General features: G+C 60.1%; 39 protein-coding genes and 1 rRNA gene (1 of these 40 running past the window's edge). 18 read left to right on the plus strand and 22 right to left on the minus strand.

What is annotated here, in order from left to right; translation table 11 throughout:
* The first annotated feature begins 201 nt into the window (after positions 1-201).
* Together rrf and rlmM are read left to right on the plus strand one after the other, a co-directional pair.
* Positions 202-317: ribosomal RNA gene (gene rrf / locus BM194_RS11895) — 5S ribosomal RNA — on the plus strand.
* Between the two features lie 57 nt (positions 318-374).
* Positions 375-1,451 carry a 23S rRNA (cytidine(2498)-2'-O)-methyltransferase RlmM gene (rlmM, locus tag BM194_RS11900; protein WP_092847034.1) on the plus strand — a complete coding sequence of 359 codons (1,077 nt, stop codon included), beginning with the start codon at positions 375-377 and terminating at the stop codon, positions 1,449-1,451.
* Between the two features lie 11 nt (positions 1,452-1,462).
* Here rlmM and BM194_RS11905 read toward each other — a convergent pair whose 3' ends face one another.
* A complete protein-coding gene (locus BM194_RS11905; protein WP_092847036.1) occupies positions 1,463-1,747 on the minus strand; it encodes an antibiotic biosynthesis monooxygenase family protein in 285 nt (94 codons plus the stop codon).
* A 29-nt stretch (positions 1,748-1,776) separates the two neighbouring features.
* Between BM194_RS11905 and tusA the strand changes: the two genes are divergently transcribed.
* Positions 1,777-2,016: a sulfurtransferase TusA gene (gene tusA, locus BM194_RS11910; RefSeq protein WP_092847038.1), complete on the plus strand. Its 240-nt coding sequence runs from the start codon at positions 1,777-1,779 to the stop codon at positions 2,014-2,016.
* 69 nt (positions 2,017-2,085) lie between these two features.
* On the opposite strand, the gene BM194_RS11915 is transcribed toward tusA, so the two are convergent.
* From BM194_RS11915 to BM194_RS11925, 3 genes are all read right to left on the minus strand, one after another.
* Positions 2,086-2,784 carry a hypothetical protein gene (locus BM194_RS11915; protein ID WP_092847040.1) on the minus strand — a complete coding sequence of 233 codons (699 nt, stop codon included), beginning with the start codon at positions 2,782-2,784 and terminating at the stop codon, positions 2,086-2,088.
* A gap of 71 nt (positions 2,785-2,855) precedes the next feature.
* The gene (locus BM194_RS11920; protein ID WP_177223400.1) at positions 2,856-3,905 is read right to left on the minus strand and encodes a DUF3080 family protein; all 1,050 of its coding nucleotides are present in this window, start codon (positions 3,903-3,905) and stop codon (positions 2,856-2,858) included.
* Between the two features lie 32 nt (positions 3,906-3,937).
* A complete protein-coding gene (locus BM194_RS11925; protein ID WP_092847297.1) occupies positions 3,938-5,359 on the minus strand; it encodes an MATE family efflux transporter in 1,422 nt (473 codons plus the stop codon).
* A 121-nt stretch (positions 5,360-5,480) separates the two neighbouring features.
* Here BM194_RS11925 and BM194_RS11930 point away from each other — a divergent pair, with 121 nt between their 5' ends.
* The 4 genes from BM194_RS11930 (at position 5,481) to BM194_RS11945 (ending at position 9,456) form a co-directional block, all read left to right on the plus strand.
* A complete protein-coding gene (locus tag BM194_RS11930; RefSeq protein WP_092847044.1) occupies positions 5,481-6,053 on the plus strand; it encodes an elongation factor P hydroxylase in 573 nt (190 codons plus the stop codon).
* An 87-nt stretch (positions 6,054-6,140) separates the two neighbouring features.
* Positions 6,141-7,163, plus strand: a complete 1,023-nt coding sequence (locus BM194_RS11935) for a Fe(3+) ABC transporter substrate-binding protein (protein WP_092847046.1) — start codon at positions 6,141-6,143, stop codon at positions 7,161-7,163.
* Positions 7,164-7,245: 82 nt separating this feature from the next.
* Complete coding sequence (locus tag BM194_RS11940; RefSeq protein ID WP_092847048.1) at positions 7,246-8,955, plus strand: ABC transporter permease; 1,710 nt, start codon at positions 7,246-7,248, stop codon at positions 8,953-8,955.
* Positions 8,956-9,054: 99 nt separating this feature from the next.
* Entirely contained in the window at positions 9,055-9,456 is a 402-nt protein-coding gene (locus BM194_RS11945; protein WP_092847050.1) for a hypothetical protein, read from the plus strand.
* 12 nt (positions 9,457-9,468) lie between these two features.
* Here BM194_RS11945 and BM194_RS11950 read toward each other — a convergent pair whose 3' ends face one another.
* Entirely contained in the window at positions 9,469-9,951 is a 483-nt protein-coding gene (locus tag BM194_RS11950; RefSeq protein ID WP_092847052.1) for a hypothetical protein, read from the minus strand.
* A complete protein-coding gene (locus BM194_RS11955; RefSeq protein WP_092847054.1) occupies positions 9,951-10,832 on the minus strand; it encodes a TatD family hydrolase in 882 nt (293 codons plus the stop codon). The genes BM194_RS11950 and BM194_RS11955 overlap by 1 nt, the downstream gene beginning before the upstream one ends.
* Positions 10,833-10,916: 84 nt before the next feature.
* On the opposite strand from BM194_RS11955, the gene BM194_RS11960 reads away from it, so the two are divergent.
* Complete coding sequence (locus BM194_RS11960; RefSeq protein ID WP_092847056.1) at positions 10,917-12,869, plus strand: ATP-binding cassette domain-containing protein; 1,953 nt, start codon at positions 10,917-10,919, stop codon at positions 12,867-12,869.
* Positions 12,870-12,912: 43 nt separating this feature from the next.
* On the opposite strand, the gene BM194_RS11965 is transcribed toward BM194_RS11960, so the two are convergent.
* Entirely contained in the window at positions 12,913-13,368 is a 456-nt protein-coding gene (locus BM194_RS11965) for a universal stress protein (protein WP_092847058.1), read from the minus strand.
* Positions 13,369-13,466: 98 nt separating this feature from the next.
* Between BM194_RS11965 and BM194_RS11970 the strand changes: the two genes are divergently transcribed.
* Positions 13,467-13,988 carry a preprotein translocase subunit YajC gene (locus tag BM194_RS11970; protein ID WP_092847060.1) on the plus strand — a complete coding sequence of 174 codons (522 nt, stop codon included), beginning with the start codon at positions 13,467-13,469 and terminating at the stop codon, positions 13,986-13,988.
* A gap of 9 nt (positions 13,989-13,997) precedes the next feature.
* Here the strand turns inward: BM194_RS11970 and slyA are convergent, their stop codons facing one another.
* On the minus strand, positions 13,998-14,456 hold the full coding sequence (gene slyA, locus BM194_RS11975; RefSeq protein WP_092847062.1) for a transcriptional regulator SlyA: 459 nt from the start codon (positions 14,454-14,456) through the stop codon (positions 13,998-14,000).
* A 270-nt stretch (positions 14,457-14,726) separates the two neighbouring features.
* On the opposite strand from slyA, the gene fadB reads away from it, so the two are divergent.
* Together fadB and fadA are read left to right on the plus strand one after the other, a co-directional pair.
* Positions 14,727-16,907, plus strand: coding sequence for a fatty acid oxidation complex subunit alpha FadB (fadB, locus tag BM194_RS11980; RefSeq protein WP_092847064.1), 2,181 nt, complete (start codon positions 14,727-14,729; stop codon positions 16,905-16,907).
* A 27-nt stretch (positions 16,908-16,934) separates the two neighbouring features.
* Positions 16,935-18,113, plus strand: coding sequence for an acetyl-CoA C-acyltransferase FadA (fadA, locus tag BM194_RS11985; RefSeq protein ID WP_092847066.1), 1,179 nt, complete (start codon positions 16,935-16,937; stop codon positions 18,111-18,113).
* Between the two features lie 89 nt (positions 18,114-18,202).
* Here fadA and BM194_RS11990 read toward each other — a convergent pair whose 3' ends face one another.
* The 8 genes from BM194_RS11990 to BM194_RS12025 form a co-directional block, all read right to left on the minus strand.
* On the minus strand, positions 18,203-18,637 hold the full coding sequence (locus BM194_RS11990) for a DUF488 domain-containing protein (protein ID WP_092847068.1): 435 nt from the start codon (positions 18,635-18,637) through the stop codon (positions 18,203-18,205).
* A 225-nt stretch (positions 18,638-18,862) separates the two neighbouring features.
* A complete protein-coding gene (locus BM194_RS11995) occupies positions 18,863-19,744 on the minus strand; it encodes a S66 peptidase family protein (protein ID WP_092847299.1) in 882 nt (293 codons plus the stop codon).
* A gap of 89 nt (positions 19,745-19,833) precedes the next feature.
* Positions 19,834-21,561: an NADPH-dependent assimilatory sulfite reductase hemoprotein subunit gene (locus BM194_RS12000; RefSeq protein WP_092847070.1), complete on the minus strand. Its 1,728-nt coding sequence runs from the start codon at positions 21,559-21,561 to the stop codon at positions 19,834-19,836.
* 32 nt (positions 21,562-21,593) lie between these two features.
* Positions 21,594-23,405 carry an assimilatory sulfite reductase (NADPH) flavoprotein subunit gene (locus tag BM194_RS12005; protein WP_092847072.1) on the minus strand — a complete coding sequence of 604 codons (1,812 nt, stop codon included), beginning with the start codon at positions 23,403-23,405 and terminating at the stop codon, positions 21,594-21,596.
* A gap of 111 nt (positions 23,406-23,516) precedes the next feature.
* Positions 23,517-24,134 (minus strand): DsbA family oxidoreductase, encoded by a 618-nt coding sequence (locus BM194_RS12010; protein WP_177223401.1) that lies wholly within the window; start codon positions 24,132-24,134, stop codon positions 23,517-23,519.
* 81 nt (positions 24,135-24,215) lie between these two features.
* A complete protein-coding gene (locus BM194_RS12015) occupies positions 24,216-25,679 on the minus strand; it encodes a TolC family protein (protein ID WP_092847076.1) in 1,464 nt (487 codons plus the stop codon).
* On the minus strand, positions 25,679-27,034 hold the full coding sequence (locus tag BM194_RS12020; protein ID WP_092847078.1) for an HlyD family type I secretion periplasmic adaptor subunit: 1,356 nt from the start codon (positions 27,032-27,034) through the stop codon (positions 25,679-25,681). The genes BM194_RS12015 and BM194_RS12020 overlap by 1 nt, the downstream gene beginning before the upstream one ends.
* On the minus strand, positions 27,031-28,821 hold the full coding sequence (locus BM194_RS12025) for a type I secretion system permease/ATPase (RefSeq protein WP_092847080.1): 1,791 nt from the start codon (positions 28,819-28,821) through the stop codon (positions 27,031-27,033). Before BM194_RS12025 ends, BM194_RS12020 begins: the two co-directional genes overlap by 4 nt.
* Before the next feature lie 640 nt (positions 28,822-29,461).
* On the opposite strand from BM194_RS12025, the gene BM194_RS12030 reads away from it, so the two are divergent.
* The 4 genes from BM194_RS12030 to BM194_RS12045 all read left to right on the plus strand — a co-directional run bounded on the left by BM194_RS12030 (position 29,462) and on the right by BM194_RS12045 (position 45,968).
* Entirely contained in the window at positions 29,462-42,583 is a 13,122-nt protein-coding gene (locus BM194_RS12030; protein WP_092847082.1) for a carbohydrate-binding protein, read from the plus strand.
* A gap of 100 nt (positions 42,584-42,683) precedes the next feature.
* The gene (locus tag BM194_RS12035; protein WP_092847084.1) at positions 42,684-43,961 is read left to right on the plus strand and encodes a 3-dehydroquinate synthase; all 1,278 of its coding nucleotides are present in this window, start codon (positions 42,684-42,686) and stop codon (positions 43,959-43,961) included.
* Entirely contained in the window at positions 43,945-45,129 is a 1,185-nt protein-coding gene (gene eboE, locus BM194_RS12040) for a metabolite traffic protein EboE (RefSeq protein ID WP_092847086.1), read from the plus strand. The genes BM194_RS12035 and eboE overlap by 17 nt, the downstream gene beginning before the upstream one ends.
* Positions 45,093-45,968: a UbiA family prenyltransferase gene (locus BM194_RS12045; RefSeq protein ID WP_218155394.1), complete on the plus strand. Its 876-nt coding sequence runs from the start codon at positions 45,093-45,095 to the stop codon at positions 45,966-45,968. The genes eboE and BM194_RS12045 overlap by 37 nt, the downstream gene beginning before the upstream one ends.
* A 53-nt stretch (positions 45,969-46,021) precedes the next feature.
* Here the strand turns inward: BM194_RS12045 and BM194_RS12050 are convergent, their stop codons facing one another.
* Positions 46,022-47,476, minus strand: coding sequence for an alkaline phosphatase family protein (locus tag BM194_RS12050; protein WP_092847088.1), 1,455 nt, complete (start codon positions 47,474-47,476; stop codon positions 46,022-46,024).
* A 277-nt stretch (positions 47,477-47,753) separates the two neighbouring features.
* Between BM194_RS12050 and BM194_RS12055 the strand changes: the two genes are divergently transcribed.
* Entirely contained in the window at positions 47,754-48,623 is an 870-nt protein-coding gene (locus BM194_RS12055) for an EboA domain-containing protein (protein WP_092847090.1), read from the plus strand.
* Position 48,624: 1 nt separating this feature from the next.
* Positions 48,625-49,545 carry a TatD family hydrolase gene (locus BM194_RS12060; protein ID WP_092847092.1) on the plus strand — a complete coding sequence of 307 codons (921 nt, stop codon included), beginning with the start codon at positions 48,625-48,627 and terminating at the stop codon, positions 49,543-49,545.
* A 53-nt stretch (positions 49,546-49,598) separates the two neighbouring features.
* On the opposite strand, the gene BM194_RS12065 is transcribed toward BM194_RS12060, so the two are convergent.
* The 4 genes from BM194_RS12065 to leuS all read right to left on the minus strand — a co-directional run bounded on the left by BM194_RS12065 (position 49,599) and on the right by leuS (position 56,804).
* Positions 49,599-52,385, minus strand: coding sequence for a cation-translocating P-type ATPase (locus BM194_RS12065; protein ID WP_092847094.1), 2,787 nt, complete (start codon positions 52,383-52,385; stop codon positions 49,599-49,601).
* 106 nt (positions 52,386-52,491) lie between these two features.
* Positions 52,492-53,550 carry a DNA polymerase III subunit delta gene (gene holA / locus BM194_RS12070; protein WP_092847096.1) on the minus strand — a complete coding sequence of 353 codons (1,059 nt, stop codon included), beginning with the start codon at positions 53,548-53,550 and terminating at the stop codon, positions 52,492-52,494.
* Positions 53,547-54,047: an LPS-assembly lipoprotein LptE gene (locus BM194_RS12075; RefSeq protein WP_177223402.1), complete on the minus strand. Its 501-nt coding sequence runs from the start codon at positions 54,045-54,047 to the stop codon at positions 53,547-53,549. Before BM194_RS12075 ends, holA begins: the two co-directional genes overlap by 4 nt.
* Before the next feature lie 171 nt (positions 54,048-54,218).
* Positions 54,219-56,804 (minus strand): leucine--tRNA ligase, encoded by a 2,586-nt coding sequence (gene leuS, locus BM194_RS12080; protein ID WP_092847100.1) that lies wholly within the window; start codon positions 56,802-56,804, stop codon positions 54,219-54,221.
* A 304-nt stretch (positions 56,805-57,108) separates the two neighbouring features.
* Between leuS and BM194_RS12085 the strand changes: the two genes are divergently transcribed.
* Positions 57,109-57,618 (plus strand): zinc ribbon-containing protein, encoded by a 510-nt coding sequence (locus BM194_RS12085; RefSeq protein WP_092847102.1) that lies wholly within the window; start codon positions 57,109-57,111, stop codon positions 57,616-57,618.
* A 40-nt stretch (positions 57,619-57,658) separates the two neighbouring features.
* Here BM194_RS12085 and lnt read toward each other — a convergent pair whose 3' ends face one another.
* Positions 57,659-57,671 carry the end of an apolipoprotein N-acyltransferase gene (lnt, locus tag BM194_RS12090; protein WP_092847104.1) on the minus strand. Its footprint extends 1,460 nt past the window's final position, so only the last 13 of its 1,473 coding nucleotides appear in the window; its start codon lies beyond the right edge, outside the window; its stop codon occupies positions 57,659-57,661.

Raw genomic sequence — 57,671 nt, forward strand, 5'->3', positions numbered from 1 at the left:
GGATGTGGAAGCGCAGCAATGCGTTGAGCTAACCCGTACTAATGGTCCGTGAGGCTTGACCATATAACACCCAAGGGGCCTGACGGCCCGGGTGGCGGTCGCCACGACACACGGATACGCGAGTCGTATCGCAGTCAGCTTGATCACGTTGTTAGAGCACCAGGTATTTGGGTGCTGCCCCGGCAGCACGCCACAGTTACGCCTGACGACCATAGCGAGCGGGTCCCACCTGACCCCATGCCGAACTCAGCAGTGAAACCGCTCAGCGCCGATGGTAGTGTGGGGCCTCCCCATGCGAGAGTAGGTCATCGTCAGGCATCTCTTCGAAGACCCCAGCCAACCGGCTGGGGTTTTTTCGTTTGGATGCGACAGTTATGACCCGATCCGTAGCAAACGAGATACTCTTTTATTGCAGGCCCGGTTTCGAGGCCGATCTAAGCGCCGAAGTGGCGGAGAAGGCCGCAGCGGTAAGCGAAGCCGGCTATCCGGTTACCCATCTGGACAGTGGCTTTGTGCGCTTTGTGCGGGCAGAGCCGGGGCCGGCAAATGATCTTCACCGACAGTTACCGTTGCCTTCCTTGGTATTTGCCCGACAGTCCCTGTTGGCTTTTGCCCCCCTTGAAGCCTTACCTCGCGACGATCGCTTGACACCGATTCTCGAACAGATCATTGATAGCGGTTGGAGTTTCGAGGCTCTCTGGCAGGAAATGCCGGATACCAATGAGGGCAAGGCCTTGGCGGGGCTGGCCAAGGCACTGCAGAAGCCGTTGGAATCGCTGTTGCGAAAGCGGGGAGCACTGCGCCGCAAGGCAGGCGGGCGGCGTCTTCATCTGTTCTGGAGTGCTGGAGACAAGGTCCAGGTGGCGATGAGCTTTCCCGGCAATCGCAGCGAGTCGCTTGGCGGTATCCATCGCTTGCGTTTTCCGCGTGAGGCGCCGAGCCGTTCGACACTCAAGCTGGAAGAAGCCTGGCATGCCTTCGTGCCTCGCGAGGAATGGTCCGAAAGGCTGCATGAAGGGATGCAGGCGGTAGATCTTGGCGCTGCCCCTGGAGGCTGGACCTACCAACTGGTCAGACAGGGCATGTTCGTGTACGCCATCGATAATGGCTCCATGGACAAGGTGCTAATGGCCTCCGGGCAAGTAGAGCATCTGCATGAAGACGGTTTTGTCTGGGAGCCGCCTTATCGGCTTGATTGGCTGGTGTGTGATATCGTCGACAAACCTATGCGCGTCATCGATATGATAGAGCGTTGGCTGGTACGTCGCTGGTGTCACGAAGCAGTATTCAACCTGAAATTGCCTATGAAGCAGCGCTGGCATGAAGTCGAACGATGCCTGAGCAGGCTCGAGCAGGCGCTTGCAGAGGCTGGGGTACGCTCACAATTGCAGTGCAAGCAGCTCTATCATGACCGTGAAGAAGTGACGGTTCATATCAGACTGCTCAAGTAGGCTCTGTTATATCAGGGGTGCTCGTAGGCGGTGATGCGTTCATCCTCGGCCAGCAAGGGAAGCAAGGCCTGCATGACGATCTCGCGTTCGGAGCTACGCTCCCATTCCTTCCAGGAGGCGAGATCGCGCCATAGGGTGATCAACATTCGATGCTCGGTATTGCCGTGCTCATGCAGGCTTTCGCCTGAAATGAACCCAGGCGCCGACATTGCATAGCGCATGGCTTCGCGTGCCGCTTGTTCATATTCCTGCTCGAGACCGGGCATGATGCGCCTTTCGATAATTATTTTTATCATGGCGAGAACTCCATCTGACGAGATAAGCAATGGCAAACACTCAAGAATTCGATGCTGAGTTGGATACCTCCGGCTTGTACTGTCCCGAGCCAATCATGCTTATGCATAACAAAGTGAAGGATATGCATTCGGGCCATGTGCTGAAGGTGATCGCCACTGATCCGGCAACGACGCGCGACATTCCCAAGTTCTGTAATTTCCTTGGGCATGAATTGCTTGTTCAGAAGGAAAGTGGCGATACCTATCTTTATTTTATCCGTTTGGGTTGATGCTGCCTCCCAAGAGGCCTTCTACTGACTGTGCAAGACTCGAAATAGCTTTCTGGCTGAGCCATGCGCTCAGCCGTTATCGCTAGTGACCATGCAGGCCAAGGCTTCCAGGGTGACAGGGTCTTCCTGCTTGATGCGGTTGGCGATGGCACGCTGAAAGAAATATACCACCTGGTGTCGGCTATGGCCGGGGTAGAGACAGTCATCCCCGGCTAGTATCGGTGTGGTTTCCACGAGCGTCTCGTCGACGAGAAGTGCCTCTACATCGCCATTGCTGTACAGTCGCCAGCCGAACACCAGCTTGAGCTGCCACGGAGAGCCATCGTTATCCATGCACAGGGCGTGCGTACCCAGTGTTTCTGGGAGTTGCTGCAGCAGTGTTGGCTCGCTGGTTTCCTCGTAGTCGAAATAGGCAGCCGCATGCTCGAGCTCGAACACCTTGTGCTCGGGGGCGCTATAGAAAATATCATCGGTCTCGGGATCGCGGTAGCCGACGAAGTGGCCATGCTCCGGATCGTCAAGGTCATGGCAGGCAGTCAGCGCTTCCATCCAGGGTACTAGGCCAACGACTTCCCCGTCTTCGCGCAATCCCCAGGCTAGCAGGGGCATGCCGTAAAGCGTATCGGGATCGGAAGCCAAGTGATAAAGCATCTCGAGGCCATCCAGTTCAGGGGCCAGCCTGACGAGACGGCGCTTGGCCCTCAGCCGGTGGCGCATGGTGTCCAGGTCAATGACCTGGGCAGGGCGGGGGGACATTGGGATTCCCATGGTTACCCTCCTCATCGGCAATAGTTCGGCTTGGGCCTCGCCTCACTATTAGCACAGCTCGGCGCGAAAAGTTAAGCCCCGGGCGGATCTTTCTCGCCGGGCATCATGCCGCAACTGCGCCAGATCTGTTGCCACAACGTTACATGCCGTTGAGTCGACGCATGAAATTGCTGCCATGGGGAGGCAGGCGACTCTAGGGAAAGCCAGGCATCGCGATAGGCATTTACGCTTGGCTGTGAGACGTTGTAAGCGCTTAGCAGCGAGTCGATCGCTTCAAGCCAAGCACGAGACTGCCGGTCCAACTCGGCAAGGTAGGCCTGAACGTCACCGATGAAGTAAGTGAGGAAGACGTTATACAGATTTTCGGCGCGTGGGTTGGGGTGTCCTTTGTAGCAGACAGGCCGGTCGGCAAGGCGGGCTTCCAGCGTCTGGCTCAGCTCGTCGAGGCGCTGCGTTGCCAATAGCAAGCTACGCAAAAGCCGGGCGGTCAATGGTTGCTGTTGAAGGGTCTGGAGGTGGGCTTCCAAGTCGCTGGAGGTAGGTTGCCAGGCTGGGTTGTACTGGTTGAGTACCATATGGCGCAGGTAGGAAAGCGCCGCCAGGTCATCCCCAAGCGAGGCTTTTTCGCTTGGAGACAAAGGCCTGCTGGCCCGGGAAAAGCTACCTACCCACTCACTGGAGCCAAACAAGGCGTTCCAGCTTACCCTTGGCAACTGTTCGGTCTTGCCCTGTAGAAGCCGCTGCAGCCTGTCACGATCCTCGCTATCCAGACTCTCCGCGGCAGGGCCGTTCCAGCATCGCTGTAAGCGGCGCCATAGTTCCAGTTCATAAAGCCAATGTTGGCTGGCGGCAGCGACCTTGCCGAGTTGACTGTTACGCTCGGCTACTAGTGAAATGATCCGGCATTCGCGCAATGCATAGACATCGAGCATCCCCAGGCGCGTCTCGGCAATGGCGAATATTCTCTCTTCACGTTCAGGGAACGGGGGAATGTTCGGTGGGGGCTGAGGTGTCGGTGCATCGATATCCAGTACATTGCTGACACGTTGCTGGTAATCGATGAACATGGCGTCGGCGCCTTCGTGGCTATCACAAGCCGACAGAAGCAAAGGCAGACTCATTGCAATCAGCCACCGCCAGAGAGCACACCGAATCAGCTTGATGGTATTCGCCTTACCCCCCGAGCGAATGTCTTGCTGATATGCCATAAACGCCATCCTAGCAGAAGAGCCGCGACGGTTAGTCCGGCAATCAGGCCTATCCAGTACCCATGCACACCGAGAGGCGCCAAGAGCCCGGGGACACCTTCGTGACCCAGCAAATGGCCGCCTCCTAGGCCAACGAGCCAGTAGGAGATCAGCGTAATCGCCATGATGATGCGAGTATCCTTGTAACCGCGCAATGCGCCGGCCATGTTGACCTGCAAGGCATCCGAGACTTGATACAACATCGCCAGGTAGATCAGTGACATGGCCATTGCCTGGACTTCCGGGTTATGCGTGTAGAGAGAAACAATCGGGCCCGCGGCAAGCCACAGGAAGAGGTCATTGAGAAGAGCGATCAGCAGACATACGACAAGGCCATTCCATGCAACGAAGCCGGCGCGCATGGATTGGCCGCCTCCCAATGTGTTACTGACACGCACGGTAAGGGCCATGGCGAGAGATAGAGGCAGCATGAACAGGATCGAGGTGATATTCAAGGCGACTTGATGCGCGGCTACGGTAATCTCGCCGAGACTGGCAATGAAAAGGGCAATCAACGTAAAGAGAGTCACCTCGACGAAGATGGCCACACCAATTGGTAGCCCGACATGCAGCAACTCAGTGAGCATGTCGCGCCGAGGCCAGCTGATGGCATGCCATAGTGCCACGGGTGCGTAAGCGCGGCTGACGCGAGAGTAAAATACCATGCTTATGCACATTGCCCACATCGACAAGGCCGTGGCAATACCGCAGCCCACGGCGCCCATGGCAGGAATTGACTGCAAGAAATCAGGTACGCCAGGCCCCAGCAAATCGACGAGACCCGGGCCTCCATAGATGAGCAGGTAGTTACTTGGGATGTTGATGCCAAGACCGACCAGGCTGATCCAGAGCGAGGGGCGTGTGTGGTTCATGCCATCGGAAAAGGCGCGTAGGGCCTGATAAAAGGCAACGCCGGGCATGCCAAACGCAACAGCGGCCAGGTAGCCTGTGGCCAGTTCGGCCACGGATGGTGGTACGTCCATCAGCTCGAAAATCGGCATGACGGCAAACCACAACAGGCTGGCCGTCATCATGCCGAGGGCCAGGCCTAGCCAGAGCGCCTGGTGCAGGTAGGGACGAATATCTTGGGTACGTTTGGCACCCAGCAACTGGCCAACGATGGGTGTCAGCCCCATCAAGGTGCCGGTCATGAATAACATTAGCGGCATCCACAGGCTCGAGCCGACCGACACAGCAGCAAGGTCGGTCGCACTGGCTCGTCCTGCCATGATCACGTCCGTGGCCCCCATGCCGGATTGGGCAAGTTGTGCACCGCAAATGGGTAGCGTGAGTGCCATGAGCGAAGCCGTTTCATCGCGGCTTCGCATGACCAGCGAACGGACAGAGGCAACCACGTCAATTCTCCTTGTGTGGTCGAGCGAGCAGAAGCGCAATTCTATCAGTTGGATACCGTTCCCGCTGGCCAGGCTGCCCCGTATAATTCAGTGCATGACGACTTATCTTGTTGATGATGTCATCGCTCTGTTCGATGGCCTGTTTGCCGACCGCTTCAATACCCGACTTGTGCTGGGGGGAGACGAGCCCCTCTATCTACCGGCGAGTGAGGCATGTCCCTTTCACCGAATCATCTTCGCGCGCGGCTATTTTGCCAGCGCACTGCATGAGGTCAGCCACTGGTGTATTGCCGGGGCTCGCCGTCGAGGTCTCGAGGATTACGGCTACTGGTACCTGCCTGATGGGCGCAATGCCGAGCAGCAAGTGGCCTTTGAGGCGGCAGAAATTGCGCCACAGGCGCTGGAAATGCTGTTTTCTCAGGCCTGTGGCCGGGTCTTTCATGTCAGTGTGGACAATCTGGGCGATGTCGAGATCGATAGAATGGCCTTCCAACATCGAGTCGAAGCACAGGCGCAATGCTATGAAAGCGAGGGCTTGCCTCGGCGTGCCGCTGCGTTTCGTGCCGCGCTGGCTGCCTATTATCGCAAGGGGGGCGGCTTGTCCGAGGCCATCGATATTGGGAGGGCAGCATTGATCGAGCGCAAGACATGTCGACTTTGTGATTAGTCATTTGCTCAGATGGTTGTCGTGGAGTGATGGTAAGAAATAGAATGATTCTCAAAATTGGCCTCCACACAACGATCAGGATTTGCTATGCCGCTTTTCAAGAAGGTTCTGGTAACAGCAGTCGCAGCCTCTGCTGGATTGGGCTCGTCGCTTTCCCTTGCCCAGGAAGAAGTCAATATCTACTCCTACCGTCAGCCTTTCCTGATTGAGCCTTTCTTGAAAGAGTTCACGGAGGAAACCGGTATCGAGACCAATATCATCTTTGGTGACCAGGGCCTGACCGAGCGTCTCAAGCGGGAAGGGCGCAACTCGCCGGCGGACGTCATCCTGACCGTCGACATAGGCAGGCTGCAGGAACTAGTCGATGCGGGAGTGACCCAGCCGATCGAGGACGAGACGATCTCGGCTAATATTCCTGAGCAATACTTCGGCGAAAATAACCAGTGGGTAGGGCTGACCAGCCGTGCCCGTGTCTTTTTCACCAGTGTCGAGCGCATGGAGCCGGGCGAGATCAAGACCTATGAGGATCTTGCCGACCCGCGTTTCGAAGGCCGTATCTGCACGCGTCCCGGCGATGATGCCTACAACGTCGCAATGATCGCCTCAATGATCGCCGAGCATGGTGAAGAGTACACCAAAGAATGGCTCGAAGGCTTCAAGAGCAATCTTGCGCGCAAGCCACAGGGCAACGACAGAGCCCAGGTCAAGGCGATTCGTGACGGCGTCTGCGATGTCGCTATCGGCAACACTTATTATTACGGCAAGATGATGGAAGATGAGGAGCAGCGGTCCTGGGCAGAGTCGGCGCGTATCGAATTCCCCAACCAGGAAGATCGTGGCACTCACGTCAACATCTCCGGCATGGCGCTGGCCAAGCACGCGCCGAACGAGGATAACGCCTACAAGCTGATGCGCTTCCTCACGGAAGAAACGGCGCAGTCCATGTATGCCAACGTCAATTACGAATATCCGCTGAATCCCGAAGTGGCGCCATCAGACGCAGTCGCTGCCTGGGGAGAGTTCAAGGCTGATGACGTACCGCTGTCCGAGGTTGCCGAGTTGCGCCGCCGGGCCACGGAACTGGTCAATGAAGTCGGTTTCAACAACTGATTTCCCGGCCAGTATCGGTCAGGGTCAGGCTGCCGTCGTTAGACGGCAGCCTGCTTTCGTTCTTGCCTCGGGATAAGCGGATATGAAGGGTACGGTCGCGGCGACGGGAGAGTTGAGTGACGTACAGCGCAAGCGATCGGTAAAACGGGCCGGTACGCATTGGGGCTGGCTGCTTTCGGCCTGGGCAGTGGCTCTGCTGGTTCTGTTACCAGTCCTGGCAGTGGTCTACCTGGCGCTCACCGGTCGGGACGGTGGCGGCAGTATCTGGGTGCACCTGGCATCTACGGTATTGCCAGGTTACGTATGGACCAGTGTGCTACTGATGCTCGGGGTCGCCTTGCTGGCCGGAAGCATAGGGGTGACCTGTGCGTGGTTGACCAGCATGTACCAGTTTCCGTTGCGCCGCTTCTACGAATGGGGGCTGCTGCTGCCGTTTGCTGTCCCCGCCAATGTCATCGCCTATGTTTATACCGATATCCTGGAATATGCCGGTCCTGTACAGAATTGGTTGAGAGAGGTGTTCGGATGGACGACGCCTCGCGATTACTGGTTTCCGGAAATCCGTAGCCTGGGCGGGGCTACTGTCATGATATCGCTGGTACTTTATCCCTACGTGTTCATGTTGGCTCGGGCAGCGTTTCTGGAGCAGTCGGCTTCCCTGCGCGATGCCAGCCGGACCCTGGGGTGCAATGGGTGGCAGAGCTTCTGGCGCGTATCCCTTCCCAGTGCCAGGCCAGCGATTGCCGTCGGTCTGGCACTCACGCTCATGGAAGCGCTCAATGATTTCGGTACGGTCGACTACTTTGCCGTGCGAACGCTGACTGCTGGCATCTTCAATGTCTGGTTGAACATGGGCAGCGTACGGGGGGCCGCGCAGATTGCCTTGTGCCTGATGATCTTCATTGTCGGCTTGATCTGGATCGAGCGGCATGCCCGGCGCCGACAGCGCCAGTTCGGCAAGGGCGAGCAATTTCGCCATTATCGTCGACCGCGTCTCATCGGCGTCCGGGGCGGGTTGGCATCCCTGGCCTGTTTCCTGCCGTTGGGGATGGGCTTCTTTTTTCCGGTGGGCGTGCTGGCCCGTCATGCCGTGGTGTATTTCGAGCAGTCATGGACCGATCGTTTTCTCGAATACGCCTACAACAGTCTGGTGCTTGCATCGAGCGCTGCCTTGTTGACCTTGCTGATCGGGGTGCTGCTGGCCTATGCCAAACGCCTGGACCGCACACGCTCGGTGCAGCATGCCGTCAAGCTATCCAGCCTGGGGTATGCCATGCCCGGCGCGGTCATTGGTCTTGGCGTACTCGTGCCGCTTGCCGGTTTCGACAATGCCTTGGATGCCTTCATGCGCGACACGTTCGGCATCAGTACCGGGTTGCTGCTTACCGGCTCGATGTCCGCCATCGTGATTGGTTATGTGGTGCGTTTTCTGGCCGTATCGGCTGGAGCGATCGAGGCGAGTCTCGACAAGGTGACGCCCTCCATGGACATGGCTTCTCGCTCGTTGGGTGAAAATACCCTCCGTACCCTGTGGCGCGTTCATCTGCCGCTGATTCGACCGGGGCTACTGACAGCGGCACTGGTCGTCTTTGTCGATGCCATGAAAGAACTTCCCGCGACACTGCTTTTGCGGCCGTTCAACTTCGATACCCTGGCGACCAATGTCTATCAGTTCGCTTCCGATGAACTGCTGGAAAGGGCAGCGTTGCCAGCGTTGGTCATCGTCGCGGCAGGCGTGCTGCCTGTCGTCTTCATTTCCCGGGCCATCGTGGCAAGCCGGCGCGAGGCCTAGCCACGCTCCGGTATCGATCTGCAGGTGCCAATGCCGAAGTCCGCCGGGTTATAGGCTAAAGTGAGGGGCAGATACACGGGCAAAGACAAGGAGGTCGATATGCTGCATCGCATTGGTGCCATACTTGCCATTCTGGCGGCGCTGTGGGCGTTGATCGCGTCAGGTATTGCGTTATATCTGGGAACAGATGTCGGGGCTGTAGAGAACCCCACCGAGCAGACCGTGGTTGGCCTGGGCTGGTGGGAGTTCGGGATTGCCTTGGTCGCCGCAGCAATTGGTGTATTCACGTTCTTTTCCAAGAGTCGCTATGCCGGGCTGGTGCTGGCTATCGTCGGGGTGATCGGCATCTTCATTTCCAGCAGTGCCAACATGGCTTTCATGGCGACCGTGGCTGTTGGCGGCTTCATGGCGTTCATGGGACGTCGCCATGCACAGCGGCATGGCTCCGAATTGCCTCGGGATCCCTCCAATCCTCGCGGAAAGAGTCGCTTCACGAAATGAGCGTGGCTTGGCTCAACAAGAGGGATCGCATAGCCGCTGATGGAGGTAAAGCATGACCTGGACTTCATGTTCGGGTCGCAGCGGTTCAAGTCCCAGTTCGCCGAACAGGTCATTACGCGCCCGCGACCAAACGCCCGGAGCCATGTCCGGATAAAGAGTTTCGGCGGGGGCAAGCTCGACGAAGGGGTCGACACCAAAATCATCGAAGATACGCGATAAGGCGGCTTCGTCATCGTTGACCCCCGCCGTATAGAGTGTGGCGCTGTAATGATCGCTCTCCAGTTCGCGCAACACATCGAGTGGGCTCACCCCGAAGGTTCGCAGCTCCTCGAGACTGTAATCCCCCAATTGCAGCAATTCCTCATTCAGCCACTCATCATCGGGCTGGATAAGGGTGTGCTTGATTTGACCGTCGGGCAAGGCCCAGGCAATGGCAAGAGGGAGGGCATCATCCTCGCCGGTTTCAACGGCAATGAACCCAGGGAAATCGGCCATCAGGTATCCTCCAGACGGAAAAAGCGACGCGCTGTCACTGTCGTGGCGTGGGCTAACTCGGCTTCGTCGGTGCCTCGCCAATGGGCAATCTCGCGAACGATCCAGGGCAGCAAAGCAGGTTCGTTGCGTCTTCCCTTGAGCTTGGCAGGCAGGTTGCGGGGCAGCAGATAAGGGCAATCGGTCTCGACCATGAGCCGGTCCAGGGGGATATCACGCAGCAGGTCGCGTAGATGGTGGCCTCTGCGCTCGTCGCATAGCCAGCCGGTCAGGCCGATGTGCAGGTCGAGGTCGAGATAGCCGTACAGCGTGTCACGTTCGCCCGTGAAGCAGTGGACTACGGCATGGGTAATGTCATTCCGCCAATGGTGCAGGATATCCAGCATACGCGAGCCAGCGTCTCGCTCATGGAGAAACAGAGGCAGCCCCGATTCGGCGGCGAGCCCCAACTGCGCTTCGAAGGCGCGTTCCTGCTCCACAGGCGAAGAGAAATTGCGATTGAAATCGAGTCCACACTCACCGACGGCGACCACCTCGGGTTGGCGGTACAGGTCGCGAAGGCCTGTCTCGAGCGTCCTCGTCCATTGGCTGGCATCGTGGGGGTGGATTCCCGCCGTGGCACGCAGCCCCGGAAAGCGTCGAGACAGTTCAGCGGCCTGTTCGGCGTGTTTCAGGTCGGTACCGGTAAGAATCAGCGTAGTGACATTGGCCGCTCTGGCGCGTTGCAATACGGCCTCGAGATCCCGGGAGAAGCTCTCGTGAGTCAGGTTGGCGCCGATGTCTACCAGCTCGGCCGGTGCGGTAAAACGCAGTGACTCGGGAAGACTATCGTCTGAGGGTTCGCTTGCAGCCAAGGTTCGCTCCTTGCTCGTTTGAGCGATCATTGTAACGTGACAGACCGCATGACCACAGTCGAGCGGTGGTGGGTTACACTAGGCGCCATCGAATATCGTCAATGAGGTTGGTGCGTGACGCTGCTACGTCTGGAACAGTTGCAACTGGCTTACGGCCCGCATGTCCTGCTCGATGGTGCCGACCTGGTGCTCGAGAGGGGAGAACGGTTGGCATTGGTAGGCCGCAACGGCACGGGCAAGTCGACCTTGCTCAAGCTCGTCTCCGGGGAGAATCTGCCCGACGGAGGGAGCATCTGGCGGGCACCGGGATTGCGTATCGGTGTGCTGGAGCAGGATTTGCCGGCGGCCAGCGGGGCGACCATCTTCGATGTGGTGGCAGAAGGCATGCCGCAGGCCGGGGCCTTGCTGGCCGAATATCACCATCTGATCCAGGCTGCCGAGCCGGACATGAATCGTCTGGCCCAGTTGCAGACCCAGCTGGAAGCCATCGATGGGTGGTCCTTCCATCAACGCATCGATACGGTGCTGACCCGCCTGGGACTGCCAGCCGACCGGCTGATGAGCGATCTCTCCGGCGGCTGGCGCCGCCGTGTAGCCCTGGCCAGGGCATTGGTATCCGAGCCTGACCTGCTGCTGCTCGACGAGCCGACCAACCATCTGGATCTGGATACGATCGCCTGGCTCGAGGAGCAGCTTGCCTCCTTTGCCGGGGCCGTGCTCTTCATCACTCACGACCGGGCTTTCTTGGCACGCCTGGCTACAGGGATACTCGAGCTGGATCGCGGCCGCCTGGGACGCTATCCCGGCAATTATGCGAAATATCAGGAGCAAAAGGCACACGAGCTCGAAGTGGAAGCGCGTGAAAATGCCGAGTTCGACAAGAAGCTGGCCCAGGAAGAAGCCTGGATACGCCAAGGCATCAAGGCCCGGCGGACCCGCAACGAAGGGCGGGTGCGCGCCTTGCAGCAGATGCGGCGTGATCGGGCCGAGCGTCGAGAGCGTCAGGGTCGTGCCTCGATTAGTGTCGACAGCGGCGAGCGCAGCGGCAAACGGGTCGTTGAGCTGGCCAATGTCAGCCAGCGCTTTGGTGACGGCTGGGTGATTCGCGACCTCAATCTGGAAATTCAGCGCGGTGATCGGATCGGATTGATCGGTCGCAACGGTGCGGGCAAGACGACCCTGCTCAAGATCCTGCTCGGAGAACTGGCACCAAGCGAAGGAAAGGTCCGCATGGGCACCAATCTCAAGGTGGCCTATTTTGACCAGTTGCGTGCGGGGCTAGAACCCGAGAAAAGTGTTTACGATAACGTGGCTCAGGGGAGCGACCGGGTTACAGTGGGTGGCAAGGATAAGCACGTTATCAGCTACCTTCAGGATTTCCTGTTCACGCCCGAGCGCGCACGTCAGCCCGTCAAGGCGCTGTCCGGCGGTGAGTCGAATCGGCTGCTGCTGGCCAAGCTATTCACTCAGCCGGCCAATGTCCTGGTGCTCGACGAGCCGACCAACGACTTGGATGTCGAGACACTAGAACTGCTCGAGGAGTTGCTGCTGGATTTCGAGGGCACATTGCTGCTGGTCTCGCACGACCGCGAGTTCATGGATAACGTCGTGACCGGCGTCTTGGCGTTCGAAGGTAATGGACGAGTGCGGGAATACGTCGGTGGCTATAGCGACTGGGTCAGGCAGGGCGGCAAGTTGCCGCCGGCACCCTGGGACTTCGATGCCAGCCAGGTTTCCAAGCAAGCCAAGGCCGCTGGTGCAGGGGGCGAAGGCACAGCTGACGACCGCCCCGTGCAGGCGCCGACAAACGAGCCTGCGAAAAGGAAGCCCGCCAAGCTCTCCTACAAGCTGCAGCGTGAACTCGATGCGCTACCCGCGGACATTGAAGCCTTGGAAGAAGAAATCGCCGCTTTCGAGGAACAGGTCAGCCAGCCCGATTTCTATCAGCAGGACAGCAGCGAAGTCACCCGCATGCTGGAAGCCATGAGCGAGAAGCAGCGTGCGCTGGACTATGCCATGGAACGCTGGATGGAACTCGAAGCCATGGCCAATGGCGAGGAGCCGTGAGCCGTCATCCCCACCCCGGCGAGGCCGGGGTGGGGGTTAAGGGTCATTCGGCCGCTTCGTCGTCGTTGCCGACACGTACGGCCAGTACGTCGCACTGAGCGCCATGCAATACGCCGGTCGAGGTCGACCCCAGCAACAGGGCAAAACCATGGCGACCATGAGATCCAACGACGATCAGGTCGACGTTGTGCTCCTTAGAGAAACGGTGGATCTCGGTATCCGGCATGCCGACGACTACATGCTGGTCTTCCCGAGCAATGTCATGGGGGTCGGCGATCTCGGCCAGTCGCTCCTTGGCATGTTCGTCGAGCTGGTCCTGGATGCTGGTCAGGTCCATGGGAATGTCACCGCCATAGGCAAAGCCCAGGGGCTCGAGTGTGTGGATGATCGACAGCTTGGCATTGTTGCGCCGTGCAATTGGAATGGCGCGTTCCAGAACCTTATGGGAGTCCTTGGTCAGGTCCACGGCGACTAATACGTGACGATATTCGTTACTCATGACAAAGCCTCTCCCTTCAGTAGCTTGGATGACTTTACTTTAGGTTGTGTAACTGAACGGCACAACGATACGCATCAACGTTTTGGATTATTTTGCGCATGACTTTCTGGCTGGTCACCTTGCTGGCAATGCTGGCAATTCTGTCTCCCGTACTCATGCTTAGGCCGTCGCGTCGCGATCAGCGGCTGGGCGTATTGCGTCAGCATGCCCGCCAGGTCGGGGTTGGCGTGAAAATCGCCAAATCGCCCTTGCATGATCCGCCCGGTGGCCTGATCAGCTATCGCTGGCGCTATTCCCAGGCACATCCCGGCCCGGTGTTCGTGCTGGTGCGCAACAGCCATGCCAGTTCGGCGCTGAAACCATTCGATGGCGCTTGGCGATGGCGAATAGAGCCCTTGCGGCCTCTGTCTCGAGAGGCCGCAGCGGCGCTGGAAACGCTCGTGGCATTGCTGCCCGACGATGCGCTGGTACTGGAGTCGGAGCGTGGTGCGCTGACGCTATGGTGGGGAGAGTCGTTCGACGTCGAAAAGTTCGACCAGTGCAACGAGGCGATGGCGGCACTGCGCGATACGCTGGCCTCTACCACCGCCGTGAAGGGCTTGTCCGACCGTCTGCCGTGAGCTTGCCGGTTAACCCGGCTCGCTCTCTTTCTCTGGGGTCCGCGACTGGAGGCGGATGCCGTTCTGCTCGATACGCGTCAATATATCGTCGAATATGTCGAGCTCGGCCTCGCTGATGCCGGCTAGCATCTCGGCCCGCGCCTCGGTGGCGACGGCATCGATGCGCTCCAGCAGGGGCGTGGCCTCCTTGGTCAGGAAGATACGCTTGGTACGGCGGTCGTCCTGGCATTGTCGCCGCTCAATCAGGCCCTGCTCGGTCAACTGATCGAGTGTACGCACGAGTGAAGGGGCTTCAACCCCGATGGCGCGTGCCAGGTCGCACTGTGGCTGGCCATCGCCCAGCTTCCACAAGTGGTAGAGCGTTACCCAACGTGTCTGGGTCAGCTCGAGTGGCGCCAAGCGCTCATCAAGGATGGCGCGCCACAGGCGTGGCAGACGGGCTATCTTGAATCCGATGTTTTCAGGCATTGGCTTATCGTTTGGTAGCTATTGGGTAAATTGTGTGAACCTTGCGAAAGCAATGCAAGTCCGGCATCGCCATTCTTTGGTTTGACAGCAAAATACTCATTTCCTATCCATTGGTCACCAGGCAATGGCAAGGTGCGTCAACCGATACCGCTATCCTGATGTATTGCCACTATGTCGAGGCTTGACGGAACGCCTGCACTGGCTCAAGCTACTACGTATTCAAACGCTTGTATGAATATCATCCCTGCCTAACCCCATGGAGATCCGTCGATGATCTATCAAGGCAAAGCCCTGTCCGTGGCGAGGAATGACGGTGACATCGCCATTCTGACCTTCGACTTGCAAGACGAGTCGATCAACAAGCTCTCTAGCGCCGTGATCAAGGAGCTTCAGGACGCGGTCAAGGCCATCCAGGCCGAGCGCAACCTGCAGGGGCTGGTCATCACCAGCGCCAAGTCGGTATTCATCGTGGGGGCGGACATCACCGAATTCCATGCCATGTTCGCCCGCGGCGAAAGTTTCTTGGTGGATATGTGCCAAGAAGTGCATGCGCTGTTCAATGCCATCGAGGATTTGCCTTTCCCCACCGTGACGGCGCTCAACGGATTGGCGCTCGGTGGCGGTTGCGAAGTGGCATTGACCACCGATTTCCGCGTCATGGCGGAATCGGCCGAAATTGGCCTGCCTGAGACCAAGCTGGGCATCCTGCCGGGCTGGGGTGGCTGCGTGCGTTTACCGCGCATTGCTGGTGCCGACAATGCCATCGAATGGATAGCTGCAGGTAGCCAAAACAAGGCCGGCGCTGCCTTGAAGCTGGGTGTTGCCGATGCCGTGGTGCCGGTTGAACGGCTCGAGGCGGCGGCGCTGGATATCCTGGCCCGCGCCAACGCCGGCGAGCTGGATTACCTGGCACGTCGAGAGGAGAAAAAGACGCCGCTCAAGCTCAACGCCATCGAGCAGATGATGGCCTTCGAAACCGCCAAGGGCTATGTGGCCGGCAAGGCTGGGCCTCACTATCCGGCACCTGTCGAAGCCATCAAGGTCATCCAGAAGGGAGCTGGCGAATCGCGTGAGCGCGCCCAGGCAATCGAGGCCAAGGCCTTCGCCAAGCTGGCGCTGACCGATGTCTGCTATAACCTGGTCGGGTTGTTCCTCAACGATCAGCTCGTCAAGAAAAAGGGCAGCAAGTACGAGAAGCAAGCGGCACCGGTCAACAAGACCGCCGTGTTGGGGGCCGGGATCATGGGCGGCGGTATCGCCTACCAGAGTGCCTACAAGGGCACGCCGATCCTGATGAAGGACATCAAGGAAGAGGCTATTCAGCTTGGCCTGAAGGAAGCGCGAAAGCTGCTGGCCAAGCAGGTCGAGCGTGGCAAGATGACCACGGAAAAGATGGCCGAAGCACTATCCAACATTCGGCCATCCCTGTCCTATGGCGATTTCGGTGAAGTCGATCTGGTCGTCGAGGCCGTGGTGGAAAATCCCAAGGTCAAGGATGCAGTGCTGACCGAAGTCGAGGGCGTGGTCGGCGAAAACACCATACTGACCTCGAATACCTCGACCATTTCGATCAATCGCCTGGCACAGAATCTCAAGCGTCCCGAAAACTTCTGTGGCATGCACTTCTTCAATCCTGTGCATCGCATGCCGCTGGTCGAGGTCATCCGCGGCGAGAAAAGCAGCGATGCGGCCGTTGCCGCGACAGTGGCTTATGCACGCAAGATGGGCAAGACGCCGATTGTAGTCAATGACTGCCCGGGGTTTCTGGTCAATCGCGTTCTGTTCCCTTACTTCGGTGGTTTCAGCGCTCTCGTTGATCATGGCGCCGACTTCGAGCGCGTCGACAAGGTAATGGAGAAGTTCGGTTGGCCGATGGGCCCGGCCTACCTGTTGGACGTGGTCGGCATGGATACGGCGGTGCACGCTCAGGCCGTCATGGCGGAAGGCTTCCCCGAGCGCATGGCGCAGGATGGCAAGACAGCCATCGATGCCATGTACGAGAACGAACGCCTCGGCCAGAAGAATGCCAAGGGCTTCTATCGCTATGAAGAGGACAAGAAGGGCAAGCCGAAAAAGGTTTCCGACGAGCGGGCCCATGAACTGGTCAAGCAAGTCGCGAACGGCAGCCAAGAGTTCAGCGATGAGGACATCATTGCGCGAATGATGGTGCCGCTTTGCATGGAAACCGTGCGCTGTCTGGAGGATGGCATCGTGGGCTCGCCGGCCGAAGCCGACATGGCGTTGATCTATGGTATCGGCTTCCCTCCGTTCCGTGGTGGCGCGCTGCGCTATATCGACGCCATGGGCGTGGCGGAGTTCGTCAGCCTGGCAGACAGCCTGGCCAAGGAATTGGGGCCGCTCTATGCGCCGACCGACAAGCTGCGTGACATGGCCAACCGCCAGGAACGCTTCTATGCCAGTGACAGCCAGGCCTCGCAAGGCCAGGCCTGAACCACCGCGACGATTGGGAGAGTAAGAATGAGTCTGAGTCCGAGAGATATCGTGGTGGTCGACGGAGTTCGTACCGCCATGGCCAAGGCCAAGAACGGAGCCTTCCGTAACGTACGGGCCGAAAACCTGTCTGCTGCCGTCATGCAGGCGCTGTTCGATCGCAACCAATCCCTGGATCCGTCCGAGGTGGACGATGTGATATGGGGCTGTGTCAACCAGACCCTGGAGCAGGCCATGAACATTGCCCGCAACGCGGCAATCATGACCGGCATTCCGCGCACGGTGCCGGCGCAGACGGTCAATCGCCTGTGCGGCTCCTCAATGAGTGCGCTGCATATCGCTGCCGCCAACATCAAGGCCGGCATGGGGGACTTCTACGTGATCGGTGGGGTCGAGCACATGGAGCATGTGCCGATGACCCACGGTGTCGATGTCAACCCGGCGGTCAGCAAGCATGCCGCCAAGGCAGCGATGATGATGGGCTTGACCGCTGAACTGCTGGGCAAGATGCACGGTATTACCCGCGAGGAGCAGGACAAGTTCGGGGTGCGTTCCCATCAGCGGGCACTGGCGGCCAATGAACGTGGCTACTTCGATAACGAAATCGTCGGTGTCGAAGGGCACGATACCGAAGGCCTGCGGCGATTGGTCAAGCATGACGAGGTCGTGCGCATCGACGCCAGCCTGGAGGAAATGGCCAAGCTCAAGCCGGTCTTCGATCCCAAGGGGGGTACGGTCTCTGCCGGAACCTCATCGGCGCTGTCCGTAGGCGCTTCGGCCATGGCGGTGATGAGTTACGAACGCGCCCAGGCTCTAGGGCTCACGCCGATCGCCCGGGTCGTGTCCACCGGTGTGGCGGGGTGTGATGCGTCGATCATGGGCTACGGCCCTGTTCCGGCAACCAAGAAGGCACTCAAGGCGGCCGGACTCTCGATCGAGGATATTCAGACGGTCGAGCTCAACGAGGCGTTTGCCGCTCAGTCGCTGGCCGTCCTCAAGGATCTGAAGCTGCGCGATCGCATGGACGAGGCCGTCAATCTCCATGGCGGTGCCATTGCCCTCGGCCACCCCTTGGGTTGTTCAGGGGCACGTATCTGTACCACGCTGCTCAATGTAATGCAGCAACAGGACACCACGCTGGGGCTGGCGACCATGTGTATCGGCATGGGACAAGGGGTAGCGACGGTCTTCGAACGCTTGAAGTGATTTGTTATCTTTGGAACGTGTAACAATGACGGCTTTCTCGAAGGAGAAAGCCGTTTTTGGTTGCCGCATGCATGGCCTGGGCTGGGAAACTACCGGTAACCGCCGCTGACGAACTGCCCCGCATAGCAAGGCGGAGAGGCCAGCCCGCCGTCTGCGTCACTATCTTCTTCGGCCAAGGCTTCCAGAAGCATGTCGCGTAGCACGGGAAGGTGCGAGCGATCGAGCTCGCGCGAAGCGCTCAGCAAGGTCAGCCTGCCCTGGCGGCACCAACGCATCAAGGGAACCAGGCAGGACCGGTTGCGATCGAGTTCGCGGCTATAACGAAAAGCGAACTCACGATCGGTGATTTGCTTCTGATGCCACAATCGACGCAATGCTGGGGACGGCGAGGCATCCCGGTACCAGTCGGTCAGCTCAAGCGCCTCTCGCGGTTTACCGCGTGGCCAGAGGCGATCCACGAGCACCCTGGCGCCATCATCGGGCGAGATTTCTGCATAGATGCGTTTGAGTTGAATGTCGTACATCCGATGTCCCCCTGCCTGATATGACGTCCTGTCCCTGGCGCATGACAGCGCCCCAGGCTCAACCTTGCATTTTGTGGTTTCGCTCTGCTCCACGCTGATTCGAGGAGCTGGTCCCTCAAGGATAGTGCAGGGTGGCGAGTTCGGCGCGTACGGCGTGGCATGGGAGGTTGTTGCCTGTCGGGCAGGTCGGATTGACAGGCAGTGACCCAGCTGTCATGAACAAGGCTATGAAAAGACGAGTGTATTTCCCTCGATGCGGCCCCGCTTACCGTATTGCCAGGGACGGTTGATCAGGCCATGGCCAACCGGCAGATCCGTGAAGAGAGGCAGGTTCAGGGGACTTGTCACGTCTGCAACGATGTCGGCGAGGCTCTGTTCGCCATATGAGGTGCAGCCTTCGAAAGTGCCCAGGCATAGCGCGCCTGCCTGATCCAGAGCGCCGCTGTGTACCAGTTGCCATAGGGCGCGTTCGAGGCGGTAGTAGGGCTCGCCGACATCCTCGAGAATCACCAGGGCGCCCGGTGGTGCGACGAACCGGCATGGAGTACCAGCCACGCAGGCCAAGGTCATCAAGTTGCCGCCCACCACCGGCCCTTCGATGATCCCGGGGGACGTATTGTCATAGCGACGCAGCGAAAATTGCCGAGGCGCCGCCCCCGCCAGCAGATCGGTCACTTCAAGTAACTGGCGACGGGTTGTGGTGCGCGACTCGTCGGCGTCGTGGCCAAGTCGCAGGGCATCCTTGATCACGGGGCCATGAATGGCCGGCAAACCGTGTCGGTAGCATTGATCCAGCAGCACGGTGATATCCGAATAACCGATCAGCGGTTTGGCTGGCAGGCGTGCCCACTCGATATGCTCGACGAGTTGCGCGCAACCGTAGCCACCGCGCACGGCCCAGATTGCTTCGGTACGAGCATCGTCGTAGGCAGCATGCAGCAGATCCAGGCGATGCTGGATACTACCGGCAAGATAACGGCGCGGGACCTGCAGCGTGCTGGGCACGTGCGCCTTGATGCCCAGTGTCTCCAGTGCCAACACTGCCTCATCGACAAGCTGGGGATTGGTATGGGAAGCGGGGGCGACAACGCTGACGGATAGGGGCATGCGGGTTTCGATCATGATCCATGACGTTGGCCATGCTGCCTTAAATACAAGGTATTAGGAAGCGTGCAGCATGGCCCAAGGTAATGTCTTCATGCAGGCGCGTCGTGAAAGTGCCGGCCCGCGGTGGTTTCGGCAATGACACCGGCTCGGATGACAAAGTCCCCGAAGGGCTCGCCGGGATTGCGCTCCTCGGCATATCGCTGCAGTAACGTCGTCAGTTCGTTCATGATCGTTGGCTCGTCGATATTTTCCTTGTACAGCCGGTTGAGACGCTCGCCGCTGGGGTTGCCGCCAAGATAGAGGTTGTAGCGACCCAAGGCCTTGCCGACGAAACCGATCTCGGCCAGATAAGGACGGGCGCAGCCATTGGGACAGCCGGTCATGCGCACATTGATGGCATCTTGCTCCAGGCCGACTTCGTGCATGACGTCTTCCAGCTTGTCGATCAACGACGGTAGATAACGCTCGCTTTCGGCCATGGCCAGGCCACATGTGGGAAAGGCCACGCAGGCCATCGACGCTTTCCTCAACGGTGAAATGTTCCGGGTCATGCAATAGCGATCGAGCAGTGCCTCGATCTCGTGGCGCTTGTCAGCCGATACATTGGTAATGATCAGGTTTTGATTGGTGGTCAACACGATATCGCCGGCATGCACCTTGGTAATCTCGCGCATGCCACTGAGCAGTTGCATCCCACCCTTGGTATCGGCCAGACGGCCGTTCTGGACGAATAGACCGTAGTGCCATGCGCCATCCTCGCCCTGGTACCAGCCGTAGCGGTCGCCATTGCCATCGAAATGAAAGTCACGTGCGGCTTTTAGTGCGCTGCCCAGGTGGCGTTCGACTTTGGTGCGGAACCAATCGACTCCATAGTTCTCGACGGTGTACTTGAGACGGGCATGCTTGCGGTCGTGGCGATCGCCGTTGTCGCGCTGCACCTTGAGCACGGCTTCGGCAACGTCGAGCACCTGATCGGGCCTACAGAAACCGATCACGTCGCTCAAGCGCGGAAATGTCGATGGTTCACCGTGGGTCATGCCCATGCCGCCGCCGATGCAGACGTTATAACCCTGGATTTCTCCCGCTTCGACATGGGCGATGAAACCCAGGTCGTGAGCGAAGAGGTCCACATCATTCTCGGGGGGGATGGCGATGGCCACCTTGAACTTGCGCGGCAGATAGTGGCGAGTATAGAGAGGTTCCTGCTCTTCCTCGCCACCGGCGACGCGCTCCTCGCCGAGAAAGATTTCATGGTAGGCACGCGTTCGGGGCAGCAGGCGAGTACTGATGGCATGGGCCAGGTCGTAGACTTCGCGGTGTGCCCTGGAGCGGTAGGGGTTGGCCGTGCAAATCACGTTGCGGTTGACATCGCCGCAGGCGGCGATGGTGTCGATCATGGCCTGGTTGACGGCTTGGAGGTGGGAACGCAGGTTTTCCTTGAAAACCCCGTGATATTGAAAGGTCTGTCGCGTGGTGATGCGTAGCGTGCCGTTGGCGTAGCGTCGTGCCACGTCGTCCAGTGTCAGCCACTGCTCGGGAGTGACCAGTCCGCCCGGTAGGCGCAGACGCACCATGAACGAGTACAACGGTTCGAGTTTCTGGTGCCGACGCTCGCTGCGCAGGTCGCGATCATCCTGTTGGTAAAAGCCGTGGAACTTGGTCAGCTGAGTCGCGTCCTCGCTGATTGCCCCGGTGGCTCGGTCGGCCATGTCCTCCATGAGTTTGCCACGCAGGTAATCGCTTTCCACCTTTAGGCGCTCATTGGGGTGCAGATCGTCGAATGAGGTATCACGAAGCTTGGCGATGATGTCGCTCATGAAAGAAGCCTCTTGATCGGGACGAGGCGACATCAGTAGACGTCGCGCTGATAACGTTTGGCCTGCTGAAGTTCACGTACGTATTCCGCCGCGCCTTCCTCATCGAGGCCACCCTGATCGCGAACGATATCGAGCAGGGCCTGGTGCACGTCAGCCGCCATGCGCTCGCCATCGCCGCATACATAAAAATGCGCGCCATTCTGGAGCCAGGCGTAGAGATCTTGTGCATTCTCGCGCATGCGGTGCTGGACATAGACCTTGTCCGTCTGGTCGCGCGAGAAAGCGACATCCAGGCGGTTCAACAAGCCTTTCCTGCGATAGTCGAGCAGCTCTGACTGGTACAGGAAGTCGGCACGGAAGCGACGGTCGCCGAAGAACAGCCAATTCTGCCCCTGTGCGCCGCGTTCTTCGCGCTCCTGGAGAAAAGCGCGGAATGGGGCGATACCGGTGCCAGGTCCCACCATGATGATCGGTGCCGCATCATTCTGCGGCAGCTTGAAGTTCTTGTTGCGGTCCACATAGACGGGCACGGTGTCACCGGGTTCGACGCGATCGGCGAGATAGGTCGTGGTGACGCCGCCGCGTGAACGACCGTGAGTCTCGTAGCGCACGATGCCCACCGTCAGATGCACTTCGTCAGGATCCGCCTGGTAACTCGAGGCGATGGAATAAAGCCGGGGTGGCAGCTTGCGCAGGGCCTTGGTAAACGTCTCGGCATCGATCTGTTCGACCGGGAAATGCTCGATCACATCGATGATATGGCGACCTTCGACCCAATCGCGCAATTCGTCGCGTGATTCCTGATCCATCAGGCGGCGTAGTTCGGCGGCATCGGTGACATCGGCCCAGTGCTCCAGAAACGGCCGGGTCAGCGTCGTTACCTCATACTCGGTGAGCAGGGCATCGCGCAAGCATCGGCCATCACCAAGGTCGCAGTCGGCATCCATGCGTAGCCTGTCGATCAATTCGTCGACATAAGCCGGATCGTTCTGCGGCACAATGCCGATGGCGTCGCCCGGCTCATAGCTTAGTCCCGAGCCTTCCAGGGATAGCTCTATATGGTGGGTTTCCTTGTCCGAACCGCGACCATTGAGCACGATCGACTCGAGCACCTCGGCTTGAAACGGGTTCTTCTTCGAATAGGTCGATGGCTGGGACGCACTTGCTGTCGCCGTGACGGGTTGCTCCTGGTCGGCCTGATTCGTTCCACCGCCCAGCTCGGCGTAACGGTCGAGGACCGCTTCGATCCAGCGCTCGGCAGCTTCCTCGTAGTCGACGTCGCAGTCGACCCGCTCATGCAAGCGACTGGCACCCAGTGCTTCCAGGCGAGCATCGAAGTCCTTGCCTGTCTGGCAATAGTGCTCGTAACTCGAGTCACCGAGTGCCAGCACGGAAAAGCGGGTGCGCTCGTCAAGCTTGGGCGCCTTGCGGCCATGCATGAACTCATGGAACCCTTCGGCGGTATCGGGCGGGTCACCATCACCCTGCGTGCTGACCACCACCATCAGGTTGAGCGGCTCCTTGAATTCCTTCTTGCCGAAGTCCGCCATATCGGCCAGGCGAACCGCAAAGCCGCGTGCCTTGGCGCGTTCGACGGCATGCTCGGCGACACCTTCCGCATTGCCGGTCTGGCTGCCGTAAAGCACGACGATTTCAGGCGCGGACGATGGCATTTCGGACTGCGCCGGTGGGACTGCAGCGGTTTGCCGTGCACCTAGCCCGGCGAGGTAACCGCTCAGCCATGTCATCTGGTCTGCATTCAATCCCGCCAAGGCCTCGTTCAGGCGCCGTGCCTGGTCAGCGCTGAGAGGACTGTTGGTCTCGAGCAGGGGACCTTGTGACATTGGTAGGCTCCTCTCGGTCAGGTAGCTGACTAGGCTAGTGCCTCATGCCAAGTGTTAAAAATTATAAATGACCATGTTTCTATGCAAAAAAAGCATGAGCACAAGAAGTCGCTAAATAAAGCGTGCTACGGTCTGGATGAGATGGTCGCGCGACTGGGCGCCCTGAATGCTGTCTAGGGCTTCCCCCTCGCGGAGCAACAACATGGCTGGAACACCATTGAGCCCCCAGTAGCTGGCGTCCTGCTGATCTTTCAGCACGGCGTCTCGGTAACGCCCTTCGGCCAGATGGCGGCTCAGGGAGCCTTCGTCAAGCCCTAGGCGCCGGGCGGTGTCGAGCAACGCGTCGGGGCTGGCCAGGTCCAGGCTATCTTCGAAGAAACCTCGGAACAGCTCATGGTGCAATGTCGAAAAGGCCGCATGATCCATGGCCCACTTGGCCGCCTCGTGAGCCAGCCGGCTACGCGGCTGAAGGCGAGGCAAGCGTAATGTCATGTCACGTTCGCGTGCCATGGGATAGACCGCCCGCGCCCAGATATCGTGCAGATAATCGCCGTCGGGGTCGAGTGTCGGTACCGGGGCCGGGCGTAGTTCGAAGGCCCGCCACTTGATGCTTAGCTGCGGACCGAAGCGATCGGCAAGGGCATCCAGCTCAGGAACCTCGAGGTAACAGAATGGGCAGACGTAGTCGCTCCAGACGACCAGCGTCAGCGGGGCCTGAGAATGGGTCATGGTCCGTCGTGCTCCTTCCCTAGAGTCCCAGCTAGCGTAGGCCATGCCGGGAGGAAGGGCGAGTCGTGAACCGGGCGCCGCTCAGGCTCCGCTCGATGACTCGGGGGCTTGGCTGACCTCGCGAAGCCGGGCAGTGATGGCAACGAGATCCGCGGTGTCCAGGGCGCCCGTGGCTGCCTCCAGGTAGGTTTTGTCGCCCAGGTACTGGCACAGCACCTCGACGAACTGGATACGCAGGTCGTAGAGTTCGGCGCGGGCATCGAGGACATCGACGAGATCGCGCAGGCCCAGGTTCTCGCCACGAATGGCGGCTTCCAGGAACAGCAGGCTGGACTCGATGGAGCGTGACAGTGCCTCGAGCTGCCGGGCGTTGCCCTGCAGACTGCGCAGGCGCTTGCGCACTTCCTGACGGGCCAGGCGCCGTTCGTTGGTCAATGCTTCGCGGCTGGCCAGCGCCACCAGCTCGCCTTGGCGGATGCTTGCCGAGGTATAGCCGCCACGGTAAATAGGTATGTCGAGCTCCAGGCTGGCAGTCACATCCTCACTGGACCGCAACTCGTCACTGCTGTTCAGGTCGCGGTAGCCCACCGTCAGGTTGAGTTCGGGATAATGTCCGGCGCGGCGCACTCCGGTATCCAACTGGGCGACCTGATACAGCTGGTTGGCAAGGCGGACTTCGGCATTGTCATCCACTCGAGAGAGCCATTGCTGGGTGTTTTCCCATTCATGTTCCAGCGTCACGGGCTCGATGCCGCCGAGCGCAGAACCGCGGAAGTCGGGGAGGCGGCCGGTCAGTCGTTCCAGGTCACTGAGGGCATTGGCCAGCTCGTTTTCGGCCTTGACCTGGTCGGCAACCGCCTGGTCGAGCCGGGACTGGGCTTCCAGCAGGTTGATTCGATCGCCAATGCCCAGGTCATAGGCGCGCTGTGCCTGGCGGCGTTGCAGGTTGAGTGCCTCGCGCTTGGCATCGAGCAGGCCCAGCTTTCGCGAGGCGAGATAGGCGTTGAGATAGGCATCAACGAGCGAAAGCGCGAGATTTCTCTCGGCCACGACAATGCGAAGGTCCGCAGCATCGGCCTGTGCCAATGCCTTGTCGACGCTACGCCAGCGCTCCAGGCTGAACAGCGGTTGCGTGACATCGATACGCCATAGCGTGTCATTGGTGGTCCCCGAGATCCGGTCATCGTAGACCTCGGCAGGATAATCCTCGGGATTCTGCGTATAGATATTGTCGGCGCGCTGGTAGATGGCGGAGGCACTCGCCTCTATCTGGGGGCGCAGGGCAGCACGCGCCATGGGCACTTCCTGTCCCGTGGCCTGGCTCTCGTAGCGCTGGCGCATCAGTTCACTGTCATTTTCCAGGGCCAGCGCGAACAGGCGCGTCAGTGACGGCAGGCCGGCCTGGCTATCGATCTCGTCGAGGGCATCACTGGCCGGGGCAATGCCCAGCCCGAGAGGATCCGAACCTGGCAGTTGTGCCTGCACGACGTTGCCGATTGACAGCAGACCCAGCAGGAGGAAGAGTTTACCTGTTGCGTGTTGCATCATTCCTCCCGCATCGCCCGAGCCAGCATGTCAGTGAAGGGTTTGGCCACGTAGCTGGCAAAGGTCCGCTCCCCGGTTCGGATCATGACCTCGGCAGGCATGCCGGCCAGCAATTGCATGGTTTCCGTCATGTCTGTCTGGCCATGCTCGGTCACACGGATACGCGCCTTGTAGTAGTGCGCCTGGGTGGCTTCGTCTTCGAAACTGTCGGCGGAGACGTGCACGACCTCGCCCTGAATGACATTGGAGAGGCGCTGGTTGAAGGCGCTGAAGCGAATTTCGGCGTGTTGACCGATATAGATGTTGTCGATGTCGCGGTCGGGCACGCGCGCCTGAACAACGAAGTCTTCACTTGCCGGCACGATGTCCATGAGTGGATCACCCGGACGAATGACAGCCCCCAAGGTGTGTATCTGCATGCCGACCACCGTGCCCGAGACCGGGGCCACCACCTGGGTGCGCCGTACCTGATCGCTCAGCGCGGTGATTCTCTCCTCGGCGTCGGCCACCCGGGCCTGAACGTCGCGAAGCTGTTCGCCCACTTCCTGCTGAAACTCCTGCAGGCGAATCTCCTTCTGCAGGCCATTCTCGCTGATCTGCGACTTGAGGCGTGCGATTTCGGCACTGTGCTGGGCGTTTTCGCCCTGGTATTGCATGATCTGGCGCTCGAGTTCGCGCAGGCGCTGATTGTTGCCCAGGCCCTCCTTGAACAGCGAGCGATAGTCGCTGGCCTCGCCGGATAGCGAATGAATGCGTGAGCGGTTGACCTGGCTTGTCGATTGCAGGCCGGCAATCTGCTCCTGCATCTGCACGACCTGCTCATCCAGGGCGGCCAATGTGCCCTGTAGTGACTCACGTCGCGCCTGGAACAGGCGATGCTGAACGTTCAGCACCGCCTGAACCCGGGGCGAATCGGCTTCAAGCAAGTCCGCAGGGAAGGCCAATTCTGCGTTGCCGGCCTGTTCGGCAAGCAGGCGCAGTTCATTGGCACGCGCGATGTAATATTCTGCACGGGCAATGTCCAGCTTGGCACGCGCCTGGGTGTCATCGAGGATCAGGAGGACATCGCCGGCATCGACATGGTCGCCATCCTCTACTGCAAGCCGCTCGACGATGCCGCCCTCCAGATGCTGTACTGTCTTCTTGTAGCTTTCGACGGACACCGTGCCGGGGGCGACGACCGCGACAGCCAGGTCGGCAGTCAGGGCCCAGCCTCCGAATCCACCAAAGGCCGCTACAAGCATCGCCATGCCAAGGCGTCGATAGGGGCGCTCGTTCGTCGGCAAGCGGCTGGCGGTATCGGCAGCATCGTGCTTGATCGTCGCCTCGCCAGGCAGGTAATCATTATGGCTCATGGCTTGGGCTCCTCGGAGGCTGGGGCCGTGGCGGTCTTGCCTCGGGCCCTGGGACGAATCGATGCCAGCTTCTGGCCAGCCGCTGGATTGGCGCTGGCGATGCCGCGGACGGGGTGGCCCGTCTGTGCAGCAATCTCTTCCGGGGAAGCAAACAGGCTGATCTGGCCCTCCTTGAGCACCAGGATGCGGTCGACGCGCTTGAGAATGGCGGGACGATGGCTGATGACGAAGACGGTCGTGCCATCGTCCTTGAGCCGTTGCATGCATTCGGCCAAGGCATGTTCTCCGGCATCGTCCAGATTGGCGTTTGGCTCGTCGAGCACGATAAGGACCGGGTCGCCATACAGGGCACGGGCCAGGCCGATCCGTTGCCGCTGGCCGCAGGAAAGGGCGCCGCCCCCGCCGCTGAGGTAGGTGTCGTAACCGTTGGGCTGGCGCAGGATCATCTCATGTACGCCAGCCTTGCGTGCCGCCCTGACTACCTTTTCCGGATCGACCTCGCCAAAGCGGGCAATATTCTCGCTGATGGTGCCATCGAATAGTTCGATGTCCTGGGGCAGGTAACCCAGGTAGGGCCCCAGCGCTTCCCGGCTCCACTGGCCGATCTCGGCGCCATCGAGCCGGACATGACCCACCTGGGCGGGCCAGATGCCCAGGATGACCCGGGCGAGCGAAGACTTGCCAGCCGCACTGGGGCCGACAATGCCAATGTGCTCACCTTTGCCGATTGTCATGTCGATGCCGCGCAGGGTCACGAAGCGCTCGCCTGGCGGAGCGGCCGATACCGATTCGAGAGCCAGACGGCCGGAGGGAGCCGGTAGCGGCATGCGCTGCGGCTCTGCCGGGACGAGCGACAGCAGGTCATTGAGCCGGCCGTGAGCGGTACGTGCGCCGACGAATCCCTTCCATCCGCCGATCATCTGGTCTATGGGTGCCAGGGCGCGTCCCATGATGATCGAACCGGCAATCATCATGCCAGGCGTCAAACTTCCCTCCAGCACCAGATAGGCACCGAGGCCGAGGATCATTGACTGGAACAGCAGGCGTAGTGTCTTGGAGAGATTGGTCAACGTGCCGGCCCGGTCACTAGCATGCGACTGGTGGACAAGGTATTCATGATGCTTGGCAGCCCAGCGGCCCATGATGCCCGGCAGCATTCCCATGGCATGTAGAACCTCGGCATTGCGCAGGTTGCTGTTGGCGAGATCCTGGGATTGGACATGTTCGCTATTGGCCTCGGCCAGTAGATCCTTCGTGCTTTTTTCGTTCAATAACGCGAGCAGGAACAGCACCACACCCGCAGCCAACGCAAAGTAACCAAACCAAGGGTGAAACAGGAAAAGCACGCCGAGATAAACCGGGATCCAGGGTGCATCGAAGAAAGCGAACAGGCCATTGCCCGTCAGGAATTGGCGCAGGCTGCTCAAGTCGTTGAGTGGTTGGGCTGACGCTTTCCCAGGCATAGCCACGCTCTTCTTGAACATCGCACTATAGAGTCGCTGATTGACCTGCATGTCTAGACGATTGCCAACGCGTACCAGAATGCGTGAGCGTATGAACTCGAGCCCTCCCATGACGATGAACAAGAAAAGAACGACCAAGGTCAGCATCAGCAGGGTTTCCTGACTGCGCGATGTAATGACCCGGTCATAGACTTGAAGCATGTAGAGAGGCGGTACCAACATCAATAGGTTGATGAACATGCTGAAAAAAGCCGCTGAAAGGAAAGCCCCTCTGCAGGCCTTCAGCGCGATTTGCAAGTCTGTCTCTTCGCTACGCCTGGCCATGGATGTGCTCACTCGATTGTTGTCTTGTCAATGAACTCTCAGGGCGTGGCTGCCCTTGGCTTCGTGTAAAGAAGAGTAATTTAAGTAACGTTATTTTTGCAGAGCTGTGCATTAGTGAAATACATATGAGCAAGGTATTGTTTTTCTAATAATTTTCATGTTTTTCAGAAACTTATATTCAGATTTGTTAAGCCGGGTGCTTGGAGAATGAGAATATAAAATTAGAGACTAATGAGTTTTCACCGGTTATCTTGATGACAATTTTAATCTAAAAGGCATGGTCACTTAATTATTTTAAAAGTCAATAGTGTGCTTTTGATAATAACTGAGTTTTTTTGTTACTGGATGGTGTGTCAGCGAAGGTTTTCGATCACCCATTTTTTTCTATAGAAAATAATGACTTATTTTTTAATTAGAATTTTTTCCATAGCTTTTTTAAAGAAATTACAAGTGCTTGGTTGAGATTGTTAAGCCTTGTTTAAGCTTTGGCTGGCGCTAGTTTGATACTGCGTCCAAGTTTTCTTTGGATGTAATTGGGTGCAAAAGAACGAGCATGGAAAAGCGTGGTGGCGAGGCTGGATGTAATGCAGCGCTATCAGGGCAGTGGTGAGTAAAAGTATAAAAGACTAGGAGTCGCACAATGTATTCTATCTCCTTGGTGGATGCGCAGACTGGGGCGTTGCTGAGTGGTATCAATGAGGGAACGTGGCTGGATACCAGTGCCTATGGAAGCGTTGCGTTTCGTGTGATCCCCGATGCCAATGCTGGCATCGACCCTTTATCGGTAGCCAGTCTTCGATTGACATTCATCGATGCCAATGGAACTGTCATGGCGCAGCCCGATAGCGAAGCTCCCTTCCTTTTTCCCGCACCGTCTGCCTGGGTTCACGGTCCGGCCTCCTTGCTGGTCGAGCCCTTGAACAAAAACGGAGACGTCCTGGAGGGCGCAAGCGAACAGATCGGGCTGACCCTTGCCGATGGACCCGAAATCGCTGATGGAGCCATGGCTCCGCTACGTTACCAGGCGGAAGATGCCCAGTTGACGGGAACGACGATTACCTCTGTGGGGGGAGACGATCCCAACGCGATCAATGCCGATGAAGGTGCTTATGTCGACTATGGCGAGCCTTCAGGCGAGAGCATCGCGTTCAATGTCGAGGTGGCCGAGGCCGGGACTTATGAACTGAGTCTGCGCTATGCGCTGAGCCAGAACAACGACGGCAGTGAGCGTAACCGTCCGCTCCGGCTGGACATCAACGACCAGCTCGTGGATCGCATGTTCGACCTGACGAGTACCACGTACACCGCGGATAACACCGATTTTTCCGAGTTTGGCGAACGCACGATTCTCGTGAATCTACAGGCGGGCAGCAACACGATCACGTTTACCTCCAACGGGATCAGTGGCCCCAATGTCGATTATCTGGAGGTGCGCCAGCCGGCCCAGGGGCACGTGGTGATCCAGGGCGAGGATATGCTCCTCTCGTCGGCACCGAACTATACGCCTGAAGGAACCGATACCAACCGCCCGATCACGAGCGAGAATATCGCGTTGATCGACGACACTTTCCGTGTTGGTGCCGAAGGTGCCAGCTACCTCGATTGGGCCTACGGAAACGCCGATGCCTATGCCGAGTTCACTTATCAGGCGCCGGTTGCAGGCACCTATTCCATGACCGTGACCTATGCCGGATCCACGGACCGTCCTTTGGACCTGGTCAGTGTGCAAGGCAGCGAGGCAACGGCCATAGGCACGTTTGGTTTCGCAGCTACTGCAGCTCCCGTCTACCTGCCGGATGATGTCGGCGACCTGCCCACCAATGTACAAATCTCCGATGAACCTTCGTCCTGGGAGGGTTGGAGCACCGAGACGCTGAGCTTCCATCTCGAGGCTGGAGACAATCTGCTGCGCCTCGGTGGAAGAACGAACGGGCCGAATATCGACAAGGTGGAAATGATGCTCGTCGATGCGGACCCGGTCGCTCCCAGCGATATCAACCTTGATAACGCCAGTGTGCTGGAAAATATGCAAGGTGCTGCGATCGGGCAATTGATCGTCGAGGATGCCGACGACACGACACACACCTTCAGCGTCGACGATGACCGCTTCGAGGTCGACGATGGTGGCATGTTGCGTCTGAAGGAAGGCGTGAGTCTGGATTTCGAATCGGAGCAGACAGTCACGGTCAGCGTCACGGCGACGGACAGCGATGAACTCGCCGTGACCCGCAGCTTCTCGATTGCCGTGGGCGACGTGGCGGAGTCCGAGGAACCGGTTCCCGAGCCCACCGGACCGTTGGCGGTGACCTTTGCCGACCAGGACATTTCCTCGTATACCACGACCCAGGACAATCCGGTCGGCCCGGGCTACGAGATTACAGAGGACGGAGCGACCCTGTCGCTTAACGACAACCTCTGGAAGCGAGTCGCGCTGCCACAGACGTACCTGGTGACCGAGAACACCCGGATCGAGCTCGACCTGACGGTGGGCGAGAGTATCCCCGAAATCGTGGCCATCGGCTTCGACCTGAACGACAACGCGTTCGACGGGGATCGCTCGCTCTACCAGCTTGCCGGTACCCAGGGCCAGGGCGCCATCATTGACCTGCGAGGTAGCGGTATCGTCAATGGTGATGGCACGCTGCATTTCGTCATCGACTTGAGCGAGCATGCAGGTACCTCGCTCGACTCGCTGGTGTTCATTAGCGATGACGATGCCACGGCCGAACTGGGCTCGGCGGCATTCTCCAATGTGCAACTCCTCGAGGATGGCGATGACTCCTCCGGTAATCAGGCTCCGCGCGTCGTAGGCAGCGGCATTGCCGATCTGGAACTCGACGAGAATGCCCTTCTCGAGATCGACCTGCCTTTCGTCGACGATGATGGCGACAGCCTGACGTATTCATTCGCCATTACTCAGGATGGCATTCTGCTCAGCGGCTTCGATGGCCTGGCCATTCAGGATGGCGTGTTGAGCGGCAATCTCACCGGGCTCGAGCCGGGCACCTATAGCGTGACCGTAACGGCAACCGACCCCCAATCCGCCTCTGCCGAGACAACGTTCCAGCTTACCGTCAGCAACGTCAATGAAGCGCCGGTCGCCGAAGAAGTGGCACTCGAACCGTATTTCGGCGCTCAAGGCGCCTTCTTTGACGGAATCGAGCTGGCCAGCTTTGCGTCCTATTTCACCGATCCCGATGGGGATAGCCTGACGCTGAGTGCCGAAGGGCTGCCAGACGGGTTGAGTGTCGATGGTGAAGGCGTGATAACCGGGACGCCTACCGAGGCTGGCTCCTTCGAGGTCGTGATCCGTGCGACGGATGCCGGTGGTCTTTCGGATACCCTGACACTGCAGTTCGAGATCGACGGGCCCGACATTGGCGATGTCTTGAGTGTCGAGGCCGAAGACTTCACGGGGCTGACCGAGGTCGACAATTTCTACGCGACCGGCAACCCGGATGCCTCTGGCGATGAGATAATCCGTCTTGGCAACACGACCTCGACCCAGGTAACCACCCAACTGGCCGACAACGGCGTGGTTCCCGGCTGGTACACCGTGAGTCTTGTCGCCTTCGACGAAACCGACGGGGCGGGGTCGCTGTCGCTGCAGATCGGTGAAACGCTGCTGCAGGCACGCAACACGACGACCGATACGCTCAGTGACAGCGTCGTGTTGAATGACGACTACGGAACCTTCCTGAATAACGCGGCGCGGGGTACTGCCGGGCAGGCCGGAAACCTCAAGCAGATCGATTTCGAAACCGTGATCTATGTCGATGCCGACACGCTGGCCACGTTGACGGCGCAGGGCGAGTCCGGCGAATTGATGCGTATCGACCGGCTGCTTTTCACGCGTGTCGAAGAGCCGATCAATGAGGCACCGGTCATGGCAGGCCTGGATGCAGCCATCGCCGTGGATGAAAACACTTCCTTGGTCGCTTCACTGAGCCTGAGCGATGCCGAAAACGATCCCCTGAGCGTGACCATAGAGGGCACAGATGCGGCATTGTTCAGTTTCGACCCGGCCAGTGGCACGCTAGCCTTCGTGTCGGCACCCGACGCCGAAAATCCTGCTGACGGCGATGCCGATGGCGTCTACGAAATCACTGTCTCGGTAAGCGATGGCGAGAACACCATATCGCAGGATGTCGTCGTGAGCGTCGCCGATATCAACGAGACGCTCTCGATCGAACAGACCACATTCTCCCTTGCGGAAGGGCTGACGGCAGTGGGAGCCATTCCTGTCGTCGACGAGGATGGTGGCGCGACCGGCCTGGTGGCGCCTGCCTACGCCATTACCGGCGGCGCAGATGCGTCACTTTTCACCATTGACCCGGCCACCGGACAACTGGCCTTCGTCGCAGCGCCTGATTTCGAGACGGCTGGGGATGCCGATGGTGACAATGTCTATGAAGTCGATGTGACAGCCACCGACGGCGCCCTCGAAGATACCAAGTCGCTGCAGATCACGGTCACCGACACGGATGAGGCGGCTTTCACGCCGATCGTGTTGCAGGCCGAAGACGCCACACTGACGATACTCGATGACGGTGCGAACGCTACCGTCACGACCATCCGCGATGCAGACAACCCGGAGGTGGGTAGTGGTTTCAGTGGCCTGCGTCCGGATTACTCGGGCACCGGCTACCTCGATTTCGGCGATACCGCTGGAGATGCAGTGACGTTCGAGGTGACTGTCGCCGAGGCCGGCAGTTATGACCTGAATGTTCGCTATGCCAGCAATACCGGTCGACCGCTGGACCTGGCCATCAACGGCGCCGCTATCGCCGCCTTGCCGTTCGCCAGTACCGACCCCGATGGTAGTGGCGAGGAAGAGGGCTTCGATCACTGGGCGTTCGAGACCATTACCGTGACGCTCGAGGCAGGCAGTAACAGCCTGTCCCTGGCGATTCCCCAGGGAGCGACCACCGGTCCGAACATCGATCGTATCGAAGTCACGACGGCGGGTAGCGGTCCCATTGGCACGGATACCTCGGCAGACATCGATGGCAATTTGACACTGGTCAGTGATGCTGCGGCCCTTGACCCGGCGCAGGCAGCGACGGCCGGTTTCACCGTCACCGGACTGGATGCCGACATCCAGACAGTCGAGATCAGTTTCGATGACGGCGCCACGCGCATACCGGTCACCCCGGCGGCCGACGGTTCGTTTACCGTCGACATGAGTGGTCTCAATGGGACAGTCGTGGCCACTCTCATCGTCACCGATGCCGTCGGCAACGAGGCCAGTGCAACCAGCGAAGTGACCATCGGCGAGACGACAGCGCCTTTCCTTTACGAGATCGAGGGCGAGGCACTGACCATCGACGACAGCGAGCCGACGCCGGACACCGTGGTACGCGATGCTAGCAATCCGGAAACCAATACCGGTGCTGGCGCCGATGGCCTCTGGGACGGCTACAGCGGGACCGGTTACCTGGATATGGGCGGCGAAGCGGGCGATGCCGCATTCTTCGATGTCACGGTCGATGAGGCAGGCACCTATACCTTGACAGTGCGTTACGCCAATGCCGATGGCAGCGGGGCTGACCGGCCAATGAGCATTCTGGTCGATGGTACATCGCAGGGCCAGATGGCATTTTCGAATACGGGCGCCGGCGATGCCGGTTGGCAAAACTGGACCGAGGCGACCATCGAAGTCCAGCTCGAAGCGGGCAGCAATACCATCCGCCTGGAAAATGTGGGCAATGCCGGTCCCAACATCGACAGGCTGTCAGTCAGCCGGGAAGGAACGGAGCAGCCCGAGGAGCCGCCGTTCGTCGAGCCGGGCGAGCGCTTCAAGGTCAAGATCAACTTCCAGCCGGAAGGGTTCGCAACGCCGGAAGGGTATGTCGCCGATACGGGGCTGGCCTTTGGCGAGCAGTCGGTGGACGTTGGTGGCCAGACCTACCAGTACGGCTGGGTTAGCGAGGCATCGATCGCCGACGGTACCGAGAACGGGACCACGCCGATGGCCATCAACGACCAGACCAGCGTGGCGGTAAACGATCGCACCGACGAGATCACCGGCCTCGATCCTCGCCAGGGTACGTATGCTCACTTCGACCAGCCGGCCTCCGGCTACGAGCGTGCCGGCTGGGAAATCGAGCTGGAGGAAGGCTACTACGAGGTGACCGTGTCGATCGGCGACACGTCTGGGCCTTATGACAGCCGCAATGTGCTCAATGCCGAAGGCGAGCTGTTCAACGATCCGTTTACGCCGTTCCGACCGGATGACTTCCCTGCGGACAGCAATCCGTCCGACGACACCGATGGCTTCCGGTCGGATCTGGTAACCCGCATCGTGCAGGTGACCGATGGTCGCCTGACGCTCGACTCGATTGGGCTGGATAACGAGAACACCGAAATCCAGTACATCGAAATCCAGGCGTTGCCCGACCTGACGCCAGACGATGCCCGCGAAGCCCCTGAAGACTACGCATTCTTCACCGATCCGCGAGCCATCGCCGGGGTGGGCGAGAACGAGGTCGAGGTTGACCTCGATCCGGCAGACGGAAGTGCGCCAACCGGTGTGGACCCGACATCCGATATCTTCCTGGGCATTTCCGTGGTCGATGGACGTGGCGGGGCCTTGCTCGAGAGTCTGGAAGACGGCTCGATCCGCCTGTTCGAGACCGTGACCGGTCAGGAAGTCTCGTTCAATGCCAATACCACAGGCGGGTTCGACTCGCTGACGATCTCGCCGACCGGCGGCCTGAAGGAGTTCACCAGCTATACCCTGGTGATCGAAGGATTCCAGGACCGTGGCGAAAACGATGACACCAGCGCACCGACCCGTGAGTTCCAGAAATTCACCTCCACGTTCGTGACCGGCGAGGCGCCGGAAGTCGTCGCTCGTGAAGTGGCTTTCAATGACATCGTCGAACTCAACGGTGCCAGCGATGGTGCCTTCGGCTTCACTTCGCTGGAGTTGTCACCCGACGGCACGACAATGTATGTCGCCACCATGGGGGGCGAGATCAAGCGCTATGACGTCGATCCTCAGACGGGGGCGCTCTCCAATGGCCAGACGCTAAGACTGGATTACTTCCAGGGCGATGCGGCGGGGCCTCGCGGCATCATTGGTCTGACCTTCGACCCCAACGACCCCAACGTGCTCTGGGTGACGGACAACTATCCCATCCCATTATCGGGGCGTGACAACGGCGTACCGGATTTCAGTGGCCGCATCAGCAAGATCACCATCGATGAGGGTGATGCGTTCACGGCCACGGCCGAGACCTATGTCACTGGCCTGCCACGTTCCAATGGCGACCACGTGACCAATAGCCTCGAGTTTCGGCCCAACCCGGATTACGACGCTGCCACCAACCCGGATGTGCCGACGCATCTGCTCTATCTCGTCCAGGGCTCGAACTCGGCCATGGGAGAGCCGGACAGCGCCTGGGGTAACCGGCCCGAGCGCCTGCTGAACGCCACGGTACTGGAAATCGACCCGACCAGGGACGCACCGCAAGGCGGTTTCAACGTGGCGACCGAGCCGCTGCCGGACGACGGTTTCAATCGCCGTTATACCGATGACGATGGCAGCGACTTCAAGGCCGACCCGATCGCCATGGGCGACGGCAAGTTCCTGGTATTCGCCGAGAATGGCACGGCGACCGTCGAGGACCAGGATGGCAACGTCATCGAGACCTTCTACGATCCGTTTGCCGAAGATGCCGTGGTCAAGATCTTTGCCACCGGGGTTCGCAACGCCTACGACCTGGTCTGGCATTCCAATGGCCAGCTTTACGTGCCCACCAACGGCTCGGCAGCGGGCGGCAGTGTGCCGGATAATCCGGATACACCGGAAAACGAACTGCACACCAATGTCAGTAAGCAGGACGACTATCTGTTCAAGGTCGAGGAGGGCGGCTACTACGGCCATCCCAATCCGTTGCGCGACGAGTATATCCTCAACGGTGGCAACCCGACCTCGGGCAGCGATCCCAACGAAGTTGGTGACTACCCGGCCGGCACCGACCCGGAAGCGACCTACGATCTCGAGGGGGCCTACTCGCTGGGCGAGAACCGTTCGCCCAATGGCGCGACCGAGTACACCAGTGGCGTATTCGGCGGCAACCTGCAGGGCAACGTGCTGTTCACCGAGTACTCCGGTGGCGACGACATTCGCTCGATCACCTTGGATGCCAACGGCAACATCGTGGGCGATGACGTACTGCGTGATGTCAACGGCAACGTGATCAGGTATATCGATCCGCTGGACATCATCGAGAACCCGGTCACCGGGCAGCTCTATCTGCTGACGCTGAATCGCAGCAATGGCGAAAGCCAGATCGTACGTCTCGACCCGGCCCCGGGCGGCGTTATCACCGACCCAGAAGATCCGGTCGATCCCGAAGAACCGACGGACGACCTAGTGTCGCTACTGGTCATCCAGGCCGAGGATGACACCCCCAATGATGGCACCTCGGTCACCATCGCCGACGGCAGCGGTGCGGAAATCCAGATCCGCGACGCTGACAATCCCGAAACCACCGCAGGCTTGCCCAATGGCTTGCGTCCGGGCGCCTACGGCAATGATGGCAATACCGACAATACCGACGGCGTGCTGGGCGGTTATGCCGACTTCGGTGCCACCAATGCCGACTTCCTGACCTTCAGCTTCGAGCTGAGCGGTGCCCAGGCCGGCGACTCGGTACTGCGCGTGCGCTACGCCAATGGCAGCACGGCAGATCGTCCCCTGGAGGTGTTCGTCAACAATGTCAGCGTAGGTATCTTCGCCTTTGCGCCGCCGACCGGCGTGACCGGGGACGATGCGTGGAGCGAATGGCTGACGCTGGACATACCGGCGGACCTGGTTTCCGGGTTGAACACGGTACGCTTCCAGGCGACCGACAACACCGGCCCCAATATCGACCAACTGGAAATACTTCAGGAACCGCAAGACACCACGCCCGGTTATACCGAGTACGAGGCGGAAAGTGCCGAACTCGACGGTGCCGTGGTCGTGACGACGAGCGAGGACGACCGCAACGCGTCCGGTGACGGTTTCGTCGACTTCACCGGCAGTGGCGACCAGACCATCACCTGGAGCGTCGACGTGGCCGAGGCAGGCACCTACGAGATCGCCTTCCGCTATGCCCTGGCGACCAGCAAGGCAGACCGTCCGCTGGAGTTGAGCATCAACGGTAACGCAATCGAAGTGGTCAACTTCCCCGGCCAGAGCAACGAGGCCGAGGACGACTGGTATTACCAGACCACCACGGTCACGCTGCAGGCCGGCAGCAACACCGTCACGGTGACCGCGCCCGACGCCAACGGGCCGAACATCGACCTGCTGCGTGTCGCGGATACGCCGAGCGACAACTTCGAACCGACCTATGCCGACATCGACGGCAGCGGGCGCATCGAGCTGGAAAGCGGTGACACGGCGCGTGCGGTCAACGAAAGAACGGCGGACTTCTACTTCACCGTGGCGGCGGATGGCGCCTACAAGCTCGACCTGGCAGCCAATGCCGATGCCACCGACGGCGGCCAGTTGACGCTGCTGCTCAATGGCCAGCCCTTGGATGAGATGATGTTCCCGGGCGTCGGCGATGTCGGCGAGGAGTCGTCCTACGTCGAACTCGTGGCAGGGGTGTCCTACCACCTGCGCGTGGTATCCGAGGCGGATGGGGCTGACGATATCGATTATCTCGATATTTCGCCGGCACCGGGCGATCCCGATGCAGACATCGGCATCCAGACCGGCGATGCGGCTTACTACGCCAATCGCATCCAGTTCAACTACCTGGAGAATGACAGCGCCTCGAATCCCGATCGCGACTACAAGGAGAGCGGGACGGTCGTCATCAGCAACACCGGCAGCAGTGAACTGTCAGTGATCGATGTGGATATCGATGGTCCATTCGAGCTTGCCGTGCCGGATATCTTCGATGGCCTGACTCTGGCGGCAGGAGAATCCATCGAGGTGACGGTGCTGTTCGACCGCGATGCCTATACGGCGCCGACCACCGATGCCGGCGACGGGGTCTTCGAGGGCGTACTTCGCCTGGTCACAAACGATGCCGATACGCCGGTCGCCGAGGTGCATCTGGCCGGTTTCTGGCAGGCGCGTGACGAAGGCGGCTGGGAACCCAACGTCAATGAGGTATGGGAGGTCTTCGGCTTCGGTAACCGGATCGCAGGGTTGACCACGGTGGGAGGTGGTGAGAACTCGGTGCTCAACGACTATGACCTCTATCGGCCGGTCAACGACGACGAAGTGCTGTCGCGCTACTGGACAATCGCCGAAGGTTACGAGTCGGCGAAGATCACCCAACTGGCTGCCTTCCATGGCAATGGCGGCGCCACGCTGGGCATCCATAACCCGCAGAACAAGGATCAGGACATCACGTTGTCGAACCATGCGGGCGACAACAACCAGTCGATTCTGCCGATTACCAGCAGCGGCCAGTTTGCGACGGCGACCTTCACCCGTGATCAGATCCCCGATAGCTGGATCGGCAACGACATGTTCGGCATCGAGGTGGCCGGGCTATCCACCGATCCGTCGCTCAACCCGTCGGGTGGCGGCGATGTGCCCGACGATGCCGAGGGCATCGAGCGGGGCTACACGGTGCGCATGTTCCAGGCGCTGGATGCCAACGGCAACGTGATTCCCAACACCTACCTGGGAATCATGGATTACACCGGCATCAACTACGACTACAACGACAACATGTTCGTCATCGAGGGTATTGCGCCGGCATCCGGTGGCGAGATATCGATCACGAACCTGGATGGCGTACCGTCGGACGACCGCCTGGTGATGAGCCGTATCGAGAACCCCGCGAACAGCAGTCAGGAGGTGCACGACGAAGTCACATTCACCATCACCAATGACGGGTTCGCCAACCTGGAGATCAGCCAGCTCGAAATCGCCGATCCCTCGCTGTTCGAGATCGTGGGCAATACCACCGACCTGGTGGTCGCCCCAGGAAGTTCACTCGACGTCACGGTCCGTTTCATCGGCCAGGACTCGAATGATGGCACACTCTACGAGTCGTCCCTGATCATTCATTCCAACGATGGCGACGAAGGGCAGAAGATCATCCAACTGGCCGGTATCGCCCAGGGACAATCGGAAAACGGCCAGGAACCGACGGTACAGGAAATCGTCAATGCCTTCGGGTTCTCGACTGACGTGGCGCAGGGAGAGATGAACCAGGGAGGGCTGGTGGAAGCCAATGGCGATGAAATCCTGTCGCCTTACTTCCAGCGGGCCGATGGCGCCTCGCCGATCAAGATCACGCAATTGGCGGCGTACCACACTCAGGGGGACATCGCCCGGCTGTTCATCCATGACGTCGACAGCCGCGATATCGACGAGATCCTGGCCCACGATGAGCAGGATGGCCAGACGCTGCTGCCGCGAACGCTCAATGGCGGCGATGCCCTGACCACCACGACGCTCGACAGGGATGCCCCGTTTGGCTTCTTTGCGGAGATCAGCGGGCGCCAGGGCTATATTTCCTGGTCCGATCCCGATGCCAACCTCTACGAGGACACCATCGATGAGATCGGCACGCCGGGTACCAACCTCAACTGGGAAGAAAACGACGGGCATCTGATTCGGGTGTACGTGGCCAAGGATGCCGACGGCAACGTGATCCCGAATACCTATATCGTGATCCAGGACTACGCGGGGGTGAACTACGACTACAACGACAACATCTTCCTGGTCGAGAACGTCCAGACCTATGATCCCAGCGGTGCCGAGGACGCCGATGGCAACGGACGTGTCGATATCTACGACGATGCCGACGGCGACGGCATTCCCAATTTCCTCGACGATGACACGCCCGAGGAGCCGGATACGCAGGGCGCCTACAACGACAGCGGGACACCGTGGGTCGTCGATGGCGATGGGCTGACGCTCCAGGCGGCCGACTATGACGAAGGCGGTCAGGGTGTGGCCTACAACGACAGCAGCGAAACCCAACTGGGTAGCGACTATCGTGGCGAGGGCGTGGATATCGTCGGCAACGGCACCGCCATCGGCTGGGTCGAGAACGGCGAGTGGGTGGAATACACCATCAACGTCACTCAGGCCGGCACCTATGAGCTGTCGTTCCTCTCGGCACTAGGTAGCCAGGGCGGTAGTGCCCGCTCGATCACGGCATCCTTTGCCCAGGGCGACGGCACCTACACCACGGCCACGCCGGTAGCGGTCGACTACACCGGCAACTGGAGCAACTTCCAGCAGACCGACAGCATCCAGGTCGAGCTGGAAGCCGGGGTTCAGGTGGTGCGCCTGACCTTCAACGGCGGCTCGCAGGACCTGGCATCGTTCAGCCTCGCGCCGGTGGCGACCAATACCGCCCCGGTGGTCGATGGCGGACTGGACGATCTGACGGCGACCGAGGACCAGGCTTTCTCGTTCACCATCCCGTCGGATGCCTTCGACGATGCCGATGGCGATGCATTGACCTACACCGCCAGTGGCCTGCCGGCCGGTCTGTCGATGTCCTCGGCGGGCGTCATCAGCGGTGTGCCCAGCGTGGCGGGCAGCTTCGACATTCTGGTCACCGCCTCGGATGGCGAGGCCAGCGTCGAGAGCGGGTTCACGCTCACCGTAGCCGGGGTACCGGATGGCGACGATGGACAGACACCGTTCAACGAATCCGGTACGCCATGGGCTGTCGGCGATGGCATCACCTTGCAGGCAGCGGCTTTCGATGTCGGCGGGGAGGGCGTTTCCTACAGCGACACCGAGGCCGAGCAGATGGGCAGCAGCTATCGCGAGGGCGGCGTGGATATCGTCGGCAATGGCTCGGCCATCGGGTGGGTCGATGATGGCGAGTGGGTGGAATATACCATCGAGGTCGAACAGGCCGGTGTCTACTACCTCTCCTTCGTCGCCTCGACACCGACGAACGGAGTCACCATCACCGCTGCGCTGGAGCAGGATGGCAGTTTCTACACCACCTCGTCGCCGCTCGCGGTGCCCAATACCGGGTCCTGGAGCAATCCCGGACCGACCGAGGCATTGGCGCTCGAGTTGCAGGCGGGTGTGCAGACGCTGCGCCTGACCTTCAATGGTGAAACAGCGCAGGACCTGATGGATATTCAGTCGTTGACGCTAGTGCGCGAAGAACAGGTCGATGATGGGCAGACACCGTTCAACGAGACACAAACGCCTTGGCTGGTCGATGCCGATGGCTTGTCGCTGAACGCCGCCTGGTTCGATGACGGTGACGCGGGCGAGGCCTATTCGGACAGCGACAGTGTCCAGAGCGGAGTGGCTTTCCGCGATGGCAGCGTGGATATCGTTGGCGATGGCGAGGCCATCGGCTGGATCGCCAATGGCGAATGGGTCGAGTACACCGTCGATGTCGAGCAGGCGGGAACGTACAACCTGTCGTTTGTGACGGCTACGCCACATAACGGACGTTCGATCACTGCATCGATGGAACAGGATGGCACGTTCTATGCGCAATCGGCACCGCTGGAGGTACCCAACTCCGGTGCCTGGGGCAACTATGTCTCGACCGGAACCCTGGCGCTCGACCTGCAGGCCGGTGAACAGGTACTGCGTCTGACCTTCAATGGTGGCTCCATGGACCTGCAATCGCTGCTCCTCGAGCCACAATCATCGTCCACGCTGCAGACCGCCACGCTTGTCGGGTTCGATACGCTGCTTGCCGAGGAGGACAATGCAGTCGACAGCAGCGATGACGATACGTTGCCGATGAGTGAGGACGTCGTTGTCGCCGGGACCACCCAGGACGATCAGGGGGATAGCTTGCTGTAAACGCGACAGGCGAGGGGCGGCCAGGCCGCCCCTCGCTCATTCGCGCCTGGTAAGCGGTTTCAGGCTTGCCGACCTCATAACAAACGTAGGGCTCCTGAACATGGAAAACCACATCATTGCAGGCATGGCTGGCGAATCGTCGATCGCCACCACAGGCGCCGGTCCCGAGCAGGAACAAATGCGTAACATTGGCGATCACGCCACGATGGTCAAGTGGCAGCGCTTTTCCGTTCCTTTTGCCTATCCGGTTGCATTCACGCGCAATCTATTTGCGCTCGACAATCCATTGCTCTTCGAAATGCTGGCGATGCGCGAACGGGACAAGCGTCATCGCTGCCTGGTGTATCTCGATGAGGGCGTGGTGACGGCGCAGCCTGATTTGCCGAATCGTGTGCGTCGCTATTTCGATGCCCACGCGCGACATATCGAACTGGTCGATTGGGTCGTCGTGCCGGGAGGAGAAGATATCAAGCTACACCCGGGGCATGTCATGGCGATGCTCAAGGCGATACACCGCCTGAGGATAGACCGTCATGCCTATGTCCTCGCCATTGGTGGCGGGGCAGTGCTGGATGCCGTCGGCTTCGCTGCAGCAACGGCTCATCGTGGGGTCCGCCATCTGCGTGTACCCACGACGGTACTGTCACAGAACGACAGCGGTGTCGGCGTCAAGAATGCGATCAATACCCATGGGGTCAAGAACTTTACCGGTACGTTCGCGCCGCCCTGGGCAGTGCTCAATGACTTCGATTTTCTGGAGACACTTCCCCGGCGCGAGCGCGTTGCCGGTATCGCCGAAGCCATCAAGGTCGCGCTGATTCGCGACGGGGACTTCTATCGCTGGCTGGAGGCCAACGCCCAGGCACTGGCCCGTTTCGACCAGTCGGCGGAAGAGTTCATGGTGCGTCGCAGCGCCGAGCTGCACATGCACCAGATCGCCTACGGTGGCGATCCGTTCGAGCTGGGGTCGGCGCGTCCGCTCGACTTTGGCCACTGGTCGGCGCACAAGCTCGAGGCGTTGACACACCATGAAGTCCACCACGGCGAAGCGGTAGCCATTGGCATTGCACTCGATGCGCGCTACTCGGCCCTGGCAGGACTCCTGCCCGAGCCTGAGGCCCAGCGTATCGTCGAGTTGCTGGATTCGCTGGGCCTGGCGACCTTCCACCCGCAACTGCTGGCCACCGGTCCCAGCGGCGAACTGGCTCTCCTGGCCGGGTTGCAGGAGTTCCGTGAGCACCTCGGCGGCGAGCTGACCGTGACGCTGCTCTCGGGTATCGGCCAGGGTATCGAAGTGCACGACATCGACATGGCTCTTATGGCACAGGCAATCGCCTGGCTCAGCGAGCGGGAGGCATGTCATGCGCTTGCCCAATGACCGAGGTGACCTGACCTATTGTCTCAACATTCATCCAGCCGAAACCTGGTCGGAGGTCCGCCAGGCCCTGCTGGGGCCGGTCAGGGCGGTCCGACAGGCGGTGGCGCCTGATCAAACGTTTGCTCTCGGACTGCGCCTGTCCGCCCAGGCCATGCATACGCTCGAGGACAGGCATGTGCGTGCCGAGCTGAAGGATATTCTGGCATCGGAAGGCTACCGGGCCGTTACCGTGAACGGCTTTCCCTATGGCACATTTCACGGGGTACGCGTCAAGGAAGAGGTCTACCAGCCGGACTGGCGCTGCAAGGCGCGCCTGGATTACACCTGTGCACTGGCCGAGTTGATGGCCGAGCTCGGCGCCGCCGGGGATCGTATCAGCTTGAGTACGGTGCCAGGGACCTTCAAGCCGCTCGGGGCAGGTAACGAGTCGTTGATGGCCGACAATCTGCTGAAGGCGGCGGCTCACTGTGCCGAACTCGAGCGCCGCACTGGCGTGTGTGTCGCGATTGCGATCGAGCCGGAGCCTTATTGCTTCCTGTCGACGATTGACGAGGTCATCACCTTCTTTCAGGAATATCTGTTTTCCGGGTCTGCCCAGCGTCGTTTCGCCGAACTCTCGGGCATCAGTCCTGTCCAGGCGGCCGAAGAACTGCCCCGGTATCTCGGCCTGTGCTATGACGTCTGTCATGCCGCAGTCGAGTTCGAGGATCCTCGCTCCAGTGTCGCGCAATTGCGCGAGGCCGGGATAGCCATTCACAAATTGCAGCTCAGTGCTGCTCTGCGTGTCGCCAGGATCGATGCCAGGGCGCGCCAGGCGCTCGACGCCTTTGCCGAATCCACCTATCTGCATCAAGTCGTGGCCTTGGGCCGGCAGGGTGTGGCCCGCTATGCCGATCTGCCTGAGGCGTTGGCGCGCGGCTGCCAAGCTGATGGTGAGGAGTGGCGCATCCATTACCATGTGCCGATATTTGCCGAGACGTTGGGCGAGTTCGGCACGACACAGCCTTTTCTGAGTGACATCCTCGACCTGCATCGCCAGTCACCGCTATGCACACACCTGGAAATCGAGACCTACACCTGGCATGTCCTGCCTGAGGCGTTGAAGCACGAACGAATCGAGGAGGCGATCGCATGCGAACTGCGCTGGGTGGCAGAGAGATTGGCGTAAAGTGGCGGCTCTGGCTTCGGCTGGGACGGGTCTCTAATCTGCCGACGGTATGGACCAACGGCCTGGCAGGCTGGATGTTATCGACGGGAATGGCCCCGATCTCGGGGCTGTGGCTCGTCCTGGTGGCATTGTCCTTGTTTTATGTCGGCGGCATGTATCTCAACGATGCCTTCGATGCAGCAATCGATGCGCAGGAACGGGCAGACCGACCGATTCCGATGGGCGAGGTCACGCGTTCGACGGTGGCCCTCGGCGGTTCGATCATGCTGGGGTGCGGCATGCTGTTGCTGTTCACCCTCGGCGCGGCCGCGGGGCTGTCCGGCATGGCGCTGGTAGCTGCCATCGTGCTCTACAACTGGTGTCACAAGCGCACGCTATGGGGGCCAGTGGTGATGGGTGTCTGTCGCCTGCTTACCTATGTGACGGCGGCACTTGCGGCAGGCAACATCTCCACCTGGACATTGATTGGTGGCCTGGGGCTGTTCTGTCATGTGGTCGGGCTGACGTATGCGGCGCGCCAGGAAGCCTATGACCGCATGGAGACGGCATGGCCGCTGGCGGTATTGGCTGTGCCTGCGGTGATTCTGCTGACGCGCATCACGGATGCGACGGCGATCGTGCTGCTGGTGCTGTACCTGTTGTGGATGGCCTGGTCGCTGCGCCTGCTGTTTCGTCGCCAGTCAGGTGATGTTTCACGCGCCGTAGTGGGGATGATCGCTGGCATTGCGCTTTACGATGCCGTGCTGATCGGAGCGCTGGGGGCAGCCGGGCTGGGCTGGTTGGCGGTTGCGGCGTTCGTACTCACACTGGGGTTGCAACGACTTGTTTCGGGGACCTGACGCAACAACCCTGCGCCAGTCCGGTACATTCACTGGTCTGGCGCAGGGCTTCATTATTTTGCGAAAGTACCTTCAGAGCACGAGACAGTTGTATCTGTCGGCATCTGTGCAGTGTTCTCGAAGCTGTCCTCGAAGATATGGGCCAGTGCCAGGGCCTTGAATTGGGTGGCGTCTACCGGACCGTCCGGTAACAGCGACGCCTCTGAAGATATTACCAGTGGGCCATCCTGCGGATCGTCGGTGATCCGTCCATGCGAGCCCTTGACCAGTGAGGTGGCACTCAGGGATATGACGTCGAGCAATTGGCGCATGCCCAGCTTGCGCTTGGCTACACGCCAGCCCGCCGCCAGCTTGGGCCAGCGTATGTTCGGATCGAAGAACAATTCGACGGGGTCGTAGCCGGGTTTGCGATGGATGTCCACGGTCCGGGCATAGTCGGGCGCCCGTGCATCATCCAGCCAGTAGTAATAGCTGAACCAGCGGTCCGCCTGGGAAATCGCGACCAGTTCGCCTGCATTGGGATGATCGAGCCCATGAATGCGCTTTTCGGCCTCGCCCCAGACGGCCTCGATGCCATCGACCTCTTCCAGTAAGGCCTGGACCCTGGCCACCTGGTTGGGGACCTGAACATAGACGTGGGCAACCTGATGATCGGCAACGGCAAACGCCAGGGACGCGCCGGGGTCGAGTTGCTCGCGGCCCTGTTCGTTGCGCACGGCCAGCAGGCCGGCACGACGCAATACCCGGTTGATGTGAATGGCATCGGTGACCGGCGTGATACCGTATTCCGATACCACGATCACGCGTCGCCCATCACGTCTGGCGTCTTCGATGAGTTCACCGCAAAGCGCATCGACATCGCGAAGGTCGCGTTGCAGTTCGGGATGGTCGAGGTCGGGGCCGAGACGCTGCAGGTTGTAATCGAGGTGGGGTAGGTAGGTGAGGGTCAGTGTCGGGTCGCGGGTATCCATGACATGCCGGGTAGCATCGGCAATCCAGCGACTGGATGTCAGGTCGGCAACAGGCCCCCAAAAAGTGAAGAGCGGAAATTGTCCCAGCTTGGCGTCGAGTTCGTCATGCAGATCGGCAGGATAAGTGTAATGATCGGGAATCTTGCGGCCGTCGGCCGGGTACATGGGGCGTGGTGTGGCACTCCAGTCGGCACTGGAATACATGTTGTACCACCAGAAAAGCTTGGCGCAGGTGAACGAAGGATCGCGTGCCTTGCCGGCCTCCCATAGCTTCTCGCCGCCGACAAGCCGGTTGGATTGCCGCCACAGCCAGACCTCGGACAAGTCACGAAAGTACCATCCATTGGCCACTGCGCCATGTTCGGTGGGAGCCAGGCCAGTGGCCAGGGTGGACTGGACGCTGCATGTCACGGCCGGTGTCACCGTGTTCAGCGGACGCAGCCCACCCTGGCTTGCCAGTGCCGAAAGATGGGGGGTGAATTTACCGACCAGTCGTGGCGAGAGGCCGACGACAAGGATCACAAGGGTCTTGTTCATTTTTCTTCCCCGGTTATCGCTATTTTCGATTGTTCAAGCCATGGTAATGATCGATAACTAGCAAGTAAGGCTAGGTCTCTCAATAGCGCCATGGGGATTTGAAACTAAATTAATCCATATGTTAAAAAATGTAATATCCGTTCGGCTAGGAATTTACTGCGCTGGATATTGGCAGTATTCCCACTCGGTTGCCTATAAAAAGCTAGTGAAATGATCTTGGGCAATCGCTCGTGAACCGATAGGTTGGTAGGCATGACATAAAGGCAGGGAAACCGTCATGACTACAGCCCCCATGAATTTGTTGAGCGAATGGATAGTGCGCCAGGCAGGTGAAGAGGGCGCCTGGTTCGCCTCCCGTCTGCATTCGCTATCATCAGGTGCCGCAAGTGAACAGGACTTGCATATTTTTCTCGGCCTGATTCCGCGCAAGTTGGGTAAACAGGACCTGGCCCTGACATCTGAAGATGTCCGGCGAGCAGAGCTGGCTCACGCTGGCTGGCGACCTCAAGGCTGGAGCATTGACGGAGCAGCAAGGGTCGCTGCGTTGATTGGCTATCAGGGTCCGCGGCCCTTCGCCGATACCTTCAAGGATCTGCGACGCACGGCGGATGCCGGGGAGTTGATTGCGCTGTACCGGGGGCTGCCGCTATATCCCGAGCCAGAGTCGCTCGCTTTCGAGGTTGGCGAGGGGCTGCGTTCCAACATGCGCGCCGTCTTCGAAGCCATCGCTCATGACAACCCCTATGCACGTGACCACTTCGATGAGCATCGCTGGAATCATATGGTGCTCAAGGCGCTTTTCGTGGGTAGCCGCCTTTCCCCGGTCGTTGGCCTCGATGAGCGGGCCAACCCAGAACTGGCACGCATCCTGCTCGATTATGCCCACGAGCGCTGGGCGGCGGGACGAGCCGTGTCGCCGGAACTCTGGCGCTGTGTCGGGCCTTTTATCGACTCCCTGGACGCCCTCGATGATCTGCAACGCGTGATGTCGGGTACGGAAACGGAACGCAAGGCGGCGGTACTGGCCCTGACGGTAAATCAATCGCCACGGGCCCGTTCGTTACTGGCAGCCTCACCCGAGGTGGCGCGTCTGGTCAGCGAGGGGCATGTCGACTGGAACAATCTTCTGCAAAGCGAGGCGGCCTGACATGTATATCGATCCGCATGCCCACATGATTTCGCGTACCACCGACGATTACGAGGCCATGGCGGCAGCCGGCATCGTCGCCCTGATCGAGCCGGCGTTCTGGGTAGGGCAGCCGAGAACCTTCGTGGGGACGTATGTCGACTATCTGTCGACCATTGTCGGTTGGGAGCGGTTTCGGGCCGGACAGTTCGGTATCCGTCACTATTGCACGGTTGGACTCAATTCCAAGGAAGCCAATAACGAGGAATTGGCCGAGGGCGTCATGGAATGGCTGCCGCGTTTCGCCCTGAAGGAAGGCGTCGTTGCCATCGGCGAGATCGGCTACGACGAGCAGACGGCACTGGAAGACAAGTATTTTCGTGCCCAGCTTGCCCTGGCCAGGGACCTGCAGCTTCCAGTCATGGTGCATACGCCACATCGTGACAAGAAGCGAGGAACGTCGCGCTCGATGGACGTCTGCGAGGAAATGGGGCTTGATCCCTCCTGGGTGGTGATCGACCACAACAACGAGGAAACCGTGCGGGAAACGCTCGACAGGGGGTACTGGGCCGGCTTCTCCATCTATCCCTCGACCAAGATGGGCAATGCTCGGATGGTCGAACTGCTCAAGCAATACGGGGGCGAGCGTATCATCGTCGATAGCGCCTGCGACTGGGGTATCTCGGATTGCCTGGGAGTGGCCAAGACGGCGCAACTGGCTCGCCAGCAAGGCATCGACGAAGCGACGATCCGCAAGGTGACCTATGCCAATGCCCTCGAAGTCTATGGCAAGAGTGGCCAGATTAACGAGAGCGACTGGCTGGATCCGCCAGGTATCGATCAGCGTACCCTGTTCGAGGGAAATTCTATCCTGCGCGGCGGACGCGAGCCGCGTATCGAGGTGCCCGGTAAGCAGCGTGGCGATAGCCTGCTCATCGAGTGAACGGTAGTCGATGACAGCGCCCCGGCCTCGATGAGGTGCGGGGCATGTCGCTTTCAGGAAGAATTGGCACGAGTTTCGCGGGTCTGGTCAGCTGCATTGGCGGCAGCTTGGGATGGTGCCAGGCCGGCAGGCCGACGCTTTCGCCAGAACCGCTTCTCCAGTTCGATGATCAGGAAAAGCCCTACGCTGGCGAGCAAGATGGCAAGCCAGTGCATCGGCAACAGGGGAGCGCTCTCGAACAGGTGCTGCATGACCGGCAGGTAGGTCCAGCCAAGCTGGATCAGCACCACCAGGCCGATGGCGAGCCACACGGGGCGGCTGCCGAAAATGCCGTGCCATGACAGGCTACTGTTGATCAAGAAGCGACTGTTGATCAGGTAGGCTGCGCTGCCCATGACCAGCATGTTGACGGCGCCGCTTCGTGCCAGCGCCAGTGGGTTGTCCTGGCCATGCAATAGCCAGGCGAACATGCCGAATACGCACAGCAACAGCAAGCAGGACACGAACACCACCCGCCAGAGCAGGAACAGATCCAGCAATGGCGCATTGGGTGGGCGTGGCGCGCGTTGCATCAGGTCCGGTTCGCCTTTCTCGAAAGCCAGGGCCAGCCCCAGGGTAACGGCTACGACCATGTTGACCCATAACGCCTGCAGGGGAGTGATAGGCAGCAGGGTGCCGGCGAGTACCGCGATGAGAATGGCCAGGCCCTGGCTGCCGTTGGTCGGTAACAGGAAAGTGATGGTCTTGCGAATATTGTCGTAGACCTTGCGGCCTTCCTCGATGGCGTTGACGATCGTGGCGAAGTTGTCATCGGCCAGTACCATTTCCGCAGCTTCCTTGGCAGCTTCGGTACCCTGGATTCCCATGGCGATACCTACGTCGGCCCGCTTGAGTGCCGGGCCGTCGTTGACACCGTCGCCTGTCATGGCGCAGATACCGCCATTGGCCTGCATGGCCTTGACCAGCCGCAGCTTGTGCTCCGGGGCTACCCGGGCAAAGACATCGACGGTGCGAATGCATTCCGTCAGCTCCGTGTCGTCCAGCCTGTCGATATCGCGTCCGGTCAGTGGCGCGTCGGTGCGCACGAAGCCCAGGCGCTCGGCAATGGCCTTGGCGGTCATGGCGTGGTCGCCGGTGACCATGATGGGGCGAATGCCGGCGGCCAGACAGTGCTCGATGGCCTGGATGGCCTCATCGCGTGGTGGATCCAGCATGCCGACCAGGCCCAGCAGAACCAGGTCGCGCTCGATTTTCTCTTCCTTGAGGGCCGTCTCCCGTGACCAGCGCTTCTCGGCGATGGCCAGCACGCGAAGCCCCTGGCTCGACAGGTCATGTATGCGCTGTAACCAGAAGGCATGATCCAATTCGGAAAGGATGTCACCCTCGGCAACGTGACGGCACATGTCCAGTAAGCGGTCGGGCGCCCCCTTGACCAACAGGCGGTCGCCATCCTCGAAGGTATTCAGCGAGGCCATGTAGCGTCGTTCGGCATCGAAGGGCAGATGATCGCGGCGGGTATAGGAGTGCCGCACGGTGGCAATGTCCAGCCCGGCCTTGGCCGCCACGACCAGCAGCGCGCCTTCGGTGGGGTCGCCATGGATCTGCCAGCGTTCTTCGTTGCGAGCCAGCGCCGCATCGTTGCACAGGACCCCGGCGGTCAGCAGGTGGCCTAGTGCAGGATGATCGCCGAGAGTCATGGGATGCGCCTTATCACCGGCGCTGTCGCGCTGAATGCGGAACTCACCCTCGGGAATGTAGCCCATGCCACTCACGGCAATCGTTGCCGACGGCAGGCATAGCGCCTGTACCGTCATCTCGTTGCAGGTCAGCGTACCGGTCTTGTCGGAAAAGATGGTGGTGATCGCGCCCAATGTCTCGACGGCGGGCAGGCGGCGCACGATGGCATGTCGCCTGGCCATGGACTGGACGCCCAGTGCCAGGCCGATGGTCACGATGGCGGGCAGGCCCTCGGGAATGGCCGCCACGGCGAGCCCGACACTCGCCATGAACATCTCGGCAAGGGGTTCGCCATGTACCAGGAAACCGAACAGGCCGGTAACGATGGCGGCACCGAGAATATAGATGGCCAGGGTGCGTCCGGCCCGGTCGAGTTGACGCAGCAAGGGAGTCCTGAGCTTCTCGACGCGTTGCAGCATGTCGGAGATCTGGCCGATCTCGGTATGCTGGCCGGTTCCCACCACCACGCCCAGCCCTTGGCCATGGGCGACCAGAGTGCCGGCATAGGCCATGGTGCTGCGCTCGGCCAGTTCCGTCTCGGCATCGACGGGGGCCGTGTCCTTGTCGACCGGTACGGACTCGCCGGTCAGTGGCGCCTCATGAGTACGCAGTCGTCGCGTTTCCAGCAAACGAATGTCCGCAGGGACCCGGTCGCCGCTTTCCAGGTAGACGATATCGCCCGGAACCAGATCGGCAGCAGGAGCGTCATGCCGCTTGCCGTCGCGTATGACGCTGGCACGTGGCGACAACATGCCACGTATGCCTTCCATGGCGCGTTCGGCCTTGCCTTCCTGAATAAAGCCGATCAAGGCGATGATCATCACGACACCGGCAATGGCCGTGGCATCGAGGATTTCGCCGAGACCCAGACTGACCCCCGCGGCAACCAGCAGAATCAGCATGAGCAGGTTATCGAATTGCGCCAGCAGGCGTTTCCACCACGGGCGGGGAGGAGCCTGGCGGAGCTGGTTGGGTCCGTGTTCGGCCAGCCGTTGACGCGCCTGCTCAGAACTCAATCCGCTGAGAGTACTATTGGTATGCAGCAGGGCTTCATCGCATGTGGTTGCATGCCAGTCCCTTTGCTGCCGCCCGTCGCTTCCCATGCCCACCTCCGCTCGGCTGCCTCGAGTCATTCAGAAGTAGCACGAGGCCTATTTCAGCGCAGTGATGCAGGTCAAGCCGTTGGTGAAAGACGGTAAAAGGTGGTTGTCAGGCGATACGGTAAGCATGTGGCAGTTCGGCAAGCAGGCCACGCCCACCTGCCAGTGTCAGTGCCAGGTCATTCAGCGCGTCCCAGACCGGCAGTTCGATTCCACCCTTGATGGCAAGGTCGATACGCTGCGAAAACAACAGTAGCTTGTGCAAGCGCCTGTGGGGTAGGCGGGACAGTGCCTGCTGGTAGTTCGGGCGGCGCTTGTCGAGAATCATCGGACGCTGTGCCTTGCAGGCATGTTCGAGGCTCTGCCCCTGATCGAGATGCTGTTGCAATGACAACAGGGTGCGCAGTTCACGGGTCAATGCCCACAGTACCACCGGGGCCTCGATGCCTTCGCCGCGCAGTCCCTGAATGATGCGTACGCTGCGCTCGCGTTCGCCGCGCAGGCAGGCATCGGTCAGTGTGAAGACATCGTAGCGGGCACTGTCCTCGACACCGGATGCGATAGCTTCCGTGTTCAGGCGCGCTCCGGGAGGCAGGATCAGGGCTAGCTTCTGCAGCTCCTGATCGGCAGCCAGCAGATTGCCTTCGGTGCGCTCGCCGAGAAGACGAGCGGCATCCATGTCCAGTTGCAGGCCATGGCGAGCCGCCCGGTCGCGCATCCAGAAGCCCAGCCGCTGATGATCGACGGGCCAGACGGGGACGAACAACCCCAACTTGTCGAGTGCCTTGAACCACTTGCTCTGTTGCTGCTTGCGGTCCAGCCTGCCTGCTGAAATCAGCAGGATGTTGTCGCTCTCCTTGGCCTGGGCTGCATAGGCCTCGAGCACCTTGCTACCTTCCTGGCCCGGCGACTGGTCGCCGAGCCTGAGTTCGATGAGCTTACTGGTGGCGAACAGGGACATGCTCGCGGCGGATTCGGTCAGGCGCCCCCATTGGAAGCCATTCTCGACGTGCAGGATTTCACGCTCCTCGACGCCCTGGCCGCGTGCAGCGGCGCGAACGGCGTCGCAGGCTTCCATGTGGATTAGTGGCTCGTCGCCGGCCACGATCACGATCGGAGGTAAACGCTTGGCAATGGCCTCCGGCAGCTTGTCGGGAAACACCTTCATGGCGTGAGCGTACTCAGTCGGGCGAGAAGCTGACGAGACAGGTCATCGCGCAGTTCAGCCAGTGCGTTGGCCTGCAGTTCATCGCGCACCAGCGGGTCGTCATTGTTGACGAGATAGGTCGTGGCCGATTCCAACTGCCCTTGGGCAATCAGGTAGGCATTGTCGCTGCGCCGCTGCACGGAGTAGGGCGCAGTCATGCGAAGCTCGATCTCGTCGTTGATCATGTCGCCGCCGCGTAGGGAAATATTCTCGACCCGCTCGTCGCCCAGATTCAGGATCAGCGGTGCCTGATCCGACAGGACGACACCGGCGTTCTCCAGGGTGCGACTCACCTCGTCGGTCAATAGCGATGGCGTGGCCTGCAGGTCTACCGCATCGAAGGGCATCGGCTGGCGTTGCGTGCCGCGCAGATGGAAGCCGCAGCCTCCCAGTGTGCTGCCGACGATACCGACACCCAGGGCCGCGAGAGATTGAGCAAGAAAAGTCCGGCGCTTCATGGGTCGCTCCTTGATACCCAAGTATGCAGGAAATGCTGGATAAGTTGACGAGCAGTGCCAAGCACAAGGCGCACGACGCGCAGAACCCGCAGCATACGCAGGGTATGTGAGGCGTTCGAGCATCGTGCAACGCAGTGATTGGCACGCGCAGGCATCTATACAGTATTTCCGTTAGTTGGCGACGATATTGACCAGCTTCCCCGGCACCACGATCACCTTGCGCAGCGTCTTGCCCTCGATGTGTCGCTGGACGTTCTCGTTCTGCATGGCCAAGGCTTCGATGGTGTCCTTGCTGGCGTCGGCGGCAACCTCGAGACGCGCGCGCAGCTTGCCATTGACCTGAACCACCAGTTCAATGCTGTCCTTGACCATGGCGCTTTCGTCGGCCTCGGGCCAGGCAGCATCGATGGCGGGTTCTTCATGGCCGAGTTCCTGCCACAAGGCATGGCAGGCGTGCGGCGTGATCGGCGCCAGCAGCAGTACGCAGGCCTCGACGGCTTCGCGTGCCACGGCCAGGCCCTGCGGCGACGTATCCTCGAACCGGCCGATGGCATTGGACAGTTCCATGACAGCGGCAATTGCCGTATTGAAGGTCGTACGGCGGCCGACATCGTCGCTGGCCTTGCTGATCGTCTCGTGGGTCTTGCGCCGCAGCGTCTTTTGCTCGTCGCTCAGGGAAGTGACGTCGAGTTCACCGGGCGTGCCGGCGTTGACGTGCTCGGCGACCAGGCGCCACAAGCGCTTGAGAAAGCGATTGGCACCTTCCACACCGGAATCGGACCATTCCAGCGACTGTTCGGGCGGGGCCGCGAACATCATGAACAGGCGTACCGTATCGGCGCCGTAACGATCGATCATCGCCTGCGGGTCGACACCGTTGTTCTTCGATTTGGACATCTTCTCGATGCCGCCCATCTGCACCGGCTGCCCGTCGTTCATCAATATGGCACTGACAGGGCGGCCCTTGTCGTCGCGCTTGACCTCGACGTCCGCCGGGTTGAACCAGTCCTTGCCGCCAGTGTCGGTCTCGCGATAGAAGGTCTCGGCAATCACCATGCCCTGGGTCAGCAGGCGCTGGAAAGGCTCGTCGCTCTTCACAAGTCCAAAATCACGCATCAGCTTGTGGAAGAAGCGCGCATAGAGCAGGTGCAGGATGGCATGCTCGATACCGCCGATGTAGAGATCGACCGGCAACCAGTAATCGGCGCGCTCGTCGAGCATTGCCTGCATGTTGTCGGCACAGGCGAAGCGCGCGTAGTACCAGCTCGATTCCATGAAGGTGTCGAAAGTATCGGTCTCGCGTGTCCAGCCGTCACCCAGGTCATAGAAGGCCGGCATCTTCTTGAGCGGCGAGCCGGTCGCATCGACCTCGACTTCCAGCGGCAGGGCCACGGGCAGCTCCTCGTCGGTAAGCGGCACGGTCTGGCCTTCGGGACCGTACTTGACCGGAATCGGGGCGCCCCAGTAGCGCTGGCGTGCCACACCCCAGTCGCGCAGGCGAAAGTTGGTCTTGACCTCGCCATGGCCTTGCGACTCGAGCTTGGCAGCGATGGCCTGGAAAGCCTCTTCGAAATCGAGGCCATCGAACTCGCCCGAATTGATCAACCGGCCATGCTCGGTATAGGCACCCTGGGCCAGGTCGGGCGTCTCGCCCGCCTCGTTGGCGATGACCGGCTCGATCGGCAGGTTGTACTTGGTGGCGAATTCCCAGTCGCGCTGGTCGTGGGCGGGAACCGCCATGACCGCACCGGTACCGTATTCCATGAGCACGAAGTTGGCGACATAGACCGGCACTTCGCGGCCGGTCAGGGGATGTACGGCCTTGAAACCGGTCGGCATGCCGCACTTTTCCATGGTGGCCAGGTCGGCTTCGGACGTGCCTCCCTTGCTGCACTCCTCGAGGAAGGCCGCCAGCTCCGGGTTATCCGCGGTAGCGGCCCTGGCGAGGGGGTGCCCGGCGGCAACGGCGACGTAGGTCACGCCCATCAGCGTGTCGGGACGGGTGGTGTAGACACGCAGTGCATCGGCTTCATCGACGATATGCTCGCCGACCACGTCGAAGGCGAGTTCTACGCCCTTGGACTTGCCGATCCAGTTGCGCTGCATGGTCTTGACCTGCTCGGGCCAGTCGACCTTATCGAGATCGGCCAGCAGTTCGTCAGCGTAGTCGGTGATCTTGAGGAACCATAGCGGAATTTCCTTGCGTTCGACCAGGGCGCCGCTGCGCCAGCCGCGACCGTCGATGACCTGCTCGTTGGCCAGGACGGTGTTGTCCACCGGATCCCAGTTGACGGTGGCCATCTTCTTGTAGACCAGGCCCTTGTCGACCAGCTTGGCGAAGAACCACTGTTCCCAGCGATAGTAATCGACATCACAGGTGGCGAATTCGCGGCTCCAGTCATAGGCGAAGCCCAGTGCCTTGAGCTGGCTGCGCATGTAGTCGATGTTCTGGTAGGTCCAGTCACCCGGCGGCACGCGGTTCTTGATGGCGGCATTCTCGGCGGGCATGCCGAAGGCATCCCAGCCCATCGGCTGCAGTACATTCTTGCCCCGCATGCGATGGAAACGCGACACGACATCGCCGATGGTGTAGTTGCGCACATGCCCCATGTGCAGCTTGCCGCTGGGGTAGGGGAACATCGACAGGCAATAGAACTTCTCGCGTGTCGCATCCTCGATGGCCTTGAAGCACTGATTCTTGTCCCAGTACTGCTGGGCGGCGGTTTCGACAACGTGGGGCGTGTACTGTGTGTCCATCGTTTTGTGGGGCACCTTGCTTTGGCTTAAGAGTTACCGACCTGGCGGCACCGTCCGGCGCTATCGGTATTCCCGCTCGACACGGAGAGCCTGGCTGCGATAGCGATAACACCCGCCTGCACAGTGTGTTAAAAACGTGTGAAGGGGATGAACGTTGACAGTGTTTGTGTAGGGCTAAAGGATACCCTAGACGCTTCCTTGCAGATAGGCCCGGCAGGAGGCGGCCGGCATGGCTGGCGTCACCACCAGGCTATGGCCAGGCGAGGATCGGTTCATCGGTACGATACGATAAGGAGAGCGCGCCATGAGTGAGCAGCAAAGGGAACATCGGTTGAAGGATGCCTACGAGCGCGTCCTGGCAAGAATGAAGGACGGTGCCGACGAGCTCTCCTGGGACAATCTGCAGCGTGACCTCGACGATGCCGTTGCCTTCGAGGCCGAGGTCGAGGAGTTCACCAAGGATGAAATGGCACTGTTGCGCACTTGGGTGGAGCGCGACCTCAAGGACCTCAGACGCTATCTTGCCGCTGGCGGAACGGGCGTGGCCAGTTGGCTGGGCATCGATCTCAGCGTACTGTCACGCAAGATCACCGATGCCTTGTTTTCAGTGGCGGATCGCAGCGTGATCGAGCGCGAGCAACTGGTCGACGATCTCGAGGCTTCGCGTGCCGACTACGTCGAAGGCGAAATCGCAGCGCCTGGACGCATGGCCTGTGTGCATTGCGGCGCTACCGTGGTACTCGAGAGCGTGACGCGGCTGGAACCTTGTCACCAGTGCGGTCATCGCTATTTCGAGCGTTCGCCTTCGCCGTGACGGCTTGGCCCGGCGCTTTCTGCCGGGCCACTCTCCGCTACTAGAAGCGCGAA

The organism is Modicisalibacter xianhensis, assembly GCF_900113605.1.
Taxonomy (GTDB): Bacteria; Pseudomonadota; Gammaproteobacteria; order Pseudomonadales; family Halomonadaceae; genus Modicisalibacter; species Modicisalibacter xianhensis.

Coding starts and splice junctions, on each gene's coding strand:
- BM194_RS11970 (WP_092847060.1), top strand. CDS start 13,467: ATGACTTTCTGGCTGGTCACCTTGCTGGCAATGCTGGCAATTCTGTCT.
- BM194_RS12000 (WP_092847070.1), bottom strand. CDS start 21,561: ATGAGCGACATCATCGCCAAGCTTCGTGATACCTCATTCGACGATCTG.
- holA (WP_092847096.1), bottom strand. CDS start 53,550: ATGAAGGTGTTTCCCGACAAGCTGCCGGAGGCCATTGCCAAGCGTTTA.
- BM194_RS12075 (WP_177223402.1), bottom strand. CDS start 54,047: ATGAAGCGCCGGACTTTTCTTGCTCAATCTCTCGCGGCCCTGGGTGTC.
- BM194_RS12065 (WP_092847094.1), bottom strand. CDS start 52,385: ATGGGAAGCGACGGGCGGCAGCAAAGGGACTGGCATGCAACCACATGC.
- BM194_RS11935 (WP_092847046.1), top strand. CDS start 6,141: ATGCCGCTTTTCAAGAAGGTTCTGGTAACAGCAGTCGCAGCCTCTGCT.
- rlmM (WP_092847034.1), top strand. CDS start 375: ATGACCCGATCCGTAGCAAACGAGATACTCTTTTATTGCAGGCCCGGT.
- BM194_RS11930 (WP_092847044.1), top strand. CDS start 5,481: ATGACGACTTATCTTGTTGATGATGTCATCGCTCTGTTCGATGGCCTG.
- BM194_RS12085 (WP_092847102.1), top strand. CDS start 57,109: ATGAGTGAGCAGCAAAGGGAACATCGGTTGAAGGATGCCTACGAGCGC.
- BM194_RS12020 (WP_092847078.1), bottom strand. CDS start 27,034: ATGAGCCATAATGATTACCTGCCTGGCGAGGCGACGATCAAGCACGAT.
- BM194_RS12015 (WP_092847076.1), bottom strand. CDS start 25,679: ATGCAACACGCAACAGGTAAACTCTTCCTCCTGCTGGGTCTGCTGTCA.
- BM194_RS11955 (WP_092847054.1), bottom strand. CDS start 10,832: ATGATCGCTCAAACGAGCAAGGAGCGAACCTTGGCTGCAAGCGAACCC.
- BM194_RS12055 (WP_092847090.1), top strand. CDS start 47,754: ATGACTACAGCCCCCATGAATTTGTTGAGCGAATGGATAGTGCGCCAG.
- BM194_RS12005 (WP_092847072.1), bottom strand. CDS start 23,405: ATGTCACAAGGTCCCCTGCTCGAGACCAACAGTCCTCTCAGCGCTGAC.
- BM194_RS11920 (WP_177223400.1), bottom strand. CDS start 3,905: ATGAGTCTGCCTTTGCTTCTGTCGGCTTGTGATAGCCACGAAGGCGCC.
- leuS (WP_092847100.1), bottom strand. CDS start 56,804: ATGGACACACAGTACACGCCCCACGTTGTCGAAACCGCCGCCCAGCAG.
- BM194_RS11995 (WP_092847299.1), bottom strand. CDS start 19,744: ATGCCCCTATCCGTCAGCGTTGTCGCCCCCGCTTCCCATACCAATCCC.
- tusA (WP_092847038.1), top strand. CDS start 1,777: ATGGCAAACACTCAAGAATTCGATGCTGAGTTGGATACCTCCGGCTTG.
- BM194_RS12050 (WP_092847088.1), bottom strand. CDS start 47,476: ATGAACAAGACCCTTGTGATCCTTGTCGTCGGCCTCTCGCCACGACTG.
- BM194_RS12035 (WP_092847084.1), top strand. CDS start 42,684: ATGGAAAACCACATCATTGCAGGCATGGCTGGCGAATCGTCGATCGCC.
- BM194_RS12010 (WP_177223401.1), bottom strand. CDS start 24,134: ATGACCCATTCTCAGGCCCCGCTGACGCTGGTCGTCTGGAGCGACTAC.
- BM194_RS12045 (WP_218155394.1), top strand. CDS start 45,093: ATGCGAACTGCGCTGGGTGGCAGAGAGATTGGCGTAAAGTGGCGGCTC.
- BM194_RS11990 (WP_092847068.1), bottom strand. CDS start 18,637: ATGTACGACATTCAACTCAAACGCATCTATGCAGAAATCTCGCCCGAT.
- fadB (WP_092847064.1), top strand. CDS start 14,727: ATGATCTATCAAGGCAAAGCCCTGTCCGTGGCGAGGAATGACGGTGAC.
- BM194_RS11940 (WP_092847048.1), top strand. CDS start 7,246: ATGAAGGGTACGGTCGCGGCGACGGGAGAGTTGAGTGACGTACAGCGC.
- BM194_RS12060 (WP_092847092.1), top strand. CDS start 48,625: ATGTATATCGATCCGCATGCCCACATGATTTCGCGTACCACCGACGAT.
- fadA (WP_092847066.1), top strand. CDS start 16,935: ATGAGTCTGAGTCCGAGAGATATCGTGGTGGTCGACGGAGTTCGTACC.
- eboE (WP_092847086.1), top strand. CDS start 43,945: ATGCGCTTGCCCAATGACCGAGGTGACCTGACCTATTGTCTCAACATT.
- BM194_RS11965 (WP_092847058.1), bottom strand. CDS start 13,368: ATGAGTAACGAATATCGTCACGTATTAGTCGCCGTGGACCTGACCAAG.
- BM194_RS11915 (WP_092847040.1), bottom strand. CDS start 2,784: ATGGGAATCCCAATGTCCCCCCGCCCTGCCCAGGTCATTGACCTGGAC.
- BM194_RS12025 (WP_092847080.1), bottom strand. CDS start 28,821: ATGGCCAGGCGTAGCGAAGAGACAGACTTGCAAATCGCGCTGAAGGCC.
- BM194_RS12030 (WP_092847082.1), top strand. CDS start 29,462: ATGTATTCTATCTCCTTGGTGGATGCGCAGACTGGGGCGTTGCTGAGT.
- BM194_RS11945 (WP_092847050.1), top strand. CDS start 9,055: ATGCTGCATCGCATTGGTGCCATACTTGCCATTCTGGCGGCGCTGTGG.
- BM194_RS11905 (WP_092847036.1), bottom strand. CDS start 1,747: ATGATAAAAATAATTATCGAAAGGCGCATCATGCCCGGTCTCGAGCAG.
- slyA (WP_092847062.1), bottom strand. CDS start 14,456: ATGCCTGAAAACATCGGATTCAAGATAGCCCGTCTGCCACGCCTGTGG.
- BM194_RS11925 (WP_092847297.1), bottom strand. CDS start 5,359: ATGCGAAGCCGCGATGAAACGGCTTCGCTCATGGCACTCACGCTACCC.
- BM194_RS11950 (WP_092847052.1), bottom strand. CDS start 9,951: ATGGCCGATTTCCCTGGGTTCATTGCCGTTGAAACCGGCGAGGATGAT.